A 55678-nucleotide genomic window follows, 5' to 3' on the forward strand; every position below is an offset into this window, starting at 1 on the left:
CTGATGCTGGTCGTGCTGCTCGCGGTGGGGTTGTTCGCGGCCGTCGGATCGCTGGCCGCGGCGTACGTCGGCCGCGACGAGCCGGCCCCGCGCCCGGCCGCCTCCTCGTCGGTGTCGGCGACGCCGAGGGCGTCGCCGATGACCGAGGAGGAAGCCCGCGCCGAGTACTACCGGCAGAATCCCCGGGCGACCGGCTGGTGGCAGTGGGTGCTGATCGGCGGGCTGCTCGCGCTGCTCGCCGTGGTCGGGATCCTGCTCCTCACCCGGCCCGACCCGCATTCATCGCCGGCCCGGGAGGGCTCTCGCGCGGATTCACGCCAAACCGGCCTCCACGGAGCCCGTGGAGCCCGATTCGGCGTCAATCCGCGTCGGCGTCGCCGGCGGGTCAGGGGGCACCGGGGTTGTCGGCGGGTTTCGGCGCGTAGTCGTCCCAGTTGGGCATCGGGGTGCCCGCGACACTCGCGGCGAGACGGTCGAGGTACCAGCGCCAGCCTGCCTCGACGTCGGTGGCGTCGACCCCGGCCGCGAGCCGCTGTGTGAACTCCAGCGTCGTGCCGCCCGCGTGCTCGGCGAGCGTGACCGCGATGTGCCAGCTACCACCGCCGTCGGCCGGGAAATCGACGACCAGCCGGGTCGGCGGGGAGCAGTCCAGGATCGACACGGTCACCGGCTCGGCGACCTCGCCCCCGGCGTCCACCTCGCCGGTGACCGTGAACTCGACCGTGCCCCCGGTGCCTCCCTCGCCGGTGAAGCTGCCGATCCACCGTGCCAGTCGGTGTGATTCGGTCAGCGCCGCCCAGACGTCCTCGACCCGATCCGGGAACGTGCGGTGCAGGACCACCAGCTCCGTCCCGTCGTTTCGTTGGCGCACTTCACCCTGCGGACCGGTCACCATGTGCCGTCCCCTCTCGGTTGTCGGTTCTCGTGCGGCGTGCCCGACGGAGTTCCGTCTCCAGTGCGTCCAGCCGGGACGCCGGCCCCGGCGCGGTGCGTGGGATCCCGCCCAGGTGTTGCAGCCAGGCGTCGACCTCGGCGAGCGGACCCGGGCGCAGCCGGTACACCCGCTCTTGGCCGCGGACCTCCGCCTCCGCCAACCCGGCCTCGCGCAGGACCCGGAGGTGGCGGCTGACCGCCGGCCGGCTCACCGGGAACCGGGCCGCGATCGCGCCGACGGTCGCCTCCCCGGCGCAGAGCACGGTGAGGATCTCCCGGCGTACCGGGTCGGCGAGGGCCTCCCACACGGACACAGCTGAAGCGTAACGTATCTCTTATATAAAGGCGATGTTACGCGTACTAGCCGCGGGAAATTCGGGTATCCGGGCCCGCATGACAGTGAATTCTTTTCAACCCCCGGCCTCCGCGAAGGCGAAGCGAACTCAGCGGACGCCGGTCGAAAAGAACTCAGTGCGGCTACGACGCAGCGATCTCTCCCGGCCCGGCTACACGCGCCGGCGCTCCGGCAAGGGCTTCCGCTACTTCGACACCGACGGCTCCTCGCTGCGCGACCCGGAGGCGATCGCGCGGATCAAGGCGCTCGCGATCCCCCCGGCCTGGCGGGACGTCTGGATCGCCCCGTATCCGAACGGCCACATCCAGGCCGTCGGCACCGACGACGCCGGCCGCAGGCAGTACCGGTACCACGACGTGTGGCGGGAGAAGCGGGACGCCGAGAAGCACGACCGCGTCCTGGAGGTGGCCCGGCGGCTCCCGAAGCTGCGGAAGACCGTCGCCCGGCACCTCGAGCACCGGGCGCTGGACCGGGAGCGGGTGCTCGCGGCCGGCGTCCGGCTGCTCGAACTCGGACTGTTCCGGATCGGCGGTGAGGTCTACACGGAGGAGAACGGTAGTTTTGGGCTGGCCACGATCCGGAAGAAGCACGTCTCGCTGCACCGGGGCGCGATCCTGTTCTGCTACCCGGCCAAGAGCGGGATCCAGCGCACGATCGAGGTCCGCGACGACGCGGTCCGGAACGTGGTGCTCGCGCTGCGCAGGCACCAGGACGACGAGGACGACCTGCTCGCCTACCGCAGCGGTGGGCGGTGGTACGACGTCAAGAGCTCGGACATCAACGATTACCTGCGCGACAACGCCGGGGTGACGATCACCGCGAAGGACTTCCGCACCTGGCACGCCACCGTGCTGATGGCGGTCGAACTGGCGCTGGCCGGCGACCCACCGGACGCCCAGCGGGCGCGCGAGAAGGTGGTGCGGGCCGCGCTGGAGGACGTCGCCGAGTACCTCGGCAACACGCCTGCGGTCGCCAAGGCGTCCTACGTCGACCCGCGCATCGTCACCGCGTACGAGCACGGACGCTCGATCCGGTCGACGCTCGACCGGCTCGGGAAGGGCGACGCGAACGCGCTGACCGCCCAGCCCGCAGTGGAGTCCGCGGTGCTGCGGCTGCTCACCACGGACGCGAAATAGAGTGACGGCGTGGATGCCGAGGACTTGCCCCCGGAGCGGGTGCTGCCGCTGGTCGTCCGGGTGGAGCGCACCGAGCCGCCGACCCGCACCGACGCGCTGGAGGCGGCCGCACGGGCCGTGCTGCTGATGGTGACGACCGACGAGCCGGAGTGGCGGGCCGCGGTCGAGGCCTGGCGGGGCAACCGGATCCGGAAGGTCGTCCGGCGGGCCCGCGGCGCGGAGTGGCGGCGCGCCACGGAGCTGCCCGGCCTGACCGTGACCTCCGGCTCGGCCCAGGTGCGGGTCTACCCGCCGGTCCTGCTCGACGCGTGGCCGCGGGACCTGGCGCGGCTCCAGGTGAGCGGCATCGAGCTGGACGATCCGGCGATCCCGGAGCCGCCACCGGGGACGCCGTTGGTGCTGCTCGCGCCGGACGTGCGGATGAGCGCGGGCAAGGCGATGGCCCAGGCCGGGCACGCGGCGCAGCTGGGCCTGTGGTCGCTGGACCCGGCCGTCGCCGCGGACTGGGCGGCGGGCGGCTTCCCGCTCGCGGTGCGGGTGGCGTCCCGCGGACAGTGGGACGCGGCGGTGCGGGCCGGCGGCCCCGTGGTGCACGACGCGGGCTTCACCGAGGTCACCCCGGGCAGCGCGACCGCGACGTTCGCGTGGCCCCAGAAATCTGGGGCGTCATCGACGTATCGGCGTCCGATACGTCGATAACCGGCCACATTTCTGCGGGCCTAGGTCGTGCGGGGCGTGCCCTCCGACCACGTGGGCGCGGTGCCGGCGGCGATCCGCACCGCGTTCGCCGCGAGCACGGCCTCCCGCTCGTCCGGGCCGAGCTTGTCGACGTAGACGATGCCGTTGACGTGATCGGTCTCGTGCTGGAGGCACCGGGCGAACAGCCCCGTACCGTCCACCCGGATCGGCCGTCCCTCCAGGTCCTGGCCGGTCACCGAGGCGGTCGCAGGCCGGGCGAGCGGCGCGAACTCCAGCGGCACCGAAAGGCAGCCTTCCTCGTCCTTGTCGAGTTCGACGTCGGGCTCCGGGGGGAGCAGCACCGGGTTGACGATCGCCCCGACGTGGTAGAAACCCGTGTCGTCCGGGCAGTCGTAGACGAACACCCGGGCGTCCACGCCGATCTGGTTGGCGGCGAGCCCGACGCCCTCGGCGGCATCCATGCTCTCCAGCATGTCGGCGACGAGCTGCTTGAGCCGATCGTCGAAGGCCGTGACCTCCTGGCAGGGCCGGTGCAGGACCGGGCTGCCGTGCACCGTGATCCGGCGCGGCTGGCCCTCGGGCAGTCCGACCTCGGCCGCCCATTCGTCAATGTCGAGTTCTTTCGCCACCTCCGCATTATCCCGGCCGGGTCGTCCCCGGTCGGGTCCGCCTCACCGGTGCTTCGCCGCGGGATCGGTTCGCCTACATCGGACGGCGAGTGGGTACCGCGTTCGGTGAGGGCGCAGAGCGTCCGGAGAGGAGCGTGGTGATGAGCGAGACCCCGCAGGATCCGGCCGTGCACGAGCGCAGCGGTCCGGACGTCGCCGCCGCGATCGGCGCGGCCGAGCACGACAGTGCCCTGCACGAGACCCACACCCACCCCGAGCGGACGAAGAGCGGCGAGGCGCACGTCGAGCAGTCGTACGGCGACCCCGCCATGACGGACGCGGAGGCGGAGAGCGACGAGGAGCCGAGCCGGTCGGCGGCGAGCGCGCAGTCCGTGCGTGGCGCCCGGGTATCCGACCAGGTCGCCGGGCGCACCACCCGCGACTGACCCGGCCGGTCCACGGGGCCGACCCGCTAGGGTTCCGGGCGATGCTCACCTGGTTCCGGCGGCCGTTGCCGCGCCCCGACGCCACCGTCCGGCTGGTCTGCTTCCCGCACGCAGGCGGTAGCGCGAGCTTCTACCGCTGGCTGGCCGACCTCGACCCGGGCGTCGAGGTGCTGCTGGTCCAATACCCCGGCCGGGAGAACCGCATCGCCGAGCCGATGCCGGAGACGATGGGCGCCCTGGTGGACGCGGTGGTCGCGGCGTTGCCGCCGGGGCCGGTCGCGGTGTTCGGGCACAGCATGGGCGCCTCGGTCGCCTACGAGGTGGCCCGCCGGGTGCCGGTGCGGGCGCTGGTCGTCTCCGGGCAGCCGGCGCCGCGCTGGCACCGCTCGGGCGTCGTCCTGGACATGTCGGACGCGGACGTGCTCGCGGCCATCCGGCGGCTCGGTGGCACCGCGTCCGCGGTCCTGGACGACCCGGACCTGCGGGAGATGGTCGTCGATGTGATGGGCGGCGACCTGCGGCTGCTCCGGACCTACACGCCGACGCCCGCGGAGCCGCCGCTGGAGGTTCCGGTGCGGGCACTGGCCGGCGCCTCCGACCCGGCCGCGCCGCCGGAGCAGGTCGCCGACTGGCGCACGGTGACCACCGGGCCGTTCGACCTCACCACGCTCCCGGGCGGACACTTCTCCCTCGTCGAGCACGCCGCCGCGGTCCGCGCCGAGATCCTGGCCGCGCTGCGGACGGCGTGACGCGGGTCAGTGAGGACCGGCGGTTCGCAGCGCGTCGATGACGCTCTGGAGGTGCCGCCGGATCGCCCGCTCGGCACCGCCGGGGCTGCGGGCACAAATCTCGTCGATGATCGCCAGGTGTTCGGGCAGCGACACCTGCGGCCGTCCGGGACGCAGCGCCAGCCGGAACTGGTGGCGGACGTTCTGCGCCCGCAGCCGCGACAGCACCTCGGCAGCGACCGGCTGGGCGGCGATCTCCCGGATCAGGCCGTGCAGCTGCTCGTTGAGCTGCGAGTACGTCAGCACCTCGCCGGTGGCGACCGCGGTCCGCATCGCGTCGGCGATCGCGCGTAGCTCGGCGATCTGGGCGTCAGTGACCCGCTCGGCGGCCTTCGCCGCGCAGAGCCCTTCGACGACCATCCGTACCTCGGTGATGTCGATCGCCTCGGCGAGGCTGACCGCACGGACCCGGGCGCCCCGGTTCGCGATGCGCTCGACCAGCCCTTCATGCGCGAGCGTCAGCAGCGCGGTGCGGACCGCGCCCCGGCTGGCCCGGTACCGCTCGGACAGCTCCGCCTCGACCAGTCGCTGATCGGGGACGAGGTCGCCGGCGAGGATCGCGGCCCGGATCCCGTCGGCCACCCGGTCGGCGTCGGCGGGCGCGGAGGTGCGGTCGGCGTCCACCGGCGCGAGCGGCACGGGCTCCGATTCAGGCGACGTCACGTGTCGGTCTCCGGCGGTTCGAAATGGGTCCGGCTCATGCTAGGCCGTCTCCCTTGACATCCACGCACGCTGACAAGATTGTTAACAGTATCGTGCACAACCTGTCCCCGGGCGTACTTGCACCGTCGTGACCGTCCGAAGCCGGGAGGTAGTCCGTGTCCGAGTCGCTGTTGGTCGTCAGCGCGCACGCCGGTGACTTCGTCTGGCGCGCCAGCGGTGCGATCGCGCTGACCACCTCCCGGGGCGGGACCGCTACCGTCGTCTGCCTCACCTACGGGGAGCGCGGCGAGTCCGCGCAGGCCTGGCGCGCGGGCCACTCGCTGGAGGAGATCAAGGCGATCCGGCGCGACGAGGCCACCGCGGCGGCGGACGCGCTCGGCGCGCGGGTCGAGTTCCTCGACGCCGGTGACTACCCGCTTCGCCCGGCGGACGCGATCGTCGACCGGCTCGTCCACCTCTACCGCGAGCTGCAGCCGACCGTCGTCCTCACGCACCCGCTGGAGGACCCGTACAACGGCGATCACCCGGTCGCCGCCCGGATGGCGCTGGAAGCGCGGGTGCTGGCCCAGGCGATCGGGTACCCGGCGCCCGGCGACCCGCTCGGGGCCCCGCCGGTGTTCTTCTTCGAGCCGCACCAGCCCGAGCAGTGCGGGTTCGTCCCGCAGGTGCTGCTCGACATCACGCCGGTCTTCGAGACCAAGCAGAAGGCGATGCGCTGCTTACCCGCCCAGCAGCACATGTGGTCGTACTACACCGACCTGGCCACCCGCCGCGGCGTCCAGCTCACGCGCAACGCCGGGCCGAACCTCGGACTGACCAGCGACACCAAGGCCGAGGCGTACATGCGGTACTACCCGCAAGTGACGACGGAGCTCTCGTGAGGACCGTCGTCGTCACCGACGTGCCTCGCCCGGCGGCCGCGAGCGTGGACGCGCTCGCCGGCTTCGGGGTGGCCACCGTGCACGAGGCCCAGGGGCGCACCGGCTACCTGGGGCCGGACCTGGTCGCCCGGGTGCCCGGGGCGCGGATCGCCGGTGCGGTGGTCACGGCGGTTTGCTGGCCGGGTGACAACCTGATGATCCACGCGGCGGTCGAGCAGTGCGGCCCGGGCGACGTCCTGCTCGTCACCACCACCTCGCCGTGCCGGGACGGGCTGTTCGGCGAGCTGCTCGCCACCTCCCTGCGCAGCCGCGGGGTGCGGGGTGCGGTGCTCACCACCGGCGTCCGGGACGTCGCGGCGCTGCGGGCACTCAAAGCACCGCCGTTTCCGGTCTGGTCGGCGGCGGTGAGCGCGCAGGGCACGGTGAAGGCGACCGCCGGTGCGGTCAACGTCCCGGTCGCGGTCGGCGGGGTGCTCGTGCACCCCGGGGACGCGCTGGTCGCGGACGACGACGGCGTCGTCGTGGTGGCCCGAGAGGCGGTCGACGACGTGGTCGAGGCCTCCCGGGCCCGCGAGGCCACCGAGGACGCCACCCGCGCCGCGCTCGCCGCCGGTGAGCTGGGGCTGGACCGGTACCGGCTGCGCCCGCTGCTCGAACGCCTCGGCGTGGAGTACGTGCGACATGAGCGGTGAGGACGGTGTCCGCTGCCTGCTGATGCGCGGCGGGACGTCGAAGGACGGGTACTTCCTCGGGGTTCGGTGTGCAGCCGAAGCCGATGCCGTCGCAGCTCCCGTTGGACTCGGTGTCCGGTAACGGCATGGAGTGAGGTACTGGGCGCGTTCGGTGATGGTTCCTGCGAGAGTCCTGAAGGCGACTTACGGGTTGACTCAGGGTCCGTGCAGGATCGTTTCGGTGCGGGCCGGTCCCGGGCACGGTCAAGGTATGCGATGGATGAAGGCTGCGCTCGTGGTGATCGTCTCGGTGGTCGTGGCGGTCGGCGTCTACGGAGTGACCGGCAACATGGCCGTGCCGTCGGCCATCGTTCTGAGCGGGATCGTCGCCGCCTGCATGGCCGTCGCCCTCGGCGACGACCAGGACCTGGCGACGCCGAACGCGTCGACGCCGGACCGGACAGCGGCGACGCGTACGCACGCAGCGGCGGACGCCTGGCCCAGCGCGAGCGCCCGCCGTCCCGACCCCGACGCCGCGGCCTGGCGCGCGGCCCAGGGCGTCCGCTGAGCGGGCGCCTATGTCCCCGGGGCCAGGACGGCGAAGCCGTGCGGTGGGACGGTGACACCGGCTGACGGCGTCTCGGGCGACGACGTACCGGCCGCGACCTGGTATCCGGGAGCGTCGACGGTCAGCGGGTCGTCGCCGNTCCCGACCCCGACGCCGCGGCCTGGCGCGCGGCCCAGGGCGTCCGCTGAGCGGGCGCCTATGTCCCCGGGGCCAGGACGGCGAAGCCGTGCGGTGGGACGGTGACACCGGCTGACGGCGTCTCGGGCGACGACGTACCGGCCGCGACCTGGTATCCGGGAGCGTCGACGGTCAGCGGGTCGTCGCCGATGTTGAGGGCGACCAGCAGATGGGCGTCGTCGGGCCCGTCGACCCGGTAGGTCAGCGTGGTGTTCGTGATCGTGCCGATCGTCGGGACGCCTCGAACCAGCCACGCGTGCCGCCGACGCAGCCCGAGCAGCTCCTGGTGGAGCCGGTAGACCGGCCACCCGTACGGAGCCAGCTCGTCCGGGAGCGCCGGGAACGCCGGACGGACCGCGTCGTCCCCGCCGGCCCGGTTCTCCTTCCGCCCCCGGAACGCCTGCTCGTCGCCCGCGTAGACGCTCGGGATGCCGGGCATCGTGGCGAGCACCGCGATCGCGTGGCCGAGGTGGCGGTCGTCGCCCACCTGGTCGGCCAGCCGGGTGACGTCGTGGTTGCCGAGGAACGTCTGCGGCGGGAAAACGGCCGCGAACTCGAGATGGCGATCGATCGCCCAGGCCAGCTCGAAGAAGTTCCGGTCGGCCAGCGCGCTCCAGGTGGCCTTCCACAGCTCGTACTGCGTGACCGAGTCCAGACCGCCAGCCGTGACGTAACCGGTGTAGTCCCCGTGGATCATCTCCCCGACGAACCAGGCATCCGGATACTCGCTGCGCACCGGCTCGACGGTCGCTCGCCAGAACTCCGGCGGCACCGCGTACGCCGCGTCCAGGCGCCAGCCCGCGGCTCCGGCGTCCAGCCAGTGCCGCAGCACGCCGCGCACCAGCTCGGCGACGGCCGGCTCCCGGTGGTTCAACGCGACCAGGTGTGCGTGCCCCTCGAACGTCTCGTAACCGAAACCGTCCGGCCCCTCGGCGTCCCAGTCGATCCGGAACCACGAGGCGTAGGGCGAGCGGCGTCCGTGCGCGAGCACGTCCTGGAACGCCGCGTGGTCGCGGCCGACGTGGTTGAACACACCGTCCAGGAGCACGTGGACGCCGCGCTGCCGACAGGCGTCGAACAGCCAGCGCAGATCGTCGGTGGTGCCCAGGCGCGGGTCGACCGCGTAGTAGTCCACGGTGTCGTAGCCGTGCGACGCCGACCGGAACACCGGCCCCAGTGCCAGCCCGTTGCAGCCGAGGTCACGCAGGTAGTCCAGCCACGGCTCGAGCCGACGCAGGCGCGACGGCGGCACGGCCCCGTCCGGCCCGCTCGCCCCGTCCGGCAGCGCGGTCCGCTCGGCGCCGAGGAAGCCGAGCGGGTAGACGTGCCACCAGATCACGTGCTCGGTCCAGGACTCCACCGGTTCCGCTCCCCTCGCCGTCCCTACTCGTCGCCGAACAGTCCATAGCTTCACCGGCACGTCGGACCGGCCCTCCAGCGGGCCCCGCGCTGCGAGGCCTCGGCGCGCCGCGCGGTCGTCTGATCGCTGACCGTAACGGCGCGGGGCGATGTGACCAGAGCTACTGAACAGTACGTATGCGCGCCCTTGCGTTTTCCGTATATTCCACTGTGGTGGATGGCACGGTCGGTGCCGACGCCGCGCGTCCCAGCTCCACGAGCATGCCCCGCTACACGCGTGCCCGCCCTCTGACCGTCGCGACCTCGAAGGGGCAGATTGAGTCGACGACGTCCGTCGCTGCGTGCCCTGCGGAAGCGGGGCGCGGGCGATGGCTGAGCGCACCCTGCTCCGAGCTGTGCTGGAACAGCGCGGCTGGGCGAGCTGGCCGGTGTTCGAGATGCAGTTCTCCGATGCCGCCCGGCGGGTCGCCGAGCGGACGGCTGCGGTCCCGATGAGCATCTCCCAGGCGACGTTCAAGCGCTGGCTGTCCGGTGAGCGTGACCCACGCAGCCTGGCCGGCGTCGTCCTGGAGGAGATGCTCGGCGTCGAGACCGAGCTGCTGTTCCGCCCGGCGCCCAGCCACGACGTCGTCCTGCCGAGGCCGCTCGGCCTGGCGACCAGGGCGGCGGCGCTGGCGCTGGACGCCCGCTGGGGGAACTCGCTGCTCAGCCCGGCGTGCCCGGCGGCCGGCGTGGACGGGTCGTGGCGGATGGAGGGGCTCGGCCTCTTCGACGGCACGTCGGTCGCGGCGCAGGCCTACGAAGCGACCGCGCTGCCGGACGACCTGGTCGGCATCGGGCCCGACGACTACCCGCACCTCCGGACGTTCGTGCGGCCGCTGCGCCGGGCGCTCGTGCTCGCGTCGCTCGGCGCGGGCCACGGCACCGGGCTGTTCGTGCGGGACGCCGCCCACGTGCGGCGCCATCTCGAGGCCGAGCGTCCGGTCGACGTCCTGCCGATCCCGGCCGCGTACCGGCTGGACGATCTCACCTACGGGCTGATCTGGGCGCTCACCAACCTCGACGACGGGCTGTCGGCCGACGACGCCGCGCTGCGGACCGGAGCGGCCGATCTGGACACCCAGCTCGTGCGCCCGCTGTCGGCGATCGCCAGGGCGGCCTTTCCCGGTCTCTCCGCCGTGGGGGCTGCCTGGCTCGGCTCGCGGCACTGTGCCCGGCACACGATTCACCGGCTCCCGGAGATGGTCGACACGCTCGCGCTCTGGAACCGGGACTGCCGTGGCGAGGAGGCCGCGGCCTGGCTGTTCTTCCGCCACCAGCACGACGTCGTCGGCGCCGCGCGCGGTCGGCTGGCGGACTCCCGGGCGTCCGTCGGTAGTGCGTTCTGCGTGCCGGCCGCCGCGGTCAAGGACAGTCCGGTGTTCGAGCGGCTGCTGCTGTTCCTCGCGATCGCCTGGCTGGAGTCGTGCGCCGTGCCGACCTGGGTGTGCGCCGAGCCGGAGTACGCCCAGGTGGACGGGTTCGTGCTGGTGCCGGGCCGGCGGGCGGTCGTCACCAACTGGCTGCGGACGCCGGACGTCTGCCACGTGGACGTCACCGATCGCAAGGCGCAGCTGCGCGAGTACGCGGACGCCGTCGGGCACGCCCGCGCCCATACCGTCGCGGCCGGCGCGACGCCCGCGGCCCGCCTGCGGTCGCTCGCCGACTACCTGGAACTCGACTGGTCCTGGGTGACCCGGCGCTGCCGGGAGCTGAGTGAGTACGGACTCGTCGACATGCTGCGCCCGCGCAGCCGCCTCCTGACGCTGAGCCAGGTCGACTTCGTCCTGGCCTTCCTCGGAAAGCTGGACGCCGATGTTTGACCCCTCTCCGGCGAACCCCGTCTCGGCCCATCCCGTCTCGGCGAGTCCGGTCTCCGTGGGCCCTCTCCCGGCGGGCACCGATCCGGGCCCGCTGCCGAGTGCGCCACCGAGTGCGCCACCGAGCATCCGGCCCCGGCTGCTGCTCGTCGTCGTCACCGCGTTGGTCCTGGCCGCGGCCATCGGCGTCGCGGTCGCGGTCACCACCGCGTTCGTCGGCCCGTCGATCTGGACGGCGGTCGGTGCGGCGGCCGGCTGGCTGGCGGTACTGCTGGGCGCGGTGCTCGCCGTGAACGCCGCGGTCCGCGAGGTCGGCGTGCAACTCACCACCGAGCGCGCGGCCAGAACGAACGCCGAGCGCGCCGCCCACCAGGCACAGTGGCGGGACAACGCGGTCCGGGCGGCGCTGGACGAGCACCAGCGCGCGACGGCGATCGCGGTCGCGCAGGTCAACGCCGCGCTCGCCGCGTCGGTCCAGGAGCTGACCCGGGTCGCCGACGAGATCCGCGGCGGCGACAGCCCGGAACCGCAGCCGCCCGCGCTCTCCGCCGACGGCTGGCCGGCGCCGCTGACCGAGCTGCGGGACGGCGTCCAGCAGCTGATCCGGACGTCGTTCGGGGTGGCGTCGCTGACCGCGTCCCATCAGCCGGTCGGTGTGCTGATCACGCTCGCGCGGCGTCTGCAGCCGCTCATCCACCGGGCGATCAAGGAACTCGACGCGCTGGAGAGCCAGGTCGAGGACCCGGACCTGCTCAACGCGCTGTTCCAGCTCGACCACCTGGTGACCCGCGCTCGGCGCCAAGCCGAGAGCATCGCGGTGCTCGGCGGCGCGACCGCACGGCAGATCCGCAGGCCGGTGCCGGTCTACACGGTGCTCCGTCAGGCGATCGCCGAGATCGAGCACTACGGCCGGGTGAAGGTGCTGCGGCCGGTGCAGGGCACGATCGTCGGGCACGCGGTCACCGAGGTCATCCACCTGATCGCCGAGCTGGTGGAGAACGCGACCGTGTTCTCGCCGCCGGACTCGAAGGTCCAGATCCAGGTCGACCTGGTGCCCGACGGGCTGTCGATCGAGATCGACGACCTCGGCCTGGTGATGTCCGCGGAGCTGCGCCAGCGCATGAACCAGCTGCTCACGGCGCCCGAGCGGCTGGACGTGGGGGAGCAGCTCAAGGACGGCCGGATCGGGCTGATCGTGGTCGCGGCGATCGCTCGTCGCTACGCGATCCGGGTCCGGCTGGAACGCAACGAGCGTGGCGGGAACCGCGCGTTGGTGGTCCTCCCGGCGAAGCTGCTCAGCGAGGAGCCGCTGCGTCGCACGGACTTGGGCCCGTCGGCACTGCCGCCGGCACCCATCGCGGTGGCCGCCGTGGCGGCGGCCACGGAGACCTCGCTCGCCGTGGAGACCCCACTCGCCGTCGAGACCCACGCGCGTCCGCCCAGCACGTCCAATCTCTCCCCGCAGGACCGGCAGCGGCTGGCCGAGCTCAGCCGCGCTGCGATGACCGAGGCGGGACGCGACCGGCCGTCGCCGGCCCGCGGCCCGGCGACGGCGGGCGGTGCGCCGGTCGGCGAGCCTCCCGTCGTCGACCGTCCGGCCGACCCGGCGCGGCCGCCGCTGCCCCGGCGGGACGGTCAGCACATGGCGCCCGAACTCCGGAACTCCGAACTCCGGAATCCCGATTTCCGAGACCCCAGCCGGGCCGACGGTCCCGAGCCGGGCGCGCACAACCCCGGCCTGTTCGCCTCCTACCAGCGCGGACGCGAACGAGCCGACGCACAAGAGCCCCCGGCGCCGCCGCCTCCCACCTGACCGGCGCCGCCTGTTCGTCCAGAGAGAGTTAACCGGCGATGAGCGACATGTATCCGACCCCCGCGACGCCCAACCTGACCTGGGTGCTCGACGAGTTCAAACGCGACACCCCCGACGTCCACACGGTGATCGCCGTCAGCATCGACGGCATCTCCACCTTCTCCAACAGCGGTCTCCCGATCGCGGACAACGAGCGGCTGGCGGCGATCACCTCCGGCTTCCACAGCTTGGCCCTCGGCGTCGGTGCTCACTTCGCCGGCGGCGTGGTGCGGCAGGTGGTGGCGGAACTGGACAACCTCCTGTTCTTCGTCGCCGCGGCCGGACGCAACACGCTGCTGGCGGTGCTGGCCGCACCGCAGGCCGACGCCGGCATCGTCGGGTACGAGATGACGCTGCTCGCGCGCCGGGTGGGGGACTACTTCGCCACCGCCAGCCGCGTGGGCAGCCACCGCATCGATGACTTCGCGGGCTGACCACGGCGCGGGACCGACTGGTCCGGGCGGCGGTCCGTGGCCCGGGAACAGAGCGTGGGTCGACGACGACACGGAGGCGGTGCGTCCGTACGCGGTGACCGGCGGGCGGACCGCGCCGAGTGTCCCGGTCGACTTGATGGCGCTCGTCCGTTCCACCGGCAGGGTGCCGGACCACCACCTGGAGCCCGAGCAGCTGCACGCGGTGCACGCGTGCGCGGCCGAACCGCGCACGGTCGCGGAGATCGCGGCGGCGCTGCGCCGGCCGGTCCAGGTGACGAAGATCCTGATCTCCGACCTCATCGGGCTGGGCGCCGTGCGGATGCGGACCCCCGCCGTCGCGGACGGACCGACCCGCGAACGCCTCTTGGAGAAGCTGCTCGATGGACTCGAGAACCTCTGACCACGCCAGTGACCCCGACCCGTTCCCGTTCGTCCCGCTCAAGATCCTGGTGGCCGGTGGGTTCGGCGTCGGCAAGACGACGCTGGTGCGCGCGGTCAGCGAGATCACGCCGGTGACCACCGAGGCGCTGATCACCACGGCCAGCGCCCGCCTCGACCGGCTGGAGGGCGTCGAGGCGAAGGCGACCACCACGGTCGCGATGGACTTCGGCCGGATCTCGTTCCCCGCCCACAAGCTCAAGCTGTACCTCTGGGGAACGCCCGGCCAGGACCGGTTCTGGTTCATGTGGGACGAGTTGTCGCTGGGCGCGGTCGGTGCGGTGGTCCTGATCGACACCCGCCGGCTCACCGACAGCTTCCCGGCCGTCGAGTACTTCCTCGACCGCGACCTGCCGTTCGTCGTCGCGGTCAACGAGTTCGACGGCGCCTACCGCTACACCGCCGCGGAGATCGCCGAAGCGCTGGCGCTCCGTCCGGACGTCCCGATCGTGCACTGCGACGCACGGCTGGCGCGCTCGGTGACCGACGTCCTGGTCGCGGTCGTGCGGCACTCGCTGAGCCTCGCCACCACCTCCGCCCCGACCCCCAACGGGAGTTGACATGCCTTTCGACGACGAGACCGGGCTGGATCTGCCCCGCCCCGATCTGCAGGCGCCGCAGCGCGTCGCCCGGCTCCGCGAGCTCGGGCTCTACGACACCCCGGACGCCGCGTTCGACGCGCTCGCCGCCCAGCTGGCGCGGGACGGCGCCAGCCTGGCCGGGATCGAGTACGCGCCGTACGCGATGGTGAACTTCCGGACCGATCGGCACCAGTTCTTCGCCGGGCTGCACGTGCCGGCCGAGGCGCAGCCCAGCGCGGACAGCGACGGGGTGTCCCGGGTGATGGATCTGCAGCACGGCTACTGCCCGGAGGTCGTCGGGCGGGGCCGGGCGCTGGTGCTCGACGACGTCTGCGCGCACCCGCGGTTCGAGAGCAACGAGGTCGTCGATCTGATCGGGATCCGCAGCTACCTCGGGGACGTCGTGCACGACCCGCGCACCGGCATCGTGCTGGGGACGGCGTGCATCGTCGACACCGAGCGGCGGTCCTGGGGACGGGCGGGCCTGAAGCTGATCAAGGACACCGTGGCGCAGATCGAGCAACAGATCGGTGCGCTCGATCGCTGAGCACGGTCGCGGCGGCGGCGCGACACGCCGCCGCCCACGTCAGACCGCTTCGGCCTTCGCGAAAGCCTCCGGGCGGGGTGTCGGGAGCGGGACGAGCTCCGCGGGCTCCGGGGCCTGGGCGAACCGGGTGGACCAGGGCGCGCCCTTCACCGTGCCGAGCGCGGTCTCGGCCAGGCGCAGCCGCTGCACCGCCGACGTGCCAGCCGGCGGAAGGATGTGGAACGCGTCGCGCTGGTAGCGGGTGATCGGCGATTCCTCCGGAAACAGACCGTGGGCGCCGTGGATCTCCAGCGCGAGTCGGGCCGAGTCGAGCGCGTACTCCGCGTTGATCAGCTTGGCGTTCTGCAACTCGGCGTCGCAGGGTTGGCCCTCGTCGAGCAGGTGCGCAGCGTGGTAGGCCGCGAGCCGGGCGGTCATCAGCGCCGACTGCATGCGCCCGATCTGGTCCCGGACGGTCGGGAGTTCGGCGACCGGCTGCCCGTACCGCCGCTGCCAGGTCGCGAAGCGCACGGTCTCGGCGACGATCGCCTCGTGGATGCCGAGCGACACCGCGGTCAGGTTCGGCCGGCCGACCAGAATGCTGGACGAGTACGCGACGTCCAGCCCGTCGCCCTCCGCTCCGAGGAGGTTCGCCGCGGGCACCCGGCAGTCGTCGAAGATCAGCTCCCCGAAGCTGAACCCGGGCAGCCCCATCGCCGGGCGGTGCGGCGCGAGCGAGAAGCCGGGGCGATCGGCCTCGACCAGGAACGCCGAGAGCCCGCGGCTGCCGCTGCCGGTCCGCGCGACGACGCCGTGCAGGTCACCGACGTGGCTGTTGCCGACGAACGCCTTGCGTCCGTTCAGCACGTAGGAGTCGCCGTCGCGCCGGGCGGTGGTCGACATCCCGAGGACGTGGCTGCCGGACGTCTTCTCGGTGACCGCGATCGTCGGCAGGCAGTCTCCGGCCGCGATCGCCGGCAGCCACCGTCTCTTCTGCGCTTCGGTGCCGAAGTGGAGGATCTTCGCGGTGCCGAGCTGCGACGCCTGCACCATCGCGCCCATCGCCCCGCTGACCCGGGACAGTTCCTCGATGAGGATCGTCTTCGCGACGTGACCGGCGTCCATACCGCCGTACTCGGCGCCGATCGTGGCGCCGATCCAGCCCTGGCGGGCGATGAGTCTGGACAGCTCGTGGGCGACGCCGCGGTCGTCCTCCATCTCCGGGACGCGGGGGCGGACCTCCTGCTCGGCGAACGTCCGCACCTCCTGCCGGATCCGGTCGTGGCGCTCGGTGGTGAAATAGCCGTCCATACGCAGCCTCCGTCGCGAGTCGTCGGGCGGCCGGTCACCCGCTGCTGGCGGGGTGCGGCGGGCCGACGACGATGGTGCATCTGGTCCTGGGGGCGGGGTCATGAGGTGGCGGAAACGCCAGTCGGCAACAGCTCCGTCCTGAGTGGCGCTGAGGTAACCCTGGCGCCTACCCGAGACCGACGCATCGGTCGCGGGGGGTCATTCGAGGGTCACTTCTGGTATTCCCAGGACCGGGCCGTCCGCGGCGGTTCCCCACCAGAACGGTGGAGAAGGTGCGGATGCGGCAGCCGGGGGAGCCGGCGCGTGCCCCCGAAGTGAGCCGAGCGGCTCCCTCCGGGGTGTCCGCTACGTACCGTAGCGCCGGTTCGATGCCGAGACGCGATACTTCCGGGTCGGATGAGGGCTGACGTGACTTCTGTTGACGACGGGTCGGGTGCGGCCCATTGGTCGCTTCGCGTCTCTCGACCCAGGCGTTACTTCGCATATTATTCAAAGCGTCGTAAAATGGACTAGTGGTGCAACGGGGGACGAGCATGCTCAAGCCGTTCCCGGACGGCTCTGCCCCGCCGCTCATCCACGTCGGGCGTCGCCCCGTCCACGATCGGGCCGGTGCCGTCGTCGCCTACCGGTTGCTGTTCCGCGACACCGCGGTGGGGGCCGTCGCGACGCCGGCCCGCACCGCGGCGCTCACCCAGACGATCGTGGCCGCGTTCACCGAGTTCGGCATCGAGGAGCTGGTCGGGCCGGTGACCTGCCTGGTCGCCGTGAACCGCGACTTCCTCGCCGGCGTGGTGCCGCTGCCGTTCGCGCCGGGCCGCACCGTGCTCGCCGTCGACGACCCGTTCCCGCTGGACGACGTCGCCGTCGCCGGTGCGGCCGGGCTGGCCGGCCGGGGGTTTCCGCTCGCGGTGGACGCGTACACCTGGGGAACGCCGCAGGAGCGCCTGCTCCCGCTCGCCGACTACGTGACGCTCGACCTCCGCGGCGCCGACCGGGCCACGGCCGACGCGGCCCGCCACCGGTTCTCCGCCTATCCGCGGGCCCGCCTGATCGCGGGCCACCTGGAGACCGCGGAACAGTTCGAGCACGCGTTCGAGCTGGGCTTCCGGCTGTTCGAAGGGCCGGCGGTCGGGCGGGTGGCGGTCGCGTCCCGTCCCGGGCTCTCCACCACCGCGACCGCTCGGCTGCGCCTGATCGCGGTGCTCAGCCGGGAGGACGTGTCGATCGACGACGTCACCACCGCGGTGACGCAGGATCCCGCGGTCAGCTACCGCCTGCTGCGCGCGGCCGGTGCCGCGGCGTCCGGGCAGACCAGCAAGGTGACGTCGCTCCGGGAGGCGGTCGTCCTGCTCGGCCTCGACCGGATCCGCGGGTGGGTGGCGCTGATGCTGCTCAGTGACTCCGCGACGTTCGACCGGCACCGGGCCTCGGTCGTGCTCAGCCGGGCCCGCTTCTGCCGTGACCTCGCCGCGCTCCACGACGCGCCGCCGGACGCCGCGTTCACCGTCGGCCTGCTCTCCGGCCTCGCCGAGATCCTGGGCCTGCCCACCGACCGGCTGGTCGCCGCCCTCCCGCTCGCGGACGCGCTGATCGCCGCCCTGGTCGACGGGGCCGGTCCGCTCGGCGCCGTCCTGCGCACCGCCGTCCGCTACAGCGACGGGGTGGTCGAGCGGCTGCCGGGGGTGGTGGATCCGCGCCGGCTCGTCGAGGCGCAGCTCGGCGCCTTCCGATGGACGAACCGCCTGCTCGCGACCGCGGTGTGACGGGCGGGCGTCGCCAGACCGGATCGTGTCGTTGGGCGGTGAGGGATGTTCTGGGGGGTTATCGTGTATTTCGGCATATCGGGAGGTCGACGTGGGCGTCACGGCCACGGGGTGGGCGCTGACCATCGGCGTGATCCTCGCGCTGCTCGCGCTGGACCTGGTGCTCGGCACCGTCCGCCCGCACGCGGTCGGGTTCCGTGAGGCCACCGCCTGGTCGGTGTTCTACATCCTGGTCGCGGTGGTGTTCGGCGTCGTCCTCGCCGGACAGTACGGCTGGGGCTACGGCGCCGAGTACTTCGCCGGCTACATCGTCGAGAAGAGCCTCTCGGTCGACAACCTGTTCGTCTTCGTCATCATCATGTCCACGTTCGCTGTGCCCCGCGAGCACCAGCACAAGGTGCTGACGTTCGGGATCATCGCCGCACTGGTGCTGCGGGCGATCTTCATCGCGGTCGGGGCGGCCCTGCTCCAGCTGTTCTCGTTCATGTTCCTGATCTTCGGGCTGATCCTGCTGTGGACCGCCGTCCAACTGTTCCGGCACCGGGCCGAGGACCCGGACATCGAGAACAACGCCCTGGTGCGGAACGCGCGCCGGATACTCCCGGTCACCGACGACTACATCGACGGACGCCTGCTGGCCCGCGTCGACGGGCGTCGAGTCGTGACCCCGCTGTTCCTGGTACTGATCGCGATCGGCGGCACCGACATCCTGTTCGCCCTGGACTCGATCCCCGCCGTCTTCGGCGTCACCGACGAGGCGTACCTGGTCTTCGTCGCGAACGCGTTCGCGCTGCTCGGTCTGCGGGCGCTGTTCTTCTTGGTCACCGGCTTGCTCGACCGCCTGGTGTACTTGTCGGCCGGGTTGGCGCTGATCCTGGCGTTCATCGGCGTCAAGCTGGTGCTGCACTGGGCGCACGGGCTGAGCGACGCGGTGCCCGAGATCCCGACGCCGCTCTCGCTCGTCGTCATTCTCGGGATCCTGGCGATCACCACCGTGGCGAGCCTGCTCAAGACCCGGCGGGATCCGGCGGCGAAGGCACACGCCGGCGTCGTCCTGGGCTCCCCGTCGCACGGCGCCTCGCCCCCCGCGGGCGACGAGCGGCCACGCGGCCGCCACCGCAGCAGCTGAGGCGCGCCGCAGGGTCCATCGGCGCGGCGCGGGGCGGCGCGCGAACGGCGGCGGCGTACGCGTGCGGTGCTCATCCGGCGTGCGGTCACCCGCCGTTGCGCAGAGCGACGATACGGTGACGCGATGCGTCTTCTCGCCGCCCTGGTCATGCTGGCCACGGCCCTCACCCCGGACGCCGCCACCGCACCGGCGACCCGCCCCGGGGCCGTCCCCACCGCCGCGGCCGCGGTGGAGACCGAGCCGGTGGCCCACTCCGCCGCCGCCGCGCTCGACGTCGGGCTCTGGCGGGATCCCGCGCGGCGCCGCCGGTCGATGCTGGTGGGTACCGACCAGAAGGGCCCGCTGGAGACGTACGACCTGTCCGGTCGCCGGCTGCAGCGGATCAACAACGTCTACCCGACCGGCGTCGACGTCCGGGGCAACGTCGTGGTCGCCACCTCGGGGCGGACGCTGCGCGTCTACACGGTGGACCCCGGCACCCGTCGGCTGACCCAGCGTGCGGTGGTGCCGACCGGAGTGACGCCGTACGGGCTCTGCCTCTACCGCTCCGCACGCACCGAGCGGCTGCACGCGTTCGCCACCTCGGTCGGCGGGCGGGTCGAGCAGTGGCAGCTCACCGTTCGTGGCCGCCGGGTGGCCGCGAAGTCGCTGCGCACCTGGAAGATCGGGACCCGGCTGGACGCCTGCGTCGCCGACGACTCGAACGGCGCCTTGTACGTCAGCGAGCAGCGGTACGCGGTCTGGCGGTATCGGGCAGAGCCGGACGCCGGCCTGGGACGGACCCGGGTGGATTGGGCGAAGACGCGGTGGAGCGGCGCCGACGGCAAGGTGACGGCGAACGCCGAGGGCCTGGCGATCGCCGGCGACCGGCTCTACGTGTCGTCCCAGGGCAGCAGCGACTTCGCGGTCTACCACCGGGTGAGCAACGCCTACCTGGGCCGGTTCCGGGTCGCGAACAGCACCGGCGACTCCGGGGTGGACGGCTGCCAGGACAGCGTCGGGATCGAGGCGACCAGCCGCCCGCTGGGCCCGCGGTTCCCGAACGGCCTGTTCGTCTGCCACGACGGGTACAACGTCGACGACACGACCGTGCACCGGGAGAACTTCAAGCTGGTACCGATGACCCGCGCGATGCGTCCGTGATCAGCACGGTGCGTCGCCGTCGGTCCCGCGCCTCGCCGTCGGCCCCGCCGCGTTAGTCCAGCGCGGCGAGCGCGTCGATCTCGACGAGCATCTCCTCCCGGGGCAGCCCGGTCATCACCGTCGTGCGCGCGGGCAGCACCCCGGACGCGACCCGCGCCGAGACGAACGCCCCGTACGCCTCGTTCATGATCGGGAAGTGGGCCCGGTCGGTGAGGTAGACCCGCAGCATCAGCACGTCGTCGAAGGTCGCGCCGCCCGCCCGCAGGATCGCCTCGACGTTGCGCAGCGTCTGTTCGGTCTGCTTGGCGACGTCGCCCGGGTACAGGTACTCGTTCGTCGCCGGGTCCACCGGGCCCTGCCCGGACACCTGGAGCAGACCGCCCTTGCGGACCCCCTGGGAGAACGTGTGAGCGGGCGTCGGGGCCTGATCGCTGACGATCGCGGTACGGGTGTTCACGGGGTGTCTTCTCCTCCGGTTCGGTACCCGCAGTCGCGGGAGACGTCGGCGGCCGCCGCCACCAGGGACGGGACGAGCTCCAGCACGCCGTCGTAGGGGAGCAGGACGTCCGGGACGGACACCGATACGGCGGCCAGCGTCCGCCCGTCGGCGCCGTGGATCGGGGCGCCGACGCAGTTGATGAACGTCTCGTTCTCGGCGTGGTCGGTGGCCCAGCCACGGTCGGCCACCCGCGCCACCTCGGCCAGCAACTCGTCCGGGCTGCCGGGGGTCCGCTCGGTGAAGCGCGGGTAGTCCAGCACGGCGGCGAGCTCGGCGCGCTCGGCCGGGTCGAGCCCGGCGAGCAGTACCTTGCCGACCGCGGTGCTGTGCAGCGCCGCGGACTTGCCGATCCGGGACGCCATCCGCACCGGGGCCTGGCGGGGCTCGAGCTTGTCCACGTAGGTCGCGACCGTGCCGTCGAGCACCGCGAGGTGGATCGTCTGGCCGATCTCGTCCCGGAGGCGCCGGAGCCGCGGCGCGGCCACGACCCGCACCTCGAACGAGTCCAGCGCCTGCTGCGCGAGCCGGAACAGGTGCGGGCCGAGGACGTACCGGTGCTCGCCGTCGGAGTGCACGAAGCCTTCGGACTCCAGGACGCGCAGCAGCCGCAGCACCGTGCTCTTGTGGACACCCTCGGCCTCGGCCAGCGCGCCGAGCGTGCCGACGCCGTTCGCCACCCGATCCAGCAGCGAGAGCGCCCGGGCCACCGACTGGCTCATCCGGCGAGACCCTCCCACGCCGGCAGCGTGACCGGCCGGTCTTCCCGGACCGTGAGCGCCGCGGCGGCGCAGCGGTGCCCGAGCCGCACCGCGTCGACGACGTCCAGGCCGTGCCACTGCCCGGCCAGGTAGCCGGCGGCGAACGCGTCGCCGGCTCCGACCGGCTCCACGACGTCCACCGGCAGCGCGGGGACGTGCCGGACCGGAGCGCCCGGTTCGAGCACCAGAACGCCGTGCTCCTCCCGCTTGAGCAGGATCCGGGCCGCGCGGGGCAGCGCACGGAGCAGCGCGTCCGGGTCGGCGGTGCCGAACACGGCCGTGGCCTCGTCGGCGCCGAGCTGCACCTCGTCGGCCCGGGACAGCAGACGCCGCAACGGCGCGTCGTCGCGGTCGCGCCAGAGCGCGGGCCGGTAGTTCAGGTCGACCGACAACCTGGCGTTCCCGGGGAGCGCGTCGCAGAAGGCCGCCGCGCTGTCGGAGAGCCCGGCGGTGATGCCGCTGACGTGGACGACACCGGCCCGGCCCAGCAGCGCGGCGACCTCGGGGCGCTCCAGGTACGCGGGGGAGAGCGCGGAGGCGGCCGAGCCGGCGCGGTAGTAGAGCATCGCCGAGCGCCGCGACCCGTCCGGCGCGGTGCCCGGCGTCTTGACGTAGAGGCCGGTCGGGCGGGTGCGGTCGAACTCCACCGCGGACACGTCGACGCCGGCGGCCCGGGCGACCGCGGCGACGTGCTGACCGAACCCGTCGTCGCCGAGGCGGGACAGCCAAGCGGTCGGGACACCGAGCCGGGCCAGGGTCAGCGCGACGTTGAGTTCGGCTCCGCCGATCGTGCGGACGAACGTGGACGCGTCGGCGAGCGGGACGTCGTCGGCCGGCGTGAGCACGGCCATCGCCTCGCCGACGCAGACGACGGTGCCGGCCGTGCCGACGGCGCTGAGGGGGCCCACGGACGTGACCTTTGACCCGGGCATGCGGCGATGCTAGAACCGACGGGAGCAACTCTGCAACAGCCATTGCGCAGGATGCAACGGCGATCGGGTCCCACGCCGGAGGTGGTTCGTGCGTTACGACGCGGAGACGGTCGGCCCACTCGGGCCCGACCGGAAGGCGGTCCCGGTCACGGCCTGGGGCCGCACGGCCGCGGAGTTCGTCGCGGGCGCGCCCGGCCTCGCCGACCTGCCGACGCCGGTGGTGACGCTCGACGACGGCGCGGTCACCGACAACGTCGCGGTGATGGCCGGCTGGGCCCGGGCGGCCGGAGTGGACCTGGCGCCGCACGGCAAGACGACGATGGCCCCCGCGCTCTGGCGCGCACAGCTCGACGCCGGGGCGTGGGGCCTGACCGTCGCGACGCCGTGGCAGCTGGCGGTCGCGCTCACCGAGGGAGTGCCGCGTGTCCTCGCCGCCTACTCGGTGCTCGATCCGGGTGTCCTCGCGCTGGTGTCCCGTCCGCGGACGGCTCGGGTGCTGGTCTGGGCGGACGGCGTGGACGTCGTCGCGGCGATGGCGCCGCACGTCGCCGGTGCGGTGGAGCCGGTCGACGTGCTGGTCGACCTCGGGGCGCCCGGCGGCCGCACCGGTGCCCGCTCGCTGGAGGCCGCGGTCGCGGTCGGCCGTGCGGTGGTCACGACTCCGGGACTCCGCCTCGCCGGGGTCGCCGGGTACGAGGGCGCGCTGGCCCACGACGCGTCGCCGGAGAGCCTGGACCGGATCCGTACCTACCTGACGCAGCTGGCCGCAGTGCACACCGCACTCCGGGACCTCTACGACCCGGCGACCGAACTCGTCGTCACCGCGGGCGGCAGCGCCTACTTCGACCTGGTCGCCGAGGCCCTCGCGCCGCTGCACGACCCGGACGGGCGGCGCGGCCAGGCCACCCGCGTGGTCGTCCGGGCCGGGGCGTACCTCGCCCACGACGACGGTTTCTACCGGGGCATCTCGCCCTTCGCCCGGGTACCCGGCAGCCGGAACGGCGGCGGGGGCTTACGCGCCGCGCTGCACGGCTGGGTCCGAATCATCTCGCGCCCCGAGCCCGGATTGGCGCTGGCCGACGGCGGCAAGCGCGACCTGCCCTTCGACGAGGGACTGCCGGAGGTGCAGGCGATCCGCCAGGGCGGGACCGCCGCCACCGAACCGCTGGCCGGCGCCGAGGTCACCGCGCTCGCCGACCAGCACACGTTCCTCCGGCTCTCCGGCGACGCCGAGCGGCTCGCGGTCGGCGACGTGGTGCGGCTCGGCCTGTCCCACCCGTGCACGACGTTCGACAAGTGGAGCCTGCTGCCGGTGCTCGACGACGCCCACGCGCCGCAGCCGGTCGTGGTCGACGTGGTCCGGACCGTGTTCGGATGAACACCGTCCGGACCGCGATCCGCGGCGCCACGATCGTCGACGGCACGGGTGCCCCCGCCTACCGCGGTGACGCGCTCTTCGCCGACGGGCGGATCGCGGCGCTGGGGCGGGTGGATCCGGTCGCCGGTGCACGGGAACTCGACGCAGACGGCCTCGTGCTCGCGCCCGGTTTCATCGACATGCACGCCCACTCCGACCTGGCCGTGCTCACCGACCCCCAGCACCTGGCGAAAACCACCCAGGGCGTCACCACCGAGGTCGTGGGCCAGGACGGGCTGAGTTACGCCCCGGTCGACGACGTCACGCTGCCGATCCTCTCCGCGCAGCTGGCCGGGTGGAACGGCGTCCCCGCGGACGTGGGATGGCGCAGCGTCGGCGAGTACCTCGACCGGGTGGACGCCGGGGCGGCGGTCAACGTCTGTTACCTCGTGCCGCAGGGCAGCGTCCGGATGATGGTCGTCGGCACCGACGGCCGGCCGGCGACGCCGGCCGAGCTCGACCGGATGGCCGAGCTGGTGCGGGACGGCCTCGCCGACGGCGCGGTCGGGATGTCCAGCGGCCTGACGTACGTGCCGGGCATGTTCGCCGACACCGACGAACTGGTCGCGCTGTGCCGGGTGGTCGCCGCGGCGGGTGGGTTCTACGCGCCGCACCAGCGGTCCTACGGCCGGGGCGCGCTGGCCGCGTACGCCGAGATGGTCGACGTCGCCCGTCGCAGCGGCGTCGCGCTGCACCTCACCCACGCGACGATGAACTTCGAGGTCAACCGCGGCCGCGCGGGGGAGCTGCTGGCACTGGTGGACGCCGCACTCGCCGACGGCGTCGACGTGACGCTGGACAGCTACCCCTACCTGCCGGCCTCGACGACGCTCGCCGCGCTGCTGCCCAGCTGGTCGGCGACGGGCGGCCCGGAGGCGACGCTGTCCCGGCTCGCCGACCCCGCCGCCGTGGCCAGGGTCCGGGAGGCGCTGGAGGTCACCGGCTCCGACGGCAACCACGGCGTCGTCGTCGACTGGGACACGGTGCAGATCGCCGGCGTGCGGAACCCCGCGCTGTCCGGCTGCGTCGGCGCGACGATCGCCGAGATCGCGGCCGGTACCGCCCGGCAGCCGTTCGAGGCCTTCGTCGACGTGCTCCGCCGCGACCGGCTCGGCACCACGATCCTGCTGCACGTCGGCCACGAGGCGGCGGTCCGGGAGATCATGCGGCACCCGAGGCACTGTGTCGGCAGCGACGGCCTGCTGATCGGCGCCCGCCCGCATCCCCGCGCGTGGGGCACGTTCCCCCGCTACCTCGGCCACTACGTGCGCGAGGAGGCGGTGCTCGGCCTCGAGGAGTGCGTCGCCCGGATGACCTCGCGGCCGGCGGCCCGGCTCGGGCTGACCGACCATGGCGTGCTCCGGGTCGGTGCGGTCGCCGACGCGGTGCTGTTCGACCCGGCGACGGTCGCGGCCGGGGCCACGTTCGACGCTCCGCGGCGGCCGGCGGTCGGCATTCCGCACGTCTGGGTCGCCGGGGTGCCGGTGATCGACGACGGCCGCCGCACCGACGCCCTGCCCGGCCGTGCGCTGCGCCGGGAGCGTGCCGCGTGAGCGCGCTGGAGGTGATGTTCGCCGATCGGGTGGTGTGCGTCGTCCGTGCTCCCGTCCTGCCGGATGCGCCCGCACTCTGCCGCGCGCTCGCCGACGGGGGCATCCGCAGCGTCGAGCTGACGTTCACGACGCCGGACGTGTGCGCCCACCTCACCGCGGCCGCGGCGGTGCCGGGCGTCGTGGTCGGCGTGGGCACCGTGCTCACCGCGTCGGACGCCGAGGCCGCGGTGGAGGCCGGAGCGCGATTCCTGGTGACGCCGGGGGTGCTGCCCGCGGTGGCCGCCGTGGCGCGGGACGCGGGTGTGCCGTTCCTGATGGGGGCGCTGACCCCGACCGAGGTACTGGCGGCGGCGTCGCTCGGGGCGGCGGCGGTCAAGGTGTTCCCGGCCTCCGCGTTCGGGCCGCGCTACCTCCGCGAACTGCACGGTCCCTACCCGGACCTGCGGCTGGTGCCCTCCGGCGGGATCACGGCGTCCAACGCGCCCGAGTACCTGGCCGCCGGAGCGGCCGCCGTCACCGCCGGGACCGGCGTGGTCCCGCCCGACGTCGTGCGCGCCGCCGACTGGCCCACGATCACCCGGCACGCGCGCGAGTTCGTCGCGTCGACGCGTGTGCAGTCGCACGAGTCATAGGCCACGAGAACGCACACACGCCCCCGCCGCGCGAGGGAGAGCCTGGATCGCTCCGGCGGGTGAGGCGGGTCCGGGCGCCGCGCGGCAGACTGAGCGGGTGCGCGCCCGGACGATCGACCTGCTGGTGGCGGCCGCCGTTGCGGTTCCGGTCGCCGGGCAGATCGTCAGCGCGGGCCCCGGCAACGTGGACGCGCTCGGCATCGCGTTCAACACCGGCACGGTCGTCCCGCTGATCTGGCGCCGCACCGCGCCGTTCGCGATCGCGCTGATCGTGATGTCGATGGGCCTGCTCACCTCGGCCTACGAGCAGCCCGGCCAGCAACTGCAGTACGGGGCGCTGGTCGCCACCTACACGGTGGCCGACCTCGCTCCCCGGCCCTGGCAACGGTGGAGCGTGCTGCTCGGGCAGTGCGTGCTGATCCCGCCCGGCGCGATCTGGATCAAGCACAACACGCTGCCCGAGTTCCTGTTCACGCTGCTGCTGCCGATCGCCGCCTGGATGCTCGGCACGGTGGCCCGCCTGCACCGGGAGCGGGCCGACGCGCTGGCCGCCCGGGCGGCCGAGCTGGAGCGCCAGCGCAGCGCCGACGCCGCCCGCGCGGCCGCCGAGGAGCGCGCCCGGATCGCCAGGGACATGCACGACGTGCTGGCCCACGCGGTCAGCGTGATGGTGGTGCAGGCCGAGGCCGGCCCGCTGGTGGTGCGGTCGGACCCGGACCGGGCCGAGCGGGTCTTCGACGCGATCGCGGCCTCCGGACGCGACGCGATGGCGCAGCTGCGGCGATCGCTCGGCGTCCTCCGTACGGCGGGCGACACGCCCGCGCTCGCGCCGCAGCCGACGGTCGCCGCGATCCCGGCCCTGGCCGACCGGGTCCGGGACACCGGCCTGCGCGTGGTGGTCGACGTCGTCGGCGAGCCGGGGCCGTTGCCCGCGGACGCCGAGCTCGCGGCGTACCGCATCGTCCAGGAAGGACTGACGAACACCGTGAAGCACGCCGCCGCGACGTCGGCGGCGGTCACGCTGACCTGGCGGGAGGACGGGCTGGCCGTCGCGGTCCGGGACGACGGCCGGGGCGGGCCGCCCAGCTCCGGCGGGCAGGGGCTGATCAACATCGCCGAGCGGGCCGCGGCGTGCGGTGGTTCCGCGTCCGCCGGTCCGGTCGAGGGCGGGTTCCTGGTAACGGCGTGGCTGCCCCGATGACGATTCGCATCGTGGTCGCGGACGACCAGGAGCTCGTACGCAGCGGGTTCACGATGATCCTGGACGCGCAGCCCGACTTCACGGTGGTGGCCGAGGCGGGGGACGGCGAGGCCGCGGTCGCCGCCGCGTACGAACACGCGCCCGACGTCGTCCTGCTCGACGTGCGGATGCCGGGGCTGGACGGGCTGGGCGCCGCGCGCCGGATCTGCGCCGGGACCACCGCCAAGGTCATCATGCTGACCACGTTCGACCAGGACGACTACGTCTACGACGCGCTCGCCGCCGGAGCGAGCGGGTTCCTGCTCAAGGACCTGCGCCGGGACGACCTGGTGCACGCGGTGCGGGTGGTCGCCGCCGGAGAGGCGCTGCTCGCGCCCACCGTCACCCGCCGACTGATCGCCGAGCTCACCCGAGTACGGGCTCGGGGCCACGTGACGCCGTCCCGGCTGGCCGTGTTGACGCCGCGCGAGCAGGAGACGCTCGCGCTGCTCGGCCGGGGGCTGTCGAACGGCGAGATCGCGGCGGCGCTGGTGGTCAGCGAGCACACGGTGAAGACGCACGTCAGCAACGTCCTGGCCAAGCTCGGGCTCCGCGACCGCATCCAAGCAGTGATCGCCGCCTACGAGACGGGCCTGGTCGTCCCGGGCGCGTGATCCCGCGCCGGGCCGATCCGCGACATCGCTCGGGTCGGCGATGCGCGGGGGGCACCGGCGCGGCGACGCTCGGACGCATGACTCGTTACCTGCTCGCCCCGGTTCTGATGCTCGGTTACGGCCTCGTCCGCCTGCTCGACGGGCTCGACGGCAGTCACGGCCCCGGTCCGGCCTGGACGATCGGCCACCTGCTGTTCCTCGCCGCGCTGGTCTACTTCGGGCTGGTCGCGCTCGATCTACGACGACGGGCGCCCGGCCGGATCGCGACGGCCGCACTCGTCGCGACGCTCCTCGGGCTGGTCGCGTTCGTCCGGGTCGTGATCGTGGACCTGATCGTCGGGTTCGGCGCCGCCGACCGGGCGGAGATGAACGTCCGCTACGACGAGTACGAGACGGTCGCCGACACCGTCCTCGATCCGCTGGCGCCGCTCTTCCCGCTCGGGCTGCTCGTCCTGCTGATCCTGCTCGCGGTGGCGCGCCAGGCGCCCTGGTGGAGCCCGGTGCTCACGCTGGGCGGCTTCGCCGCGATCACGGCCGAGCTCGACCTGCTGCCGGTCGGCGCGTTGCTGCTGCTGGGCGCCTTGTACCCGGCCTCCCGGCGGCGCGAACCCCGCATCTCGCCGGTGAGCGCGGGTAGGGCAGGCTGAGGCGCAGCGGCACGACGGAAGGGCGCGATGACCGACAGCACGCTGCAGTTCGACGGCACGACGAAACGCTACGGCGAGGTCCTCGCGCTCGACGACCTCTCGTTCGAGGTCCGCCCCGGCGAGATCTTCGGATTCGTCGGCAGCAACGGCGCCGGGAAGACGACCGCGATGCGGATCGCGCTCGGCGTGCTGTCGGCGGACGCCGGGACGGTCCGGTGGCGGGGCGAGCCGATCACGCTCGAGATGGCCCGCCGCATCGGCTACATGCCGGAGGAGCGCGGGCTCTACCCGAAGATGAGCGTCGCCGACCAGCTGGAGTACCTCGCCCGCCTGCACGGGATGAGCCGCGCCGACGCCCGCGCGGCCACCGTCGAGTGGACCGACCGGCTCGGGCTCACCGAGCGTCGGCGCAGCGAGGTCGGGGCACTGAGCCTGGGCAACCAGCAGCGCGTGCAGCTGGCCGCGGCGCTGCTGCACGGCCCGGAACTGCTCGTCCTCGACGAACCGTTCTCCGGCCTCGACCCGGTCGCGGTCGACGTGATGAGCAGCGTGCTCGCCGAGCGCGCCGCGGCGGGCGTCCCGGTGCTGTTCTCCAGCCACCAGCTCGACCTGGTGCAGCGGCTCTGCGACCGGGTCGGCATCATCCGCTCCGGCCGGCTGGTCGCGTGCGACACCGTGGACGCGCTGCGCAGCACCGAGCGCCAGCTCACCGTCGACGTCCGCGGACCGTGGGACCCGGCGCTGCCCGGCGTCCGGGTCGTGCACAGCGAGGGCACCCGGCACGTGCTCGAACTCGCCGACGACGTCGACGACCAGGACGTCCTCCGCGCGGCGCTCGCCGCCGGCCCGGTCACGGAGTTCCGCCCGAACCGGCCGACGCTCACCGAGCTGTTCCGCACGGTCGTCACCGACGAGGGAGCCACCAGTTGAACACCGCGTCCGTCGTCTGGCTGATCGCCGCCCGGGAGCTGCGGACCCGGCTGAAGGCCAAGTCGTTCGTGATCGGCACGCTCGCCCTGCTGGCCGCGATCACCGGGTACCTCGCGCTGAGCGCCTGGCTGGCCAGCTCGTCCGGCCCGGTGATCGGGCTCTCCGGCTCGGCCGCGCAGCTTCGCCCGGCGATCGAGGCCGTCGCCGAGAGTCTCGACGAGGACCTCGAGGTCCGGATCGTCGACGACGCGAACGACGGTCGCCGGGAGGTCCGGGACGGTGACCTCGACGCGCTGATCGTCGGCTCGGCGTCCGCCCCGACCGCGGTGGTGGACGAGGATCTCGACGACACCGCCCGTGGCATCCTCACCGCCGTCCTCCAGCAGCGCGCGCTCCAAACCGAGCTGCAGCGCGCCGGGGCCGACCCGGACGCCGTCGTCCGGGCGGTCGCCGCGGCCGAGATCCGAATCGACGCACTGAGCGAATCCGATCCGCTGGAGGGCGAGCGGCTGGTCCTCGCCGGGGTCGCGATGACGCTGCTCTACATCGCGCTGATCACCTACGGCAGCGGCGTGGCGCAGGGCGTCGTCGAGGAGAAGACCAGCCGGGTGGTGGAGTTGCTGCTGGCCACGGTCCGCCCCTGGCACCTGCTGCTGGGCAAGATCCTCGGCATCGGACTGGTGGGGCTGGTCCAGCTGGTGATTCTCGGCGGGGTCGGCCTGATCGGGGCGTCGGTCGCGGGCCAGCTCACGCTGCCGGCCGCCGGGGTCGGGACGTTCGTGTCGCTGCTCGGCTGGTACCTGCTCGGGTTCTTCCTGTTCGCGTCGCTGTTCGCGGCGGCCGGTGCGCTGGTGTCCCGGTTCGAGGACATGCAGAGCGTCATCTCGCCGCTGATCATGCTGCTGGCGATCGTCTTCGTGGTCGGGCTGAACCTGCTGATCCGGGATCCGCGCAGCGAGATCGTCGAGGTGCTCTCGATGATTCCGCCGTTCACCACGATCCTCATGCCCGCCCGCGGCGCGCTCGGCGTCGCCCCGGTCTGGCAGACCGTGGTCGCGATCGTCCTGACGCTGATCGCGCTGGCGGTGACGGTCCGGCTCGCCGGTGCGGTGTACGAGCGCGGGGTGCTGCACACCGGGTCCCGCCTGTCGCTGCGGGCGGCCCTCCGCCGGTGACTTGTCGGGAAGGCCACCCTCAGCGACGCGCGAGAGGTGGCCTTCCCGAAACAGCACCCGTCGGTGTGCGGTGGGCTCGTTCTCGGAGCAGGAGGTACAGGGGCAGGCCTACGGAGGCGCCGGCCAGGGAGCCCGCGGCGACCAGCGCGCGGTCGCGCCTCCGGAGCCGCTCGTCCACGGCGGCGACGGTCAGCAGCAGCGCGGCGGTCACCAGGACGTCGAGGGCGAAGAAGCTGCTGATCGGCGTGGCGAACAGCTCCAGGGCGAACCGGGGGACGTCCGGTCCGTGGTCGGCCAGCCACGGCACCGCGTGCCGGTAGGGGAGCACCAGCCCGGCGACCAGGAACGCGGCGTAGAGGGTCTGCCGCCGCCGGGAGGCTCGGGTGAACTCGACCGGGCACACGTCGCCTCCCACTCGGTCAGATGACTTGGTCGAATGACCAATTCATCTGACAGAGTAACCTCGGTGCAGACGGCGGACAACAGGGAACGGACGGCGATGGCACGGGTCAGCAGCGACGATCGGCGGCAGCAACTGGTCGCGGCGGCGCTCGCGGTGCTCGCCGAGGACGGCCCGGCAGCGGTCACGACGAGACGCGTGGCGGAGCGGGCCGGTGCTCCGCTGGCGACCGTCCACTATGCGTTCCGGAACAAGGACGAGCTGCTCCAGGCCACTGTCGACGCAGTGATGACGTCGTTCGCCACGGCACTGCGCGAGAGCGTCCGTCCCGAGCGTGGGTTGCGGGACGCCGTCGCCGACTGCCTGCGCGGATACTGGGGCTGGGTCCGGGACCACGAGGATCTCGCGCTGGCGTCGATCGAGATCCTCGCCGGCGGACTCCGAGCGGGTGGGACCGCCACTGCCGCACTCGCCGCCGCGGGTGACCTACTGGTCGGCTGGTTCTCCGAGGCGGTGGGGCACGACCCGGCGCCGCCGCGCGTCCCGGTCGCGGACCTCGCGCGGCTCACCCTGGTGGCCGCCGAAGGGCTGACGCTGATCTACCTCGCCCACCGGGATGCGGTCGCCGCGGAAGCCGACCTTGCCCGGATCATCGCCGCGCTCCAGGCGCAGCTCTGACGATTTTGTCGTACCTGTGTGCGATCGTCGTTGGTATGAGCGATCGCGGGGGGTTGGCGCGGCTGGAGGCGTTGCCGCCGGGGCCGGAGCTGTTCGCGGGGCTGGTCGCGTTGGGACCGGTGGCGCGGCGGACGGCCGATGACGCGGGGGTGCGGGAGGTCCTGCCCGACTCCACTGACCAGGTGCTGGTCGCGCGGTTGTGGCAGAAGCTCCAGGGCTGGGTCGATCTGCGGCTCGACGAGGCGGTGCTGCAGATCGCCGGATCCCGGATCGGGCCGGACGAGGAGGACTGGGGCCGCGAAGAGGTTGCTGCGGGTCTGCGCTGGTCGAACTTCGCCGCGGCGGACCGAATCGAGGTCGCGCGCGCCCTGAACGGTCGGTGTTTCCTGACCCGCCGTGCGCTGGAGCAGGGCCGGATCACCTACCGGCACGCGGTCGAACTCGTGCACGCCTTGGAGCCGTTGGACGACGAGGCGGCCGCCACGGTGGAGGCTGCTCTGTTGGACACAGCGGGCTCGAAGACCCCGGGGCAGCTGGCGCGGAAGGCCCGCAGAGAGGTCGCCAAAGCGGATCCGGGAGGCGCGGACGAACGACACCGGAAGGCCCGCAAGGGACGGCGCGTGGACTTCACGCCGTTGCCCGACGGCATGGCTGAGCTCCACGCGATCTTGCCCGCCGATCAGGCTGCGCGGGCTCGCGCCGCGATCGACCAGTTCTCCGGCCGCGTCCGGTGCGGCGGTGACGATCGCACCCTCGACCAGCGCCGCGCCGACGCGCTCGTCGCTCTGATCGACATCGGCGCCCACACCGCAACCCGCGCGACCGGCCGGGCCCCGGACGCGGCCGGCGCCGCGAGCCAGACCCCGGGCGCGGCCGGCGCCGCCGGTGGGATGTCGGACGAGCAGACCGCAACGCTGGTCCGCACGGTGCTGGCCGGCCGACGCGCCACGCCGCCGCGGATCGCTCTGACCGCGCCCCTCTCCACGGTGCTGGGCGCCACCGACCTGCCCGGAGACCTCCCCGGCTACGGCCCCGTCCCCGCCTCGGTCGTGCGGGAACTGGCCGCCGACAGCCGCTGGGAGAAATGGATCACCGATCCCGGCGGCGTGGTCACCGACCTCGGCCACACGACCTACCGGCCCACCGCGCGGCTCGCCGCTCTCGTCCGGGCTGCCTACCCCACCTGCATGTTCCCTGGCTGCTCCCAGCCGTCCTACCGATGCGATCTGGACCACAACGTCCGCCACATCGACGGTGGCCCCACCAGCGCGACCAATCTCGTGCCGCTCTGCCGACGCCATCACCGCGCGCAGGACGAAGCCGGCTGGGACCTCGTCCACCACCCCGACACCGGCGCCTGCACCTGGACGAGCCCGGCCGGCCACACCTACACCGTGGCGCCTCCGGATCAGGGCGAGCCGGAAACCGCCGTGATTCCGGACGCCTGGACCGAGCCGCTCCGTCCGGAGCCGGCCTTGGTGGGTGGGCGCGCCCCGGCCGACGAGGACGCACCACCCTTCTGACCGCAGCACCCCTCGCGCACCGGGCCCGCCACCAGGCAGGCCCGGCACCGACGCGTACGCCACGGCACGCTTGCCCGAGTCGGCGTGGGGCATGCTCGGGGCATGGGTGTGACGCCACGCGACCGAGCGGTCGGGGCACTCGTGGGCCTGGCGCTGGGCGACGCGCTCGGGATGCCGACCCAGAACCTGCCCCGGGACGTCGTCCGCGACCGCTACGGCGAGGTGCTCGCCGACCTGCACCCCGGGCCGGACGACAACCCGATCAGCCGCGGCCTGCCCGCCGGGCGGGTCACCGACGACACCGACCAGGCGGTGATCCTCGGCGAACTCTTCGTCGCGGGCCGCGGCCAGGTCGATCCGCTGGCGTTCGCCGACCGCCTGCTGCGGTGGGAAGAGCGGATGCGGGCGAGCGGCTCGGCGGATCTGCTCGGCCCGTCGACCCGCCGGGCCCTGACGCTGATCGGCGAGGGCGTGTCCCCGGACGAGACCGGGCGCTGGGGTGACACGAACGGCGCCGCGATGCGGATCGCGCCGATCGGCGTCGGTGTGCCGGTCGAGCCGCTGTCCCGCCTGGTGGATGCCGTCGAGCAGGCCGGGCGGGTCACCCACCACACCGGCGTCGCGATCGCGGGCGCCGCGGCGGTCGCGGCGGGGGTCAGCGCGGGGATCGATGGGCATCCGCTGACCGAGTCGCTGCGGCGGGCGATCGACGCCGCCCGGCTCGGTGCGGACCGCGGCTCCTACGTCGCGGGTGCGGACGTCGCGGCCCGGATCGCCTGGGCGTTGGAGCTGGTCGCCGGGCGGTCACCGGCGGACGCGCTGGAGGTCGTCCACCGGCTGGTCGGCACCGGCCTCGCCACCCAGGAGGCGGTCCCGGCGGCGCTGGCCGTCGCCGCGCTCTTCCCCGACGACCTGTGGGACGCCTGCCGCCACGCCGCGAGCCTGGGCGGCGACTGCGACACGGTGGCGGCGATGACCGGCGCGGTGGTCGGCGCCCACACCGGCGCCGGCGGGGTACCGGTGCTCGACCAGCTCTCCGCGGCCAACCCCGAACTGGAGCTGTCCGCCCTCGCCGATCGCCTGCTCGCGGTTCGCGGCGCGGCAGACCGACCGGCCGAGCGGACCGATTGGCCTAGGGAAACCGACCGGCCCAGCGATTCGGCCGGCCTAGCGGACCGGTCGTCGGGGTATTAACCGCTCATGCCGGACTATCCCTCGGGTGTGGTGACGACCGTCCACGACGGGCCGTGGGGACGGCTGCGCTGCCGCTCGCTCGGCGCCCCGCGGCCGGGCACCCCGCACGTCGTACTGGTGCAGGGCCTCTCGGTCGCCGACTACCTCCTGCCCGGGCTCGCGGGCTTCACCAGCTGGACCCGCGCCCACCTGCTCGAACTGCCCGGCTACGAGGGCAGGGGAGGGAGGCTCCCGGTGCCCGGGTTCGGCCGCGCCGTCGCCGAGTGGCTCGACGCGCAGCAGCTCGGCACCGTCGTCCTCGGCGGACACTCCAGCGGAACGCAGGTCGCCGCAGCGGCTGCCGTCGGACGCACCGACGTGGCGTACGCGCTGCTGGTAAGCCCGATCGTCGAACCGGGTGCCCGCAGCGTGCTGCGCCTCGGCGCGCGGTGGCTGCGGGACGGCAGGCAGGAGACGTCCGGCCTGCTCTCCTGGCAGGCCCCCGAGTGGTGGCGGGCCGGCCCGCGGCGGCTCGCCCACCTCATCCGCGTGCACCTGCGCTACCGGATCGAGAACCCGCTGGCCCGGCTCGACGTCCCGGCGCTGGTGCTCCGCGGCAGCGACGACCGGCTCTGCTCGCCCGGCTGGTGCCGTCGGCTCGCCGCACTGACCCCGGGCGGCGAGTACGTCGAGGTTCCGGGCGCCCACTCGTTCTTCTGGGACGACCCGGACGCGTGGTCGGAGCCGGTACGCCGGGCCGCGCTGAGCGTCAGAAAATAACAAGCCCAGACATGCAACTCTCCGAAAGCGAGGCCCGCCGTCGGCTGACCGACGCGCGGGTGGTCCGGCTGGCCACGGCGGACGCCGACGGGGTGCCCCATCTCGTCCCGGCGACGTTCGCGGTGCACGCCGACTCGATCGTGATCGCGGTCGACGCCAAACCCAAGCGGCACCAGCGCCTGAAGCGGCTGGAGAACGTGGCGGTGAACCCCCGGGTCTGTGTGCTCGCCGACCGGTACGACGACGATTGGGCGCAGCTGTGGTGGGTCCGCGCGGACGGCGTCGCCCGGATCTTCACCGGCGCGGCCGGACGCGAACCGATCGACCGACTCGTCGCCAAGTACCCGCAGTACCAGGCGCAGCGCCCGGACGGTCCGGTGATCGACGTGCAGGTCACCCGCTGGAGCGGCTGGTCGTTCCAGTAAGCAGGCCGCCCGATGACCCCGCAGTCAGCGGCGGACGAGCGCGGCGAAGAAGCCGTCCTCCGCGTCCTGGAACGGCGTGTCGGCGATCAGGTAGGTCCAGGTCGACGTCGGCCGCCGCAGCCCGGCGTCCGCGAGGTCGACGCCCTCCGTGGTGAGCTTCGCCGTCGTCAGCGTCTCCGCGGCCGCCTCGCGGATGTGCACCCGTAGCGATCCGAACGCCTTGACGGAGACCGCGTTGAACTGGTCCAGCGGGGTTTCCCGGCCCAGGATACGTAGGTGGATTCCCTCGCGGAGACCCGCGAGCGTGGCGAGGTGTTCGGCCCAGGCCTGGTCGAGGTGGAACAGCAGCACGGGAGCCGCGACCGCGTGCGCGGCACCGTGTTCGGTCTCGTACTCGTCGAGGCGCTCGCGGGCCTCGGGGGTGAGCCACTCGGCCAGGTCGTCGAGCGTGGTGGCCTCGAGGATGTCGTCCCGCCACTGCAGGGTCGCCGTGCGTTGGTTCTCGACGATCTCGTTGTACCGGACGGTCTTGCGATGGATCTGGTCGAGCTTCCCGGCCGCGACGCGCTGGGCGTGCTCGACGTTCCGGAGCACCGCCCGGTCGAGGACCAGGCCGTCGGCGTCGAGCGTGCGGACCGCCGGCCCGCCGGGCGCGTGCTCGGTGACGACCTCGTCCTCCAAGCTGGTGAAGAACACCGACCGGCCGGGGTCGCCCTGCCGTCCGGAGCGGCCGCGGAGCTGACGGTCGAGGCGCGCCGAGTCGTACCGCTCGATGCCGACGACGCACAGCCCGCCGAGCTCCCGGACCTCGTCGGCGAGCTCCGGGCGGGTGTCGGCCTGGGTGCCGCCGAGGCGGATGTCGACGCCGCGCCCGGCCATCTGGGTGGAGAGCGTCACCGCGCCGCGGCGGCCGGCGTCGGCGATGATCTGGGCCTCGGCGTGGTCGTTGCGGGCGTTGAGGACGACGTGGTCGATCCCGGCGGCCTCCAGCCGGGCGCTCCACGCCTCGGAGGTGGCGACGTCCCGCGTGCCGATCAGCAGCGGCTGGCCGGTGCCGTGCACCTCGGCGAGGAATCCGAGCAGGGCGTCGTCCCGGTAGGCGGCGTCGGCGTAGAGCCGGTCGGGTTCGTCGACGCGGACGCAGGGCGTCGCCGGGGGGACGACGCCGATCTGCAGGTCGTAGAACTCGGCCATCTGGGCGGCGGCCTCGCGGGCGCTGCCGCTCATCCCGGTGACGGTGGGGTAGCCGGTGACCAGCGCCCGGATCAGTATCTGGTCGCGGACCTCGCCGGCCGGCGAGATGTCCAGGTCCTCTTTCACCTCGACCGCGGTCTGCAGCCCGTCCGGCCAGCGCTGGCGGTCGACGGTGCGGCCGCGCGAGGTGCTGATGATCTCGACGCGGCCGTCGCGCACCAGGTAGTCGACGTCGCGCTCGACGAGTACCTCGGCGTGGAGCGCGAGGTTCGCCGTGGTGAGCAGGGCGACGTGTTCGGGCCGGAACAGGTTGTCCACCCCGAGGTGGTCCTCGACGCTGGCCAGCCCGGCGTCGGTGAACGTGGCGTTGCGCCGGTCATCGTCCACCTCGTAGTGGCGGTCGGGGCGCAGACGGCGCACGTGGCGGGCGAGCTCCCGGGAGACGTCGATCGTGCCGGCGTCGCCGGCCAGCACCAGCGGAACCAGGGCTTCGTCGAGGAGGACCGCGTCGATCTCGTCGATGATCGCGACGTCCCTGGCGCCCAGTCCCTGCTCGCTCAGCACCCGCTCGGCGGGCGCGGTGCGCTGGCGGTCGCGCAGCAGGTCGAAGCCGACCTCGTGCACCGGCGCGTAGACCACGTCGGCCTGGTAGGCGATGCGGCGCTCGTCGTCGGTGAGCTCGGACGTCACGTCGCTGACGGTCAGCCCGAACCAGTCGAAGAACTCCTGCGACCAGCGGGCGTCCCGGCGGGCGAGGTAGTCGTTGACCGACAGGAGGTGGACCCGGCGCCCGCCGCATCCGAACGCGGCGGCGACCAGGACACCGACGAGGGTCTTGCCCTCGCCGGTGGCCATGTCGACGACCCGGCCGCGCAGCATGTTCACGACCGCGAGCAGCTGGGTGTCGAACGCGTCCAGGTCCCAGACCCGGCGGCCGACCTCCCGGGCGACCGCGCAGAACTCCGCCAGCGCCGCGTCGTCGAGCTCCGTGCCGGTACGTAGCTCGGTCGCGGCGGCGCGCAGCTCGTCGTCGTCGAGTGCGGCGATCTCGTCGCGGCGCGCGGTCGCGGCGGTGACCAACGGCTGGAGCCGGGTCAGGTCGGTGGTGCCCGGTTCGTTCCGGAGGCGGGCCACGGCGCCGCTCAGCCAGCCGCGCCATCCGGACGTCATCCCTGTCGTGCTCACGTGCCGAACCTTATGTCGCCGGTTCACGTTCTGGCGGCGAGACCGTCTCGGCGGCCCGGGTCGGCCGGGCCGCGAACGCGACGAGCGTGGCGAGGAGGGACGCGATCGTGGCGACGAGGTAGGTGGCCGAGCCCGCGTCGCCGGAGGTGGCGAGCGCCAGACCAGCCGTGGTGAGCGCCGCGAGCCCGATCGCGGCCCCGAGCTCCTGCACGGTGGTGACCAGCCCGGACGCGGCCCCTTGGAGCCGGTCGTCGACGCTGGTGGCCAGCGCGAACATCGGCGCGTACCCGAGTCCGCTGCCGAGCGCCACGAGCGCGAGGCCAGGCAGCACACCGGCGAGGTAGCCGTGCTCGGCGAACGCGGTCAGCAGCGCGACCCCGGCGGTCGTCGTGACGCCGGCGCCGATCAGCAGCGGCCGGGCCCCGACCGTCGCCACCGCGGCACCGGCCTTGGGGCTCACCAGCAACACGATCGCGGTGATCGGGGCGAACGCCAGCCCGGTCTGCAGCGCGCTGAACCCCAGCTCGTTCTGCAGTACCAGCGAGGTCACGTAGAGGGCGGTGGTGACCGTGGCGACGTTGAGCGCGAGCACGGTGTTGCCGACCACGACGCCCCGCTGGCGCAGCACACCCGGCTCCAGCAGCGGCCGCCGGCTGCGGACTTCGGCCATCCCGAGCGCGGCGGCGAGCAGGACCAGGACGACGACCGCCGCGGTGAGCCCGCCGGTCCACCCGCCGTTGGCGCGCGCGAGCACCAGGCTGCCACCGCCGACGACGGTGACCAGCAGCAGCGCGTTCGGCACCGCGGGGCGTTCGGCGCCGGAGCCGGGCAGGGCCGGCAGCGCTTTGCGCAGCACGAGCAGCGCGACGATCCCGAGCGGAACGTTGATCAGGAAGATCGAGCGCCAGCCGGCGAGGTCGGTGAGCACGCCGCCGAGCAACTGCCCGGCGATCGCGCCGGCCGACGCCACCGACGCCCAGAGGCCGAGTGCCCGGCCGCGTCCTTTCTCGTCGTCGAACACGCGGAGGAGCGCGGTGAGCGCGTTGGGGGAGACCAGCGCGGCGCCGACGCCCTGCAGCGCCCGGGCGGCGAACAGCTGCCACGGTTCGGCGGACACCCCGCAAAGCAGCGACGCGGCGACGAACAGGGCGAGCCCGACGACGATCACCCGCCGGTGGCCGACGAGGTCGCCGACGCGTCCGGCGACGATCAGCAGCGCTCCGAACGGGACCGTGTAAGCGACCGACGTGAGCGGCAGGTAGCCGGTCGGCACAGCCAGGTCGGCCTGGATCGTCGGCAGTGCCACGGTGACGACGACGACGTCCACGATCAGCAGTAATTGGGCCAGACACAGCGCCACGAGCGCGCCGGTCCGCTTGCCTCCGAGTTTCCGTATCACCATTCGGAAACTACGTCGTTCGTGGCGGACCGGCAAGGTTTCCGGTCTGTGGTTCGATAATTGGGTGGCCCGGCCCCGCAAGGTTTCCGACGACGAGCTGCTGCAAGCCACGGCGCGTGCGATCGGCCGGTACGGGCCACAGTTCACGCTCGCCCACGTCGCCGCCGAGGCAGTCGTCGCCACCGGCACCGCGGCAGCCCGCATCGGCTCCAAGCGCGACCTGCTGCGCTGGATGGCGTCGACGGCGGCGGCGGGGATGCTCGCCGAGGTGGCCGCGGCCGCGGAGGCGGCCGCCGACCCCACCGACGCGGTCCGGGCGGCCACCGTCAGCGGCATCGAGGGGATCGACGACCCGGGCACGGCGATGAACCACCTGGCCCAGCTCGGGTCCGAGCTGGCGGACCCCGAACTCCGCGCCGAGATCGCCGCGATGTGGAACGCCTACCGGCTCGCGCTGGAGGACCTGATCGCGAAGGCCGACCTGCCCGGCGCGCCGCCGCCCGCCGAGGCCGCACGCCTGCTGGCCGCCCTCGTGCACGGCACCCAGGTGCTGTGGGCGGTCGAGCCGCGCGGTGCGCTACGCGACGAGTTGCTGGCCCACGTCGACACGGTGCTGGGGACCTGGCGGGCGCCGCGGTGACGGCCCGCCACCGCCGTCCGTCGCCCTGGCGGCGTGCCCGCGCCGGACGTCAGGCGCCTGCCGCCGTGCTGGCCGTGTTGCTCGTGTCCGGCCTGGTCGCCACGCTGCCCGACGGACCCGCCCCACGGTCCCGGCCGGCGCCCGGTCCGGCGGAGAATCCGCTGATGGCGGAGGGGCCGCCGGTGCTGCCCGAGCCCGGCAGCGGGCGCTCCCCGGCACCGAGCCGCGCCGACGGGCCGCCCTGCCCGACCGGGCAGCGGGTTGCTGCGTCTCCGGTCCGGGCGCCGCTGACCGTCGGCCCCCGCGGGCGGTTCCGGACGATCCAGGCCGCGGTCGACGCAGCCACCGCCGGCGACACGATCGAGATAGCCGGCGGCACCTACCGCGAGGTCGTGACGATCCGGCGGAGCGGCCGCCCCGGCGCCCCGCTCACCGTGCGCGCCCGAGCCGGGGAGCGGGTCACGCTCGACGGCCGGGGTGCGCTCCCCGCGACGTCCGGCTCGGCGCGTGGCCTGATCACGCTCGACGGGCGGCAGTACGTCCGGCTCTCCGGCCTCACCGTCACCAACTCCCGCCGGCACGGCATCTACGCGGGCTTCGCGAGCCACGTCGTCGTCGAGAACAGCGAGGTGTCGTACGCCGCCGACGGCGGCATCCTGATCGGGGACGGCTCCGACGTGGTGCTCACCTGCAACCGCGTCCACCACAACAACGCCGCCGCCCGAACCGGGAACATCGGCGCCGCCGCGAACGAGGGCATCACGCTCTTCAACGTCCGGGACTTCACGATCGCGTACAACCGGGTCTACGCGAACGACGAGGAGGGCATCGACGTCAAGAACGGCACCCGGGGCGGGGCGATCCACCACAACGACGTGTACGGCAACAACGGGCCGAACGTCTACGTCGACGGGGCGAGCGACGTCCGGATCCACAGCAATCGGATCTACGGCGCCCGCGGGCCCACCAAGGCCGGTATCGGGCTCGCGGTCGAGTCCGGCGGCACCGCCCGCGGCGTCGACATCTACAACAACGTCATCTACGGCAACCCCGGCGGCGGCGTCGACTTCTGGATCGGCCACTACGCGGACGTCCAGGTGTTCCACAACACGATCTACCGCAACGGGCGGGCGGCGATCCGGGCGATCGGCGGCGCGGCCAGCGACTCGGCGGCCCGCGGCAACATCGCTTACGGCAACCCGCTGCCCCGCGTCCCGGGTTTCGTTCTGGAGAGCAATCTCACGGCCGACCCGAAGTTCGTCGACCTGACCCGCGGTGACGTCCGGCTGCGGCGCGGGTCGGCAGCGATCGACGCGGGGTCGCGGAAGACCGCGCCCGCCACCGACATCACCGGCGCCGCGCGCCCGGCCGGAGTCGCACCGGACCTCGGGGCCTACGAATTCCGCTGACCTACTGTCGTCCTTCCGGTAAGAATTACCGGGACGCGTACGCCGACGTCGACGGAGGCAGCGGATGGACACGGTGGTCGGCTTCGCCCGTCGGATCCGGCAACTCGCCCAGGAGTGCCCGGACGACGTGGTCGTGCGCCACATCGGACTCGACGGCTCCGAGACCGCGTTCACCTGGCCCGAGCTGGACGCGCGCGCGAGCCGGCTCGCGGGCGCGCTGGCCGCCCGTGGCCTCGGCGTCGGCGACCGGCTCGGCCTCGGCTTCCGCAACTCGCCGCAGTTCACGCTCGCCGCGCTGGCGGCGTGGAAGCTCGGTGCCACGCCGGTACCGATGCGCTGGGACCTGCCGGAGTGGGAGCTGACCCGGGTGCGGGAGACGATCGCCGCGCCGGTGCACCTCGGCCCTGGCGACGTCGGGTGGGTCGACGCGACCGCCTCCGAGCCGCTGCCCGAGCTCTCCGACGACGTGGTGTCGCCGATGGTGAACGGCATCTGCAGCAGCGGGTCCACCGGGACGCCGAAGGTGATCCTGAGCCGTCGCCCAGCGACCTACGACCCGGCCTCCGCGGTGCCGTTCATCGCGACCTGGAACCCGGTGCCGTTGCCGCAGACGATCCTGGTGCTCGCGCCGATGTACCACGCGAACGGCTTCTCGACGCTGTTCAGCCTGCTCGGCGGCGACCGGCTGGTGGTGATGGAGAAATTCGACGCCGCGCGGGTCGTCGACGTCATCGAGCGTCACCGCATCTCGACGTTCACCGCGACACCGACGATGCTCCAGCGGATCGCCGACCTCCCGGACATCGGGCAGCGCGACCTGTCGGCTCTGCAGTGGATCCTGCAGGGCGCGGCGCCGATGCCGCCGTCGCTGGTCCACCGCTGGGGCGAGCTGATCGGCTACGAGCGGATCGTGATGGCGTACGGCATGACCGAGGGGCTCGGCCTGACGACGCTGCGCGGCGACGAGTGGCTGACCCACCAGGGCAGCGTCGGCCGCGGGTTCCGGGAGACCGAAATCCGAATCTTGGACGACGACGGGCGGGACGTGCCGGTCGGCGAGATCGGGGAGATCTACCTCCGATCGCCGTCCTCCGGGGGATACGAGTACCTCGGCCAGGCCGCCCGGCTGCGCGGGACCGCCGACGGGTTCCAGACCGCGGGGGACGCCGGGTACCTCGACGCCGACGGGTACCTCTACCTCGTCGACCGGCGCGCGGACCTGATCGTGACCGGCGGCGCGAACGTCTTCCCGGCGGAGGTGGAGGTCGCGCTGATCGACCATCCGAAGATCGCCGACGTCGTCGTCATCGGGCTGCGCGACCCGGAGTGGGGCCGCCGGGTGCACGCGGTCGTCGAACCGACGGATCCGGCCGATCCGCCGACCACGGCGGAGGTCATCGCGTACGCGAAGAGCCGCCTGGCGCCGTACAAGGTCCCGAAGACCGTCGAGCTGGTGGACGCGATGCCGCGCAGCGCCGCGACGAAGATCAACCGCCGCACCCTGGTCGAGTCGCGCGGCGGGTGAGTGTTCGGCCCGAGGTGTGACCTGGGTCATGTCCGCAGGTGTCACGCCCGGGCCTGGTCGCTTGTCCCATAGGCGTCACCGGCACCAAGACCTGGTGCCGTGGCCCGAGGGAGGAGTGCCCAATGAGGAAGAACGAGCACCGGGTCGTCGTGGTGGGTGCGGGGTACGCCGGGATGCTGGCGGCGGTGCGGCTGGCGCACCGGACCCGGCGCACCGGGGTGCGGATCACGGTGGTGAACGCGTCGGCGCGCTTCACCGAGCGGCTACGGATGCACCAGGTCGCCGCCGGGCAGGAACTGGCCGACATCCGGATCCCGGACGTGCTGGCCGGCAGCGGCGTCACGTTCGTGCAGGGCACGGTCACCGGCATCGACCCGGACACGAACACGGTCACGGTCGAGGGCGCCCCGCCGCTGGGTTACGACACGCTGGTCTACGCGCTGGGCAGCTCGACTGATACCAGCCGGGTCCCCGGTGCGGAGGCGCACGCGTTCACGCTCAACGGCCCGCAGCTCGCCGCCCGGTTCGCGGCCCGGCTGCGGGAGGTCGCGGCGGCCGGCGGCGCCGTCACGGTCTGCGGCGGCGGGTTGACCGGCGTCGAGGCGGCCACCGAGATCGCCGAGAACCACCCCGGTCTGGCGGTCACGCTGCTCAGCCTGGACGAACCCGGCGGCATGATGGGGCCGAAGGCGCGTGCCTACCTGTACCGGACGATGGCCCGACTCGGCGTCACGGTGAAGGCAGGGAAGCCGGTCACCAAGGTCCTGCCCGATGCGGTGGAGCTGGCCGGTGGGGAACTCGTCGCCTCGGACCTGTGCCTGTGGACGACCGGGGTGCGGGTGTCGCCGCTCGCCGCGGACGCCGGGATCGCCGTCGACGAACGCGGCTTGATCGTCGTCGACGCGACCCTGCGGTCGGTGTCGCACCCGAACATCCACGCGATCGGTGACGCGGCCGCGATTCGGCTGGCGTGGGGGCAGATCCACGGCACCTGCCAGAGCGGGATGCCCACCGCCCAGTACACCGCCGACACGATCGCCCGGCTGCTGCGGGGCAAGCCGGTTCCGCCGTTCCGGTTCGGCTACTTCCACCAGCCGGTCAGCCTGGGCCGCAGGGACGCCGTCATCCAGTTCACCCGCGCCGACGACACGCCCCGCCGGGCCTACCTCAAGGGCCGCGCCGCGGTGATCTACAAAGAACTGGTCAGCAGCAGCCCGCCGAAGATGCACCGGCTCAGCAAGCGGATGAACGTCTCCGCCACGCTGTCCAAGGGCGGCCGCGTCACCCGGCAGCCGGCCGCCTGAAAGCGTGATCAGATGATCGACCCGATTCCGGATCCGTACCTCGCGCATCGGCGACTGCTGTTCGCCACCGCCTACCGCATGCTGGGCAGCGTCGCCGATGCCGAGGACGTACTCCAGGACGCCTGGCTGGCCTGGAGCGCGGTGGATCACGCCGCGGTCCGAGACCCCCGCGCGTATCTCGTCCGCACGGTCACCAACCTGTCGTTGAACCGGCTCACCTCCGCCCGGGCCACGCGCGAGGCGTACGTCGGGCCGTGGCTCCCCGAGCCGCTGCTCACCTCACCCGACGCTGCCACGGAGACCGAGATGGCCGACGCCGTGTCCACCGCGATGATGGTGGTGCTGGAGGCACTCAGCCCCGTCGAACGCGCGGTGTTCGTCCTCCGTGAGGTCTTCGGGTACTCGCACGCCGAGATCGCCGGCACCCTGGACCGGCCCGAACCGACCATCCGCCAGATCGCCCACCGTGCCCGCGCGCACGTCCAGGCCCGGCGCCCCCGCTTCGACACCGACGAGCGTCAGCGCGAGCAGGTCACCGCTCAGTTCATCGCCGCGTGCGGCGGTGGTGACCTGAACGCGGTCATGGAACTGCTCGCCCCGGACGTCACCGCCTGGTCGGACGGCGGCGGCAAGGTCACCGCCGCCCGCCGCCCCGTGCACGGGCCGGACCACGTCGCCCGCTGGTGGCTCGGCGTCCTGGCGAAGCCCCAGTCGGCCGGCGTCGCGCTGCGGCCCGCCACCATCAACGCCGAGACGGGCGTCCTCCTGTCCGTCGGCGACTACCCGGTGGGCGTACTCACCTACGACCTGGTCGACGGCCGCATCCGCAACCTGCGACTCCAGGTCAACCCCGACAAGCTCGACGGCCTGCGAACGGAATTTCGATGACTGCGTCGACTCCTACTACGGGGAAGACGCCGGCTCGGCCGCCGTGGAGTTCCTGGCTCACTCAGTCCGTGCCGGAATCCAGGGCCGCGTGATCGAGCAGCACGTCGTCTCCCGGGACGTCGTGCCGGGAGGTCCGCTTGCCGCCGGCGGCGATCGCCTGCGCGCCGCCCTCCGACATCGCGCCGATCAGCCCGGTGGACGCGGCCTGGGCGGCTCCGGTGAGCGCCGGCTGGGACGGCTGTGACGCCACCGCGCCGACGATGCCGAGCCCGACGTACTGCTCGAGGCGGGCCCGCGAGTCGGCGATGTCGAGGTTGCGCATGGTGAGCTGACCGATCCGGTCGACCGGGCCGAACGCGGCGCCCTCGGTGCGCTCCATCGAGAGCTTGTCCGGGTGGTAGCTGAACGCCGGACCGGCCGTGTCGAGGATCGAGTAGTCCTCACCCCGGCGCAGCCGCAGCGTCACCTCACCGGTGACCGCGGAGCCGACCCACCGCTGGAGCGACTCACGCAGCATCAGCGCCTGCGGGTCGAGCCACCGGCCCTCGTACATCAGACGACCCAGCCGGCGGCCCTCGACCTGGTAGCTGGCGAGCGTGTCCTCGTTGTGGATCGCGTTGACCAGCCGCTCGTACGCCGCGTGCAGCAGCGCCATGCCCGGTGCCTCGTAGATGCCCCGGCTCTTGGCCTCGATGATGCGGTTCTCGATCTGGTCGGACATCCCCAGGCCGTGGCGACCGCCGATCGCGTTGGCCTCCAGCACCAGGTCGACGGCGGAGGCGAACTCCTTGCCGTTGATCGTCACCGGCCGGCCCTGGGCGAAGCCGATCGTGACGTCCTCGGCGGCGATCTCCACCTCGGGGTCCCAGAACCGCACGCCCATGATCGGCTCGACGATCTCGATCCCGGTGTCGAGCTGCTCCAGCGACTTGGCCTCGTGGGTCGCGCCCCAGATGTTCGCGTCGGTGGAGTACGCCTTCTCGACGCTCGACCGGTACGGCAGGTCACGGGCGAGCAGCCACTCCGACATCTCGGTGCGGCCGCCCAGCTCGTTGACGAAGTCGGCGTCCAGCCACGGCTTGTAGATCCGCAGCGAGGGATTGGCCAGCAGGCCGTAGCGGTAGAACCGCTCGATGTCGTTGCCCTTGAACGTCGAGCCGTCGCCCCAGATCTGGACGCCGTCCTCGAGCATCGCGCGCACCAGCAGCGTGCCGGTGACCGCCCGGCCCAGCGGCGTCGTGTTGAAGTACGCCCGGCCGCCGGACCGGATGTGGAACGCGCCGCACGCCAGCGCCGCGAGCCCCTCCTCGACCAGCGCGTCACGGCAGTCGACCAGGCGGGCGATCTCCGCCCCGTAGGTCGCCGCGCGGCCGGGTACCGAGGCGATGTCGGGCTCGTCGTACTGCCCGATATCAGCCGTGTAGGTGCACGGCACGGCTCCCTTCTCGCGCATCCACGCGACGGCTACGGACGTATCGAGACCGCCGGAGAAGGCGATCCCGACACGTTCGCCAACAGGGAGAGAGGTCAGCACCTTGGACACGAAGCAAGTATATGCGGTCGGGTGCATGACCATGCAAGCCCGTGTTGCAGATCCGGGGAATCCGCCCGCGCGGGCGCGTCGATCCCTGCGTCGATCACCGCGTCGGTCCCTGCGTCGGTCACTGCGTCGGTCACTGCGGATAGCGGCGCACGATCTCCGGGTGGAGGACGACGCGGAGCAGGTCGGCGCCGAGCATCGCCGCGAGGTCGTCGGCCCGGGCGTCGAGGTCCCAGTAGCGCGCGGCGAGGCGGGAACACAGGTCGTGCGCTCCGTCGGCCTCCAGCGTCGTGCGGCCGACGACCGACACCCAGCGCTCGGGCTCACCCACCGGAGCCGCGACGACGATCGAGGCCCGCGGATCGCTGCGCAGGCGCCGTACCTTCAGCGAGTCCGGCTCGGTGAAGAACTGGATCGTCCCGTCCGCGGCGGCCTCGAACCACACCGGTCGGGGCTGCGGTGGCTGCGCTCCGCCGGCCACGGAGAGGAACCCGTGCAGGGGGCGTCCGAGGAACTCGCGGTCCTCGGCGGTCAGCAGGCTGGTAGTGGCGGTGCTCATCGGTGCCCTTTCGGAAGACGGTGAGGCGTCATGCCCGCCACGCTCCTGCCGCCGCGGTACGCAGAACGTAGTCCTCGAACGTCCGGGGGGCGCGCCCCAGCACGGTGGCGAGATCGTCGGTCGTCGCGGCGAACACCCCCCGCTCCATCAGCACGAACATCTCGGCGACGTGGTGCGCGGCGTCCTCGGGCCAGCCCTCCTCAACCAGCGCGGCGACGTACTCGCCCGAGGAGATCTGCTTGTACGTGATCGGCCGCCCGTCCGCCCGGGAGATCAGCTCGGCCGCCTCGGCGAAGGTCAGCGCGCGCGGTCCGGTCAGCTCGTAGATCCGCCCGGCGTGCCGGCCGGGCTCGGCCAGCACCGCGGCCGCCGCGTCGGCGATGTCCTCCAGGTCGACGAACGGCTCGGGCACCGCACCGGCCGGGAGCGCGAGCTCGCCGGCGACGAGCGGGGCGTGGAAGAGGTCCTCGTCGAAGTTCTGGTTGAAGTTCGACGCCCGCAGCACGGTCCACTCCAGCGCCGAGCCGCGCACGGCGTCCTCGGCCGAGCGCATGTCCAGCCCGAACGTGGAGTCGCCCCAGTCGTCGGCGCCGCGCCCGGAGAGCAGGACGAGGCGCTGCACCCCGGCGGCCTCGGCCCGCGCCACGAAGTCGTGCACCGGTCCGGGCACGGTCGGAGCGATCACGTAGGCGGCGGTGACGCCCTGCAGAGCCGCATCCCAGCCGTCGGGCTCGGACCAGTCGAAGCGGGTGGAGCTGGATCGGGAGGCGGTACGTACCGGTGTGCCGCGCAGCCGCAGCCGGGCAGCGACTCGTCGGCCGCTCTTGCCGGTGGCGCCGAGTACCAGCGTGGTGTTGTTGCTCATGGTTGCGATTCAACGCCGTCGAATCGGACGACGACATGGGTGAGAAGCCGGATTGCCTGTGTGATCGTCTAACGTCGTGGGCGTGGATGCTTTCGGTGACCTCCTGCGGGGGATGCGGGCCCAAGGCTCGCTGTTCGGCAGCACGACGCTGAGCCCGCCCTGGGCGCTGCACTTCGTGGACGGCGCACCGCTGACGTTGTGCACGGTCCTCGGCGGGGGCGGCTGGATCGTGCCGGAGGGCCGCCCGCCGGAACAGCTCCGCGCCGGCGAGACGCTGATCGTGCGGGGCCCGGCCCCGTTCACCTTCGTCGACGAGATCGGCACCCGGGCCGAGCCGATCGCGTGCGGCGAGCACTGCGCCACGCCCGAACAGGGCGGCACCCGGTACCGGCGCGGCTGGAGCGACACCTGCGGCGGTGCCGGTGACGACGCGACGACGCTGATCGTCGGCGCCTATCCGGTGCGCGGGGAGATCAGCCGCCGGCTGCTGGACGCGCTGCCCGTCGTGCTGCGCGTGGGCTCCGGCGGCGGAACCCACGCCGCGCTGGACCACCTCGCCGCCGAGGCCGCCGCCGACACCCCGGGCCAGCAGGTGGTTCTGGACCGGCTGCTGGACTGGATGCTGGTCTGCGCCCTGCGCGAGTACTTCGAGCGGCCCGGCGGCGAGCCGCCTGCGTGGTACGCCGCTCAGCGGGATCCGGTGGTCGGCGACGCGCTGCGTCTGCTGCACGCCGAACCGGAAGCACCCTGGACCGTCTCCTCGCTGGCCGACCGGACCGGGGTGTCGCGCTCCACGCTCGCGAAGCGCTTCGCCGACCTGGTCGGCGAACCGCCGCTGACCTACCTCGCCCACTGGCGCATGACGCTCGCCGCGGACCTGCTGGTCGAGCGCGAGTCGGCGACCATCGCCGAGGTCGCCCGCGCCGTGGGCTACACCGACGCGTTCGCGTTCAGCGCCGCGTTCAAGCGGATCCGCGGCGTCAGCCCGAGCGAGTTCCGCCGCGCCGGTACGGCCCGTCCACTGCAGGCGGTCTCCGCGCAGGCGTAGGCGGCCGGCTCACCACACCGTCAGCGTCACGCCGATCACCAGCACGCTGCTCGCGATCGAGCCCGCGAACGCCGTCCAGCGCAGCGAGCGCGGGCCGCCGGCCAGCAGGGGCAGGTCCCGCCAGCGCAGCACGACCAGCGCGGCGCCCGCGGCGGCGACCCCAGCTGTCAGCGCCCACAGCAGCGGCGGCACCGAGAGCCAGGTTCCGAGCCGGTGGGCGACCAGCAGCAGGGCGACCGACGCGAGTGTCGTCGCGATCAGGCGGGCGCGGTCCGGCGCCGAGTTCCACCAGGCGGAGTGCCCGGCCCGCGCGAACGCGAGCAGCGGCAGCGCGACGACTACGTACAACAGCAGCCCGAGCGTCATCCACACCAGCCACGGCGAGGCCGTGGTCGCCGACGGCTCCGCGGACGCCCCGAGCAGCCGGATCCCGATCCACTCGACGCCCCGGTCGGTGTTCCCGAGGACGACCACCGCGCGGCCGGACGCCCGGTCGAACCCGACGTAGGAGCTGAACCCGCCGGTGGCGCCGTTGTGCCAGGTGATCTGCTGGTCGTCGTGCTGGTCGGTGAACCAGGCGTACCCGATCCGGCTGTCGTCGCCGGCGTCGAACCTCGGGATCGCGGCCGTCGCGCCGGGTGCGCGGCCGTCTCGCACCGCGGCGACGAGCTTCGCCAGGTCGGCGGCGGTGGAGCGGGGCCCGACCCCGGCCGGCGCGTACCCGACGCCGGACCAGGCCGCGACCGGACGGCCGGACGCGGTCGACCCCGCGGCCAGGCCGGGCGGCGGCGGGTCGTCGACGGTCAGCAGCGTGTCCGACATGCCGAGCGGCCGCAGGATCCGCTCGCTGACCAGCTCCGGGTAGGGCGTACCCGTCCGGGCGGCCAGCGCCTGCCCGAGCAGAGCCATGCCGAAGTTGGAGTAGTGCACCTCGCCGCGGCCGCTGCCGACGCGAGCGTCCGCGGCCTGCCGCCGCAGGTCGTCGACGTCCTCGCCGTACGGGTTCGCCCCGCGCAGGTTCGCCCAGGCCGATCGGAGCGCGGTCGAGGAGGTGGTCGCGAGCCGGGGCAGTCCGGAGCGGTGGCTGGCCAGCTCGGCCAGCGTGATGTCGCCGACCCGCTCGTCGGTGAACCGGACGTCGGGCAACAGCGCACGCAGCGGTTCGTCCGGGCGGACCGTGCCGTCCTCGACCAGGTCGGCCAGGAGCATGCCGGTCAGCACCTTGGTCACCGAACCGATCTCGAAGAGCGGCCCGCCGGCCGGATCGCCGACGGTCGCGGTCGTCGTCCCCGAGGGGTCGACCAGAGCCACCGAGAGGCCCCGGTAGCCGGTGCGCTCGTCGCCGACGATCGGCGCGACGCGGTCGGCGAGGGCCCGTTCGTCGGAGTCGGGGTCGCCGGAGCGGACGTCGCTCAGCCGGTGCGGCGAGGGCGCGACGAGCAGGGCCAGCGCCGCGACGACCAGCCCGGCGGCGAGCGCGATGACCGCGGCCCGGCGTCCGCGGGCGGGTCGGGTCTCCGGCGTGCTTGCGATGGTGGTGGAGGTCATGTCCGTACTCCCGAGAGGATCACGAGTAGCGGCACCACCCGCTCGCCCGGGACCGTGTACCGGCCGCGGGCCGCCGACTGCAGCCAGCCGGCGCTGACCAGGTGGCGGAGGTGGTGGTAGAGCTGCCCGGTCGTGCCGAGCTCCTCGTCGGCGGCGAGCTCCGCGGTGGTGCGGACGCCGCTGAGGATCCGGTGGAGCAGGCGGAGGCGTACCGGGTGACCGAGCGCGGCGAGGCGATCCGCCCACGCCGACCAGTCCGCCTCGAGCAGCGCCTCGACCGGCGTCCCGTACTGCCAGTCGTAGCGCTCACCGGTGGGCAGCCCGACGGTGCCGGTGTAGAGCACGGCGCCCGGCTCGTCGGCGTCCACCCGTTGTTTGAGGCCCTCGAGCGCCCAGAACAGGTCGGCCGGTACCCCGGCCGACGGGTCCGGCGACGGGGTACGCACTGGCGGCATTGTCAGCGCGTCGAGCCGACGTTCGAGCTCGGCCACGCGTTCCGCGAGAGAGTCGTTCTCGGTCACCTCTCCATTGTTACGTAATTCCGTAGTTCCGTCGAGTCGAAAGGGCGCCGGAGGGCGGTATAGGTTCGGCGCATGCTCCTCGCGACGTCGGTGGTCGGCAGCCTCCCGCAGCCGGAGTGGCTGATCGACCGGTCGAAGCTCGCCGGCCGGATGCCCCCGCGGGTGCGGGCGAAGGAGCTCTGGCGGGTCGATCCGGACCACCTCGACGAGGCGCAGGACGACGCGACGCTGCTGGCGATCCGTGCGCAGGAGGAGGCTGGGCTCGACGTCCTCACCGATGGGGAGATGCGCCGGGAGAGCTACTCGAACCACTTCGCGACCGCGCTGGACGGCGTCGACGTGGACAACCCGGGCACGACGATCAACCGCAACGGCGAGCTGTACCCGGTGCCGCGGATCGTCGGTGCGATCCGCCGGTCGCGCCCGATCCAAGTCGACGACGTGCGGTTCCTGCGCGCACATACCGACCGGGCGATCAAGATGACCGTGCCCGGACCGTTCACGATGTCCCAGCAGGCCCAGAACGACCACTACCCGGACGCCGAGGCCGCGGCGATGGGGTATGCCGCCGCGGTCAACGCCGAGATCCGGGACCTGCACGCGGCCGGGGCGGACGTCGTCCAGATCGACGAGCCGTGGCTGCAGGCCCGTCCGGACGCCGCTCGGGCGTACGGGGTCGCCGCGCTGAACGCCGCGCTCGACGGCGTCACCGGCACCACGGCGGTGCACCTGTGCTTCGGGTACGCCGCCCTGGTGCACGAGCGTCCCGCCGGCTACTCGTTCCTGCCCGAGTTGGCCGCCTGTACGGCCGACCAGATCTCGATCGAGACCGCGCAGTCGAACCTCGACCTCGGCGTGCTGTCCGACCTCGCGGACAAGACGATCGTGCTCGGCGTGATCGACCTGTCGACTCCTGCGGTGGAGAGCGCGGAGACGGTGGCCGCGCGAACCCGGCGGGCATTCGACCGGGTTCCGCCGGAGCGGATCGTGCTCGCCAGCGACTGCGGGATGAAGTACCTGACGCGCGCGGCGGCCGCCGGGAAGATGCGGGCGATGGCCGGCGCCGCCCGGCTCCTCCGCGCCGAACTCGCGTAGTGCACGACCGGGTCACTCCCCGGCGCCACTCAGCATTCGCTCGGCGAGTCGCTGCAGGGCCGCGGTGATCTGCGCGGTCGACTGCTTCCGCTCGAACCGCTGGTAGCGGTAGAGCTCGGGCGCGAGCGGTGCGAGGAGCGCGTCGACTTCCGCGTCCTCGAACGGCACCCCGGCGTCGACGAGCAGCGCGCGGACGTGCGTCCGCCAGAAGCCGTACGCGCCGGTGGCGAACCGGGCGCTCCCGGTCTCCGCGCCGAGCGCCAGCGGAAGGTGCTGCTCCAGCAGGGCGACCATCGCCTCGTAGAACGCCGCCAGCCGCTGAGCCGGCGGGGCGCCAGGCCCGAGCGGCGGCGGCCCGCCGAGCAGGCGTTCCTGCAGCGCGCGCTCGTGCTCGTCCAGCAGCGCCACCGCGATCGAGCCCGGATCCGGGTAGCGCCGGTAGAGGGTGGCCCGGCCCACGCCGGCCGCGCGGGCGACGTCCTCCATCGTGACGCTCGCGGGGTCGCGCTCGGCGAACAGTCGCTCGGCGGCGCGCAGAACCCGCTCCCGGTTGCGCGCGGCGTCGGCCCGCTCCCGTGGTGCGTCGGGCCCAGTCCGTGGGGCGTCAGGTCGAGCCCGTGGTGCGTCGGCTCGGGGAATCGGAGTGGTCCCTCCGTGCGGAACGGTGCGGTCGACGCCGAGTGTAGGACAGGGAAATAAGTGGACGCCATGTCCACTTCAACGGGTCATGGACTACTCGCTTCTCCTCCTCGCGCTCGTCGTCGGCTGCCTGCTGGCGGTGCAGACGTCGGCGAACCTGCAGCTGACGACCGCGGTCGGGACGCCCTACGGAGCGTCGACCGTGCAACTCGGACTCGCGCTCGTGCTCCTGGCGGCCGCGGCGCTCGCGCTGGGCGCCGCCGGTGCCCTCGGCGACTTGGACTCCGTGCCCGGCTGGCACCTGCTCGGCGGCCTGGCCAGCCCGCTCTACATCACCAGCGGCATCCTGCTCTTCCCACGGCTGGGAGCCCTGGTCTCGGTCGGCCTCTTCGTCGCCGGGCAGATGTTCGCGTCGCTCGGCTTGGACCTGGCGGGAGCGCTCGGCGTTCCGCAGCGATCGGTGAGCGCGGGCATCGTCGTCGGTGCTCTGCTGGTCGTCGCGGGCATCGTGTTCGTCGTCCGGGCACAGCGCCGCGTCGCCGCCGGCGGCCCCTCGGTGTCCCGGGGCGGGTGGATCCTGCTCGGCTTGGTCGCGGGCGCGGTCCTGCCGGTGCAGGGTGCGGTCAACGCCCGGCTGCGGGCCGACCTGGACGAGCCGCTCGCGGTCGCGGCGATCAGCTTCGCGGTGGCCACGGCCACGATCGGGGTGGTGCTGGCGCTGTTGCTCGTGCTGCGCCGGACCCCGGTGCCGACCGCGACCCGACTGCCCGCGATGCCCTGGTGGGGGTGGCTGGGTGGCGTCTGCGCCGCGGCGTACGTCACCGCGACGTTCCTGCTCATCCCGGAGATCGGCGCGGCGACGACGGTCGCGCTGACCGTGACCGGACAGCAGCTGGCCTCGGCGGTGATCGACCAGCGCGGGCTGTTCCGCCTACCGCGGCGGCCGCTCGACGCCGGTCGGATCGCCGGGCTGGTGCTGCTCGTCGGCGGCTCGGCCGCGATCCAGCTCGGCTGAGCGGGCGGGGCCCGCCGTGCTGACGTAGGGGCGCGAGTCCCGGCTGACACGCGGTCGGTGGGCCTGGTTGTCGCCGTTTCAGGGTGCCCGCCGAAATGGTTGTCGTGGATCGCGTGCCATGGTCCGGGATCCGCGACAACCATCGTGTACACCGCCCAGAAACCGCGACAACCGCCCCCGAGTCGCCCGGACAGCGCGACAACCACTCCGCCGCTCACACCGAATGGGCGCCAACCATCAGCGGCGCGACCGGCGACTACCTCTGCCGAGCAAGCGGCCACCCCGTCGCCACAACCGTCTGTCGATGGGCCGCCGTGAGAGGCGGCTTTCCCGAAAATCGGCTCAGGCAGCCCAGGCGGCGACGGTGTGGTGGGCGACCAGCGGGGCGAGGTCGGTGTCGTGCTGGGCGACGATCTGTCGGAACCGGAGCGCCGCCAGCTCCCCGAGCCCGTCGTAGAGCTCGGTGAAGAGCGCATGGGCCGCGGGCCGGGGCCAGTCGGCCGGGAGCAGCTCGGCCGGCAGGTCCGGGTCCAGGCCCGGGAACACCCGCCAGGCCTCCAGCAGCCGCGTCCGGGCGGTCAGTGCCGACGCCGGGGTCACCGAGCCGGAGCGGACCCGCTCGAGCAGCGCGGCGTGGTCGGCGAGGAAGCCCTGGTAGGCGGATTGAATGCCGGTGAGGTCCCAGGCGGTGAGCGGGGAGCAGCCGACCGCGGTCTCCACCACCCGGAACGCGCTCAGGTTGTCGACGCCGACGGCTTGGAACACCTCGCGCAGTGCGTCCAGACCGGCGTGCGGGGAGATCCAGAGGCCGTCGAACAGCGGTGCGAACCCCAGCCAGCGCAGGTAGCTGCGCAGCTGGTGCCGGAGCCGCCGCTGGTCCTCCGGAACGCTGAACGCGGCGAGCGTCCACCGGCCGTCCCAGGCGCGGGTGGCCGGACCGAAGCCGAGCACGGTGCCGGTCTTGTGCCGGATGTCCTGCCGTCCGGTGGCCGACAGGCGATAGTACGCGTGCCTGCCAACCCGGGAGGCGTCCAGAACACCGCGCTTGACCAGCCGGTTCGCGGTGGCGCGGGCGCTGGTCTCGCTGATCCCGAACTCGGCCATCAGATCAATGAGGACGCCGAGCGGGAGGGCGGCGTCCGCGTCGAGCCAGTGCTCGCCGAGCAGGCTGGTCAACAGACGCTGAGGTGAGCCGCCGGTCTGGTGGCGGGGCAGCACCGACCCTTCCAGGGCACGCCGCAGGACGAGCACCTCGGTGGGTGTCGGATCGGCGGCCATGGGACGAGCCTATCGGGGGCGGAACGGCCTGGGCCCGGGGAAGCCGTCCGGTTCCTCGTACCCGTCGACGGCGTCGAATTCCAGCTCGTCGGCCTCGTCCCAAGCCCCCGGGCCACCCGCGCCGAGCAGCGACCGGGTGATCGCCTGGGACTCGGACAGCATCTCGTCCAGAGCCTGGGCCAGGTCGTCGTCGGTGGCGTCCCGGTCGTCCTCCGCGGCGATCAGCACCGCCCGGCGGACCAGCTCCTTCGCGAACGAGGCCGTGGTGCCCTCGGCCCGCGCGGCGGCGTCGTCCAACGCGTCCGCGCTGAACGGGACGCTGCGCGCGTA

At 73.2% G+C, this 55678-nt stretch carries 57 protein-coding genes (1 of these 57 only partly in view); 37 read left to right on the forward strand and 20 right to left on the reverse strand.

Annotated features, from left to right (window positions below; genetic code table 11):
- Window positions 1-385 precede the first annotated feature (385 nt).
- Entirely contained in the window at window positions 386-895 is a 510-nt protein-coding gene (locus ABEB28_RS22855; protein ID WP_345730219.1) for an SRPBCC domain-containing protein, read from the reverse strand.
- Window positions 873-1247, reverse strand: coding sequence for an ArsR/SmtB family transcription factor (locus tag ABEB28_RS22860; RefSeq protein ID WP_345730220.1), 375 nt, complete (start codon window positions 1245-1247; stop codon window positions 873-875). Before ABEB28_RS22860 ends, ABEB28_RS22855 begins: the two co-directional genes overlap by 23 nt.
- Before the next feature lie 157 nt (window positions 1248-1404).
- Between ABEB28_RS22860 and ABEB28_RS22865 the strand changes: the two genes are divergently transcribed.
- Together ABEB28_RS22865 and ABEB28_RS22870 are read left to right on the forward strand one after the other, a co-directional pair.
- Window positions 1405-2424 carry a DNA topoisomerase IB gene (locus tag ABEB28_RS22865; RefSeq protein ID WP_345730221.1) on the forward strand — a complete coding sequence of 340 codons (1020 nt, stop codon included), beginning with the start codon at window positions 1405-1407 and terminating at the stop codon, window positions 2422-2424.
- A gap of 9 nt (window positions 2425-2433) precedes the next feature.
- Window positions 2434-3123, forward strand: coding sequence for a peptidyl-tRNA hydrolase (locus ABEB28_RS22870; RefSeq protein ID WP_345730222.1), 690 nt, complete (start codon window positions 2434-2436; stop codon window positions 3121-3123).
- Window positions 3124-3143: 20 nt separating this feature from the next.
- On the opposite strand, the gene def is transcribed toward ABEB28_RS22870, so the two are convergent.
- A complete protein-coding gene (gene def / locus ABEB28_RS22875; protein WP_376980509.1) occupies window positions 3144-3752 on the reverse strand; it encodes a peptide deformylase in 609 nt (202 codons plus the stop codon).
- Window positions 3753-3892: 140 nt separating this feature from the next.
- Between def and ABEB28_RS22880 the strand changes: the two genes are divergently transcribed.
- Together ABEB28_RS22880 and ABEB28_RS22885 are read left to right on the forward strand one after the other, a co-directional pair.
- On the forward strand, window positions 3893-4177 hold the full coding sequence (locus ABEB28_RS22880; protein ID WP_345730223.1) for a hypothetical protein: 285 nt from the start codon (window positions 3893-3895) through the stop codon (window positions 4175-4177).
- A 41-nt stretch (window positions 4178-4218) separates the two neighbouring features.
- On the forward strand, window positions 4219-4926 hold the full coding sequence (locus ABEB28_RS22885) for a thioesterase II family protein (RefSeq protein WP_345730224.1): 708 nt from the start codon (window positions 4219-4221) through the stop codon (window positions 4924-4926).
- 6 nt (window positions 4927-4932) lie between these two features.
- Here the strand turns inward: ABEB28_RS22885 and ABEB28_RS22890 are convergent, their stop codons facing one another.
- A complete protein-coding gene (locus tag ABEB28_RS22890) occupies window positions 4933-5589 on the reverse strand; it encodes a GntR family transcriptional regulator (protein ID WP_376980521.1) in 657 nt (218 codons plus the stop codon).
- A gap of 194 nt (window positions 5590-5783) precedes the next feature.
- Here ABEB28_RS22890 and ABEB28_RS22895 point away from each other — a divergent pair, with 194 nt between their 5' ends.
- The 3 genes from ABEB28_RS22895 (at window position 5784) to ABEB28_RS22905 (ending at window position 7748) form a co-directional block, all read left to right on the forward strand.
- The gene (locus ABEB28_RS22895; RefSeq protein ID WP_345730225.1) at window positions 5784-6509 is read left to right on the forward strand and encodes a PIG-L deacetylase family protein; all 726 of its coding nucleotides are present in this window, start codon (window positions 5784-5786) and stop codon (window positions 6507-6509) included.
- Window positions 6506-7201 carry a 4-carboxy-4-hydroxy-2-oxoadipate aldolase/oxaloacetate decarboxylase gene (locus ABEB28_RS22900; RefSeq protein WP_345730226.1) on the forward strand — a complete coding sequence of 232 codons (696 nt, stop codon included), beginning with the start codon at window positions 6506-6508 and terminating at the stop codon, window positions 7199-7201. The genes ABEB28_RS22895 and ABEB28_RS22900 overlap by 4 nt, the downstream gene beginning before the upstream one ends.
- 259 nt (window positions 7202-7460) lie before the next feature.
- Window positions 7461-7748, forward strand: coding sequence for a hypothetical protein (locus ABEB28_RS22905; RefSeq protein ID WP_345730227.1), 288 nt, complete (start codon window positions 7461-7463; stop codon window positions 7746-7748).
- A 196-nt stretch (window positions 7749-7944) separates the two neighbouring features.
- On the opposite strand, the gene ABEB28_RS22910 is transcribed toward ABEB28_RS22905, so the two are convergent.
- Entirely contained in the window at window positions 7945-9285 is a 1341-nt protein-coding gene (locus ABEB28_RS22910) for an alpha-amylase family glycosyl hydrolase (RefSeq protein WP_345730228.1), read from the reverse strand.
- Between the two features lie 367 nt (window positions 9286-9652).
- On the opposite strand from ABEB28_RS22910, the gene ABEB28_RS22915 reads away from it, so the two are divergent.
- From ABEB28_RS22915 to ABEB28_RS22940, 6 genes are all read left to right on the forward strand, one after another.
- A complete protein-coding gene (locus ABEB28_RS22915; protein ID WP_345730229.1) occupies window positions 9653-11146 on the forward strand; it encodes a hypothetical protein in 1494 nt (497 codons plus the stop codon).
- 55 nt (window positions 11147-11201) lie between these two features.
- A complete protein-coding gene (locus tag ABEB28_RS22920; protein WP_345730230.1) occupies window positions 11202-12956 on the forward strand; it encodes a sensor histidine kinase in 1755 nt (584 codons plus the stop codon).
- Between the two features lie 38 nt (window positions 12957-12994).
- Window positions 12995-13429 (forward strand): roadblock/LC7 domain-containing protein, encoded by a 435-nt coding sequence (locus tag ABEB28_RS22925; protein WP_345730231.1) that lies wholly within the window; start codon window positions 12995-12997, stop codon window positions 13427-13429.
- Between the two features lie 79 nt (window positions 13430-13508).
- The gene (locus tag ABEB28_RS22930) at window positions 13509-13829 is read left to right on the forward strand and encodes a DUF742 domain-containing protein (protein WP_345730232.1); all 321 of its coding nucleotides are present in this window, start codon (window positions 13509-13511) and stop codon (window positions 13827-13829) included.
- Window positions 13810-14427 (forward strand): GTP-binding protein, encoded by a 618-nt coding sequence (locus ABEB28_RS22935; protein WP_345730233.1) that lies wholly within the window; start codon window positions 13810-13812, stop codon window positions 14425-14427. Before ABEB28_RS22930 ends, ABEB28_RS22935 begins: the two co-directional genes overlap by 20 nt.
- Window position 14428: 1 nt before the next feature.
- Window positions 14429-14995, forward strand: a complete 567-nt coding sequence (locus tag ABEB28_RS22940) for a GAF domain-containing protein (protein WP_345730234.1) — start codon at window positions 14429-14431, stop codon at window positions 14993-14995.
- Between the two features lie 39 nt (window positions 14996-15034).
- Here the strand turns inward: ABEB28_RS22940 and ABEB28_RS22945 are convergent, their stop codons facing one another.
- The gene (locus ABEB28_RS22945; RefSeq protein WP_345730235.1) at window positions 15035-16285 is read right to left on the reverse strand and encodes an acyl-CoA dehydrogenase family protein; all 1251 of its coding nucleotides are present in this window, start codon (window positions 16283-16285) and stop codon (window positions 15035-15037) included.
- Between the two features lie 512 nt (window positions 16286-16797).
- Between ABEB28_RS22945 and ABEB28_RS22950 the strand changes: the two genes are divergently transcribed.
- The 3 genes from ABEB28_RS22950 to ABEB28_RS22960 all read left to right on the forward strand — a co-directional run bounded on the left by ABEB28_RS22950 (window position 16798) and on the right by ABEB28_RS22960 (window position 20320).
- Window positions 16798-18048: an EAL and HDOD domain-containing protein gene (locus tag ABEB28_RS22950; RefSeq protein ID WP_345730236.1), complete on the forward strand. Its 1251-nt coding sequence runs from the start codon at window positions 16798-16800 to the stop codon at window positions 18046-18048.
- A 91-nt stretch (window positions 18049-18139) separates the two neighbouring features.
- Window positions 18140-19177 carry a TerC family protein gene (locus ABEB28_RS22955; RefSeq protein WP_345730237.1) on the forward strand — a complete coding sequence of 346 codons (1038 nt, stop codon included), beginning with the start codon at window positions 18140-18142 and terminating at the stop codon, window positions 19175-19177.
- A gap of 123 nt (window positions 19178-19300) precedes the next feature.
- The gene (locus ABEB28_RS22960; protein ID WP_345730238.1) at window positions 19301-20320 is read left to right on the forward strand and encodes a phytase; all 1020 of its coding nucleotides are present in this window, start codon (window positions 19301-19303) and stop codon (window positions 20318-20320) included.
- 52 nt (window positions 20321-20372) lie between these two features.
- Here the strand turns inward: ABEB28_RS22960 and ABEB28_RS22965 are convergent, their stop codons facing one another.
- From ABEB28_RS22965 to ABEB28_RS22975, 3 genes are read right to left on the reverse strand one after another with little or no spacing between them, the layout of a single operon-like run.
- Window positions 20373-20777, reverse strand: coding sequence for a RidA family protein (locus ABEB28_RS22965; protein WP_345730239.1), 405 nt, complete (start codon window positions 20775-20777; stop codon window positions 20373-20375).
- Entirely contained in the window at window positions 20774-21538 is a 765-nt protein-coding gene (locus ABEB28_RS22970; RefSeq protein ID WP_345730240.1) for an IclR family transcriptional regulator, read from the reverse strand. Before ABEB28_RS22970 ends, ABEB28_RS22965 begins: the two co-directional genes overlap by 4 nt.
- A complete protein-coding gene (locus tag ABEB28_RS22975) occupies window positions 21535-22485 on the reverse strand; it encodes a sugar kinase (RefSeq protein ID WP_345730241.1) in 951 nt (316 codons plus the stop codon). The genes ABEB28_RS22970 and ABEB28_RS22975 overlap by 4 nt, the downstream gene beginning before the upstream one ends.
- 112 nt (window positions 22486-22597) lie before the next feature.
- On the opposite strand from ABEB28_RS22975, the gene ABEB28_RS22980 reads away from it, so the two are divergent.
- The 8 genes from ABEB28_RS22980 to ABEB28_RS23015 all read left to right on the forward strand — a co-directional run bounded on the left by ABEB28_RS22980 (window position 22598) and on the right by ABEB28_RS23015 (window position 30717).
- Window positions 22598-23887, forward strand: a complete 1290-nt coding sequence (locus tag ABEB28_RS22980) for a type III PLP-dependent enzyme domain-containing protein (protein ID WP_345730242.1) — start codon at window positions 22598-22600, stop codon at window positions 23885-23887.
- A complete protein-coding gene (locus ABEB28_RS22985) occupies window positions 23884-25479 on the forward strand; it encodes an N-acyl-D-amino-acid deacylase family protein (RefSeq protein WP_345730243.1) in 1596 nt (531 codons plus the stop codon). Before ABEB28_RS22980 ends, ABEB28_RS22985 begins: the two co-directional genes overlap by 4 nt.
- Window positions 25476-26111: a bifunctional 4-hydroxy-2-oxoglutarate aldolase/2-dehydro-3-deoxy-phosphogluconate aldolase gene (locus ABEB28_RS22990; RefSeq protein ID WP_345730244.1), complete on the forward strand. Its 636-nt coding sequence runs from the start codon at window positions 25476-25478 to the stop codon at window positions 26109-26111. Before ABEB28_RS22985 ends, ABEB28_RS22990 begins: the two co-directional genes overlap by 4 nt.
- A 97-nt stretch (window positions 26112-26208) precedes the next feature.
- Entirely contained in the window at window positions 26209-27312 is a 1104-nt protein-coding gene (locus ABEB28_RS22995) for a sensor histidine kinase (RefSeq protein WP_345730245.1), read from the forward strand.
- Complete coding sequence (locus tag ABEB28_RS23000; protein ID WP_345730246.1) at window positions 27309-27965, forward strand: response regulator; 657 nt, start codon at window positions 27309-27311, stop codon at window positions 27963-27965. Before ABEB28_RS22995 ends, ABEB28_RS23000 begins: the two co-directional genes overlap by 4 nt.
- 77 nt (window positions 27966-28042) lie before the next feature.
- Window positions 28043-28612 (forward strand): hypothetical protein, encoded by a 570-nt coding sequence (locus ABEB28_RS23005; RefSeq protein WP_345730247.1) that lies wholly within the window; start codon window positions 28043-28045, stop codon window positions 28610-28612.
- Window positions 28613-28639: 27 nt separating this feature from the next.
- Entirely contained in the window at window positions 28640-29542 is a 903-nt protein-coding gene (locus ABEB28_RS23010) for an ABC transporter ATP-binding protein (RefSeq protein WP_345730248.1), read from the forward strand.
- Window positions 29539-30717, forward strand: a complete 1179-nt coding sequence (locus ABEB28_RS23015) for an ABC transporter permease (protein ID WP_345730249.1) — start codon at window positions 29539-29541, stop codon at window positions 30715-30717. Before ABEB28_RS23010 ends, ABEB28_RS23015 begins: the two co-directional genes overlap by 4 nt.
- Window positions 30718-30736: 19 nt before the next feature.
- Here the strand turns inward: ABEB28_RS23015 and ABEB28_RS23020 are convergent, their stop codons facing one another.
- Window positions 30737-31120, reverse strand: coding sequence for a DUF2834 domain-containing protein (locus tag ABEB28_RS23020; RefSeq protein ID WP_345730250.1), 384 nt, complete (start codon window positions 31118-31120; stop codon window positions 30737-30739).
- 63 nt (window positions 31121-31183) lie between these two features.
- Between ABEB28_RS23020 and ABEB28_RS23025 the strand changes: the two genes are divergently transcribed.
- The 5 genes from ABEB28_RS23025 to ABEB28_RS23045 all read left to right on the forward strand — a co-directional run bounded on the left by ABEB28_RS23025 (window position 31184) and on the right by ABEB28_RS23045 (window position 35696).
- The gene (locus ABEB28_RS23025) at window positions 31184-31795 is read left to right on the forward strand and encodes a TetR/AcrR family transcriptional regulator (RefSeq protein WP_345730251.1); all 612 of its coding nucleotides are present in this window, start codon (window positions 31184-31186) and stop codon (window positions 31793-31795) included.
- Between the two features lie 35 nt (window positions 31796-31830).
- Complete coding sequence (locus ABEB28_RS23030) at window positions 31831-33318, forward strand: HNH endonuclease signature motif containing protein (RefSeq protein ID WP_345730252.1); 1488 nt, start codon at window positions 31831-31833, stop codon at window positions 33316-33318.
- A 102-nt stretch (window positions 33319-33420) separates the two neighbouring features.
- Window positions 33421-34512, forward strand: coding sequence for an ADP-ribosylglycohydrolase family protein (locus tag ABEB28_RS23035; RefSeq protein WP_345730253.1), 1092 nt, complete (start codon window positions 33421-33423; stop codon window positions 34510-34512).
- Between the two features lie 6 nt (window positions 34513-34518).
- Complete coding sequence (locus tag ABEB28_RS23040) at window positions 34519-35271, forward strand: alpha/beta fold hydrolase (protein WP_345730254.1); 753 nt, start codon at window positions 34519-34521, stop codon at window positions 35269-35271.
- 11 nt (window positions 35272-35282) lie between these two features.
- Window positions 35283-35696 (forward strand): TIGR03668 family PPOX class F420-dependent oxidoreductase, encoded by a 414-nt coding sequence (locus ABEB28_RS23045; protein WP_345730255.1) that lies wholly within the window; start codon window positions 35283-35285, stop codon window positions 35694-35696.
- A gap of 24 nt (window positions 35697-35720) precedes the next feature.
- Here ABEB28_RS23045 and secA2 read toward each other — a convergent pair whose 3' ends face one another.
- Both secA2 and ABEB28_RS23055 read right to left on the reverse strand, forming a co-directional pair.
- Entirely contained in the window at window positions 35721-38075 is a 2355-nt protein-coding gene (gene secA2 / locus ABEB28_RS23050) for an accessory Sec system translocase SecA2 (RefSeq protein ID WP_345730256.1), read from the reverse strand.
- A 10-nt stretch (window positions 38076-38085) separates the two neighbouring features.
- Window positions 38086-39474 carry an MFS transporter gene (locus tag ABEB28_RS23055; protein WP_345730257.1) on the reverse strand — a complete coding sequence of 463 codons (1389 nt, stop codon included), beginning with the start codon at window positions 39472-39474 and terminating at the stop codon, window positions 38086-38088.
- 64 nt (window positions 39475-39538) lie between these two features.
- Between ABEB28_RS23055 and ABEB28_RS23060 the strand changes: the two genes are divergently transcribed.
- The 5 genes from ABEB28_RS23060 to ABEB28_RS23080 all read left to right on the forward strand — a co-directional run bounded on the left by ABEB28_RS23060 (window position 39539) and on the right by ABEB28_RS23080 (window position 45240).
- On the forward strand, window positions 39539-40114 hold the full coding sequence (locus ABEB28_RS23060; RefSeq protein ID WP_345730258.1) for a TetR/AcrR family transcriptional regulator: 576 nt from the start codon (window positions 39539-39541) through the stop codon (window positions 40112-40114).
- Window positions 40111-41523 carry a right-handed parallel beta-helix repeat-containing protein gene (locus ABEB28_RS23065; protein WP_345730259.1) on the forward strand — a complete coding sequence of 471 codons (1413 nt, stop codon included), beginning with the start codon at window positions 40111-40113 and terminating at the stop codon, window positions 41521-41523. The genes ABEB28_RS23060 and ABEB28_RS23065 overlap by 4 nt, the downstream gene beginning before the upstream one ends.
- A gap of 64 nt (window positions 41524-41587) precedes the next feature.
- Window positions 41588-43048, forward strand: a complete 1461-nt coding sequence (locus ABEB28_RS23070) for a class I adenylate-forming enzyme family protein (protein WP_345730260.1) — start codon at window positions 41588-41590, stop codon at window positions 43046-43048.
- Between the two features lie 122 nt (window positions 43049-43170).
- Window positions 43171-44352 carry an NAD(P)/FAD-dependent oxidoreductase gene (locus ABEB28_RS23075; RefSeq protein WP_345730261.1) on the forward strand — a complete coding sequence of 394 codons (1182 nt, stop codon included), beginning with the start codon at window positions 43171-43173 and terminating at the stop codon, window positions 44350-44352.
- 12 nt (window positions 44353-44364) lie between these two features.
- Window positions 44365-45240, forward strand: coding sequence for an RNA polymerase sigma-70 factor (locus ABEB28_RS23080; protein ID WP_345730262.1), 876 nt, complete (start codon window positions 44365-44367; stop codon window positions 45238-45240).
- Between the two features lie 61 nt (window positions 45241-45301).
- On the opposite strand, the gene argG is transcribed toward ABEB28_RS23080, so the two are convergent.
- From argG to ABEB28_RS23095, 3 genes are all read right to left on the reverse strand, one after another.
- Entirely contained in the window at window positions 45302-46783 is a 1482-nt protein-coding gene (gene argG / locus ABEB28_RS23085; protein ID WP_345730263.1) for an argininosuccinate synthase, read from the reverse strand.
- Window positions 46784-46913: 130 nt separating this feature from the next.
- Window positions 46914-47339 carry a pyridoxamine 5'-phosphate oxidase family protein gene (locus ABEB28_RS23090; protein WP_345730264.1) on the reverse strand — a complete coding sequence of 142 codons (426 nt, stop codon included), beginning with the start codon at window positions 47337-47339 and terminating at the stop codon, window positions 46914-46916.
- Window positions 47340-47367: 28 nt separating this feature from the next.
- On the reverse strand, window positions 47368-48204 hold the full coding sequence (locus ABEB28_RS23095) for an NmrA family NAD(P)-binding protein (protein ID WP_345730265.1): 837 nt from the start codon (window positions 48202-48204) through the stop codon (window positions 47368-47370).
- Window positions 48205-48286: 82 nt separating this feature from the next.
- Between ABEB28_RS23095 and ABEB28_RS23100 the strand changes: the two genes are divergently transcribed.
- On the forward strand, window positions 48287-49252 hold the full coding sequence (locus ABEB28_RS23100) for an AraC family transcriptional regulator (protein WP_345730266.1): 966 nt from the start codon (window positions 48287-48289) through the stop codon (window positions 49250-49252).
- Window positions 49253-49261: 9 nt separating this feature from the next.
- On the opposite strand, the gene ABEB28_RS23105 is transcribed toward ABEB28_RS23100, so the two are convergent.
- The gene (locus ABEB28_RS23105) at window positions 49262-50800 is read right to left on the reverse strand and encodes a serine hydrolase domain-containing protein (RefSeq protein WP_345730267.1); all 1539 of its coding nucleotides are present in this window, start codon (window positions 50798-50800) and stop codon (window positions 49262-49264) included.
- Window positions 50797-51255, reverse strand: coding sequence for an ArsR/SmtB family transcription factor (locus ABEB28_RS23110; RefSeq protein ID WP_345730285.1), 459 nt, complete (start codon window positions 51253-51255; stop codon window positions 50797-50799). The genes ABEB28_RS23105 and ABEB28_RS23110 overlap by 4 nt, the downstream gene beginning before the upstream one ends.
- Window positions 51256-51393: 138 nt before the next feature.
- On the opposite strand from ABEB28_RS23110, the gene ABEB28_RS23115 reads away from it, so the two are divergent.
- Window positions 51394-52416, forward strand: a complete 1023-nt coding sequence (locus tag ABEB28_RS23115; RefSeq protein WP_345730268.1) for a uroporphyrinogen decarboxylase family protein — start codon at window positions 51394-51396, stop codon at window positions 52414-52416.
- A gap of 12 nt (window positions 52417-52428) precedes the next feature.
- On the opposite strand, the gene ABEB28_RS23120 is transcribed toward ABEB28_RS23115, so the two are convergent.
- Window positions 52429-53055 (reverse strand): TetR/AcrR family transcriptional regulator, encoded by a 627-nt coding sequence (locus ABEB28_RS23120; protein ID WP_376980523.1) that lies wholly within the window; start codon window positions 53053-53055, stop codon window positions 52429-52431.
- Window positions 53056-53143: 88 nt separating this feature from the next.
- Between ABEB28_RS23120 and ABEB28_RS23125 the strand changes: the two genes are divergently transcribed.
- The gene (locus tag ABEB28_RS23125; protein WP_345730269.1) at window positions 53144-54070 is read left to right on the forward strand and encodes a DMT family transporter; all 927 of its coding nucleotides are present in this window, start codon (window positions 53144-53146) and stop codon (window positions 54068-54070) included.
- A gap of 342 nt (window positions 54071-54412) precedes the next feature.
- Here ABEB28_RS23125 and ABEB28_RS23130 read toward each other — a convergent pair whose 3' ends face one another.
- Together ABEB28_RS23130 and ABEB28_RS23135 are read right to left on the reverse strand one after the other, a co-directional pair.
- Window positions 54413-55348, reverse strand: a complete 936-nt coding sequence (locus tag ABEB28_RS23130) for a PaaX family transcriptional regulator (protein ID WP_345730270.1) — start codon at window positions 55346-55348, stop codon at window positions 54413-54415.
- 9 nt (window positions 55349-55357) lie between these two features.
- Window positions 55358-55678, reverse strand: partial view of an AAA family ATPase gene (locus tag ABEB28_RS23135; RefSeq protein ID WP_345730271.1) — the 3' portion only. Its footprint extends 1161 nt past the window's final position; only the last 321 of its 1482 coding nucleotides appear in the window; the start codon falls outside the window, past its right edge — the gene reads right to left on this strand; its stop codon occupies window positions 55358-55360.

Origin of the sequence: Cryptosporangium minutisporangium (genome assembly GCF_039536245.1) — a bacterium.
In the GTDB taxonomy this organism is placed as follows: domain Bacteria; phylum Actinomycetota; class Actinomycetes; order Mycobacteriales; family Cryptosporangiaceae; genus Cryptosporangium; species Cryptosporangium minutisporangium.

Coding starts and splice junctions, on each gene's coding strand:
- ABEB28_RS22880 (WP_345730223.1), top strand. CDS start 3,893: ATGAGCGAGACCCCGCAGGATCCGGCCGTGCACGAGCGCAGCGGTCCG.
- ABEB28_RS23010 (WP_345730248.1), top strand. CDS start 28,640: ATGACCGACAGCACGCTGCAGTTCGACGGCACGACGAAACGCTACGGC.
- ABEB28_RS22935 (WP_345730233.1), top strand. CDS start 13,810: ATGGACTCGAGAACCTCTGACCACGCCAGTGACCCCGACCCGTTCCCG.
- ABEB28_RS22985 (WP_345730243.1), top strand. CDS start 23,884: ATGAACACCGTCCGGACCGCGATCCGCGGCGCCACGATCGTCGACGGC.
- ABEB28_RS23035 (WP_345730253.1), top strand. CDS start 33,421: ATGGGTGTGACGCCACGCGACCGAGCGGTCGGGGCACTCGTGGGCCTG.
- ABEB28_RS22970 (WP_345730240.1), bottom strand. CDS start 21,538: ATGAGCCAGTCGGTGGCCCGGGCGCTCTCGCTGCTGGATCGGGTGGCG.
- ABEB28_RS23130 (WP_345730270.1), bottom strand. CDS start 55,348: ATGGCCGCCGATCCGACACCCACCGAGGTGCTCGTCCTGCGGCGTGCC.
- ABEB28_RS22855 (WP_345730219.1), bottom strand. CDS start 895: ATGGTGACCGGTCCGCAGGGTGAAGTGCGCCAACGAAACGACGGGACG.
- ABEB28_RS23040 (WP_345730254.1), top strand. CDS start 34,519: ATGCCGGACTATCCCTCGGGTGTGGTGACGACCGTCCACGACGGGCCG.
- ABEB28_RS22945 (WP_345730235.1), bottom strand. CDS start 16,285: ATGGACGGCTATTTCACCACCGAGCGCCACGACCGGATCCGGCAGGAG.
- ABEB28_RS22885 (WP_345730224.1), top strand. CDS start 4,219: ATGCTCACCTGGTTCCGGCGGCCGTTGCCGCGCCCCGACGCCACCGTC.
- ABEB28_RS23125 (WP_345730269.1), top strand. CDS start 53,144: ATGGACTACTCGCTTCTCCTCCTCGCGCTCGTCGTCGGCTGCCTGCTG.
- ABEB28_RS23045 (WP_345730255.1), top strand. CDS start 35,283: ATGCAACTCTCCGAAAGCGAGGCCCGCCGTCGGCTGACCGACGCGCGG.
- ABEB28_RS23115 (WP_345730268.1), top strand. CDS start 51,394: ATGCTCCTCGCGACGTCGGTGGTCGGCAGCCTCCCGCAGCCGGAGTGG.
- ABEB28_RS23005 (WP_345730247.1), top strand. CDS start 28,043: ATGACTCGTTACCTGCTCGCCCCGGTTCTGATGCTCGGTTACGGCCTC.
- ABEB28_RS23080 (WP_345730262.1), top strand. CDS start 44,365: ATGATCGACCCGATTCCGGATCCGTACCTCGCGCATCGGCGACTGCTG.
- ABEB28_RS23070 (WP_345730260.1), top strand. CDS start 41,588: ATGGACACGGTGGTCGGCTTCGCCCGTCGGATCCGGCAACTCGCCCAG.
- ABEB28_RS22960 (WP_345730238.1), top strand. CDS start 19,301: ATGCGTCTTCTCGCCGCCCTGGTCATGCTGGCCACGGCCCTCACCCCG.
- ABEB28_RS22925 (WP_345730231.1), top strand. CDS start 12,995: ATGAGCGACATGTATCCGACCCCCGCGACGCCCAACCTGACCTGGGTG.
- ABEB28_RS23105 (WP_345730267.1), bottom strand. CDS start 50,800: ATGACCTCCACCACCATCGCAAGCACGCCGGAGACCCGACCCGCCCGC.
- ABEB28_RS22905 (WP_345730227.1), top strand. CDS start 7,461: ATGAAGGCTGCGCTCGTGGTGATCGTCTCGGTGGTCGTGGCGGTCGGC.
- ABEB28_RS22915 (WP_345730229.1), top strand. CDS start 9,653: ATGGCTGAGCGCACCCTGCTCCGAGCTGTGCTGGAACAGCGCGGCTGG.
- ABEB28_RS23095 (WP_345730265.1), bottom strand. CDS start 48,204: ATGAGCAACAACACCACGCTGGTACTCGGCGCCACCGGCAAGAGCGGC.
- ABEB28_RS23000 (WP_345730246.1), top strand. CDS start 27,309: ATGACGATTCGCATCGTGGTCGCGGACGACCAGGAGCTCGTACGCAGC.
- ABEB28_RS23075 (WP_345730261.1), top strand. CDS start 43,171: ATGAGGAAGAACGAGCACCGGGTCGTCGTGGTGGGTGCGGGGTACGCC.
- ABEB28_RS23110 (WP_345730285.1), bottom strand. CDS start 51,255: ATGCCGCCAGTGCGTACCCCGTCGCCGGACCCGTCGGCCGGGGTACCG.
- ABEB28_RS23090 (WP_345730264.1), bottom strand. CDS start 47,339: ATGAGCACCGCCACTACCAGCCTGCTGACCGCCGAGGACCGCGAGTTC.
- ABEB28_RS22940 (WP_345730234.1), top strand. CDS start 14,429: ATGCCTTTCGACGACGAGACCGGGCTGGATCTGCCCCGCCCCGATCTG.
- ABEB28_RS23030 (WP_345730252.1), top strand. CDS start 31,831: ATGAGCGATCGCGGGGGGTTGGCGCGGCTGGAGGCGTTGCCGCCGGGG.